Annotated in this window: 35 protein-coding genes; 19 read left to right on the top strand and 16 right to left on the bottom strand. The window is 63.0% G+C overall.

The annotated features are described in order from the left end of the window. Positions 1–224: 224 nt before the first annotated feature. Positions 225–5,288, top strand: coding sequence for a DEAD/DEAH box helicase (locus NET03_RS12605; RefSeq protein ID WP_252128992.1), 5,064 nt, complete (start codon positions 225–227; stop codon positions 5,286–5,288). A gap of 195 nt (positions 5,289–5,483) precedes the next feature. Here NET03_RS12605 and NET03_RS12600 read toward each other — a convergent pair whose 3' ends face one another. Beyond that, positions 5,484–6,584 carry an NAD(P)-dependent alcohol dehydrogenase gene (locus tag NET03_RS12600; protein ID WP_252128991.1) on the bottom strand — a complete coding sequence of 367 codons (1,101 nt, stop codon included), beginning with the start codon at positions 6,582–6,584 and terminating at the stop codon, positions 5,484–5,486. 355 nt (positions 6,585–6,939) lie between these two features. Between NET03_RS12600 and NET03_RS12595 the strand changes: the two genes are divergently transcribed. Continuing rightward, the gene (locus NET03_RS12595; RefSeq protein WP_252128990.1) at positions 6,940–7,734 is read left to right on the top strand and encodes an endo alpha-1,4 polygalactosaminidase; all 795 of its coding nucleotides are present in this window, start codon (positions 6,940–6,942) and stop codon (positions 7,732–7,734) included. 138 nt (positions 7,735–7,872) lie between these two features. Here the strand turns inward: NET03_RS12595 and NET03_RS12590 are convergent, their stop codons facing one another. After that, a complete protein-coding gene (locus tag NET03_RS12590) occupies positions 7,873–9,495 on the bottom strand; it encodes a thiamine pyrophosphate-binding protein (protein ID WP_252128989.1) in 1,623 nt (540 codons plus the stop codon). 455 nt (positions 9,496–9,950) lie between these two features. Between NET03_RS12590 and NET03_RS12585 the strand changes: the two genes are divergently transcribed. Next, positions 9,951–11,720, top strand: a complete 1,770-nt coding sequence (locus NET03_RS12585) for a thiamine pyrophosphate-requiring protein (protein WP_252128988.1) — start codon at positions 9,951–9,953, stop codon at positions 11,718–11,720. A 277-nt stretch (positions 11,721–11,997) separates the two neighbouring features. After that, positions 11,998–13,269, top strand: coding sequence for an MFS transporter (locus tag NET03_RS12580; RefSeq protein WP_252128987.1), 1,272 nt, complete (start codon positions 11,998–12,000; stop codon positions 13,267–13,269). A 55-nt stretch (positions 13,270–13,324) separates the two neighbouring features. Here the strand turns inward: NET03_RS12580 and NET03_RS12575 are convergent, their stop codons facing one another. Continuing rightward, positions 13,325–14,713, bottom strand: coding sequence for a CUAEP/CCAEP-tail radical SAM (seleno)protein (locus NET03_RS12575; RefSeq protein ID WP_286207426.1), 1,389 nt, complete (start codon positions 14,711–14,713; stop codon positions 13,325–13,327). A 309-nt stretch (positions 14,714–15,022) separates the two neighbouring features. On the opposite strand from NET03_RS12575, the gene NET03_RS12570 reads away from it, so the two are divergent. Further along, positions 15,023–16,234 (top strand): pyridoxal phosphate-dependent aminotransferase, encoded by a 1,212-nt coding sequence (locus NET03_RS12570; protein ID WP_252128985.1) that lies wholly within the window; start codon positions 15,023–15,025, stop codon positions 16,232–16,234. 25 nt (positions 16,235–16,259) lie between these two features. On the opposite strand, the gene NET03_RS12565 is transcribed toward NET03_RS12570, so the two are convergent. From NET03_RS12565 to NET03_RS12555, 3 genes are read right to left on the bottom strand one after another with little or no spacing between them, the layout of a single operon-like run. Further along, positions 16,260–17,411: a DUF4388 domain-containing protein gene (locus NET03_RS12565; protein ID WP_252128984.1), complete on the bottom strand. Its 1,152-nt coding sequence runs from the start codon at positions 17,409–17,411 to the stop codon at positions 16,260–16,262. Next, positions 17,404–18,423: a GDSL-type esterase/lipase family protein gene (locus tag NET03_RS12560; RefSeq protein WP_252128983.1), complete on the bottom strand. Its 1,020-nt coding sequence runs from the start codon at positions 18,421–18,423 to the stop codon at positions 17,404–17,406. Before NET03_RS12560 ends, NET03_RS12565 begins: the two co-directional genes overlap by 8 nt. After that, positions 18,420–19,325 (bottom strand): NUDIX domain-containing protein, encoded by a 906-nt coding sequence (locus tag NET03_RS12555; RefSeq protein WP_252128982.1) that lies wholly within the window; start codon positions 19,323–19,325, stop codon positions 18,420–18,422. Before NET03_RS12555 ends, NET03_RS12560 begins: the two co-directional genes overlap by 4 nt. Before the next feature lie 867 nt (positions 19,326–20,192). Here NET03_RS12555 and NET03_RS12550 point away from each other — a divergent pair. From NET03_RS12550 to NET03_RS12525, 6 genes are all read left to right on the top strand, one after another. Continuing rightward, entirely contained in the window at positions 20,193–21,725 is a 1,533-nt protein-coding gene (locus NET03_RS12550) for an undecaprenyl-phosphate glucose phosphotransferase (protein WP_252128981.1), read from the top strand. A gap of 5 nt (positions 21,726–21,730) precedes the next feature. Further along, on the top strand, positions 21,731–22,306 hold the full coding sequence (locus tag NET03_RS12545; protein WP_252128980.1) for a GNAT family N-acetyltransferase: 576 nt from the start codon (positions 21,731–21,733) through the stop codon (positions 22,304–22,306). 361 nt (positions 22,307–22,667) lie between these two features. Continuing rightward, entirely contained in the window at positions 22,668–22,850 is a 183-nt protein-coding gene (locus tag NET03_RS12540) for a hypothetical protein (protein ID WP_252128979.1), read from the top strand. Between the two features lie 75 nt (positions 22,851–22,925). Further along, positions 22,926–24,062 (top strand): glycosyltransferase, encoded by a 1,137-nt coding sequence (locus NET03_RS12535; RefSeq protein ID WP_252128978.1) that lies wholly within the window; start codon positions 22,926–22,928, stop codon positions 24,060–24,062. After that, positions 24,053–24,763, top strand: a complete 711-nt coding sequence (locus NET03_RS12530) for a YveK family protein (RefSeq protein ID WP_252128977.1) — start codon at positions 24,053–24,055, stop codon at positions 24,761–24,763. Before NET03_RS12535 ends, NET03_RS12530 begins: the two co-directional genes overlap by 10 nt. Beyond that, positions 24,753–26,096: a tyrosine-protein kinase domain-containing protein gene (locus tag NET03_RS12525; protein WP_252128976.1), complete on the top strand. Its 1,344-nt coding sequence runs from the start codon at positions 24,753–24,755 to the stop codon at positions 26,094–26,096. The genes NET03_RS12530 and NET03_RS12525 overlap by 11 nt, the downstream gene beginning before the upstream one ends. 247 nt (positions 26,097–26,343) lie before the next feature. On the opposite strand, the gene NET03_RS12520 is transcribed toward NET03_RS12525, so the two are convergent. The 8 genes from NET03_RS12520 to NET03_RS12485 form a co-directional block, all read right to left on the bottom strand. Then, positions 26,344–27,063, bottom strand: coding sequence for a DUF4388 domain-containing protein (locus tag NET03_RS12520; protein WP_252128975.1), 720 nt, complete (start codon positions 27,061–27,063; stop codon positions 26,344–26,346). Next, complete coding sequence (locus tag NET03_RS12515) at positions 27,047–27,481, bottom strand: hypothetical protein (RefSeq protein ID WP_252128974.1); 435 nt, start codon at positions 27,479–27,481, stop codon at positions 27,047–27,049. Before NET03_RS12515 ends, NET03_RS12520 begins: the two co-directional genes overlap by 17 nt. Before the next feature lie 62 nt (positions 27,482–27,543). Further along, positions 27,544–27,900, bottom strand: coding sequence for a hypothetical protein (locus NET03_RS12510; RefSeq protein WP_252128973.1), 357 nt, complete (start codon positions 27,898–27,900; stop codon positions 27,544–27,546). Between the two features lie 39 nt (positions 27,901–27,939). Further along, positions 27,940–28,203, bottom strand: a complete 264-nt coding sequence (locus tag NET03_RS12505) for a hypothetical protein (RefSeq protein WP_252128972.1) — start codon at positions 28,201–28,203, stop codon at positions 27,940–27,942. A gap of 939 nt (positions 28,204–29,142) precedes the next feature. Then, entirely contained in the window at positions 29,143–29,937 is a 795-nt protein-coding gene (locus tag NET03_RS12500) for an enoyl-CoA hydratase (protein WP_252128971.1), read from the bottom strand. Between the two features lie 41 nt (positions 29,938–29,978). After that, positions 29,979–31,862 carry a PLP-dependent aspartate aminotransferase family protein gene (locus NET03_RS12495; RefSeq protein WP_252128970.1) on the bottom strand — a complete coding sequence of 628 codons (1,884 nt, stop codon included), beginning with the start codon at positions 31,860–31,862 and terminating at the stop codon, positions 29,979–29,981. Between the two features lie 21 nt (positions 31,863–31,883). Beyond that, a complete protein-coding gene (locus NET03_RS12490) occupies positions 31,884–33,566 on the bottom strand; it encodes an acyl--CoA ligase family protein (protein ID WP_252128969.1) in 1,683 nt (560 codons plus the stop codon). A gap of 93 nt (positions 33,567–33,659) precedes the next feature. Continuing rightward, positions 33,660–35,009: an MFS transporter gene (locus NET03_RS12485; protein WP_252128968.1), complete on the bottom strand. Its 1,350-nt coding sequence runs from the start codon at positions 35,007–35,009 to the stop codon at positions 33,660–33,662. A 563-nt stretch (positions 35,010–35,572) separates the two neighbouring features. On the opposite strand from NET03_RS12485, the gene NET03_RS12480 reads away from it, so the two are divergent. The 6 genes from NET03_RS12480 (at position 35,573) to NET03_RS12455 (ending at position 40,379) form a co-directional block, all read left to right on the top strand. Further along, positions 35,573–36,745, top strand: a complete 1,173-nt coding sequence (locus NET03_RS12480) for an aminomethyl transferase family protein (RefSeq protein ID WP_252128967.1) — start codon at positions 35,573–35,575, stop codon at positions 36,743–36,745. A gap of 723 nt (positions 36,746–37,468) precedes the next feature. Beyond that, on the top strand, positions 37,469–37,822 hold the full coding sequence (locus tag NET03_RS12475) for an ArsR/SmtB family transcription factor (protein ID WP_252128966.1): 354 nt from the start codon (positions 37,469–37,471) through the stop codon (positions 37,820–37,822). Positions 37,823–37,827: 5 nt separating this feature from the next. Beyond that, complete coding sequence (locus tag NET03_RS12470) at positions 37,828–38,025, top strand: FmdB family zinc ribbon protein (protein ID WP_252128965.1); 198 nt, start codon at positions 37,828–37,830, stop codon at positions 38,023–38,025. A gap of 85 nt (positions 38,026–38,110) precedes the next feature. Further along, complete coding sequence (locus NET03_RS12465; RefSeq protein WP_252128964.1) at positions 38,111–38,512, top strand: DUF302 domain-containing protein; 402 nt, start codon at positions 38,111–38,113, stop codon at positions 38,510–38,512. A gap of 11 nt (positions 38,513–38,523) precedes the next feature. Further along, a complete protein-coding gene (locus tag NET03_RS12460; protein WP_252128963.1) occupies positions 38,524–39,918 on the top strand; it encodes an MBL fold metallo-hydrolase in 1,395 nt (464 codons plus the stop codon). A gap of 122 nt (positions 39,919–40,040) precedes the next feature. Next, entirely contained in the window at positions 40,041–40,379 is a 339-nt protein-coding gene (locus NET03_RS12455; protein WP_252128962.1) for a rhodanese-like domain-containing protein, read from the top strand. A 21-nt stretch (positions 40,380–40,400) separates the two neighbouring features. Here NET03_RS12455 and NET03_RS12450 read toward each other — a convergent pair whose 3' ends face one another. Continuing rightward, positions 40,401–41,615, bottom strand: coding sequence for an NAD(P)/FAD-dependent oxidoreductase (locus tag NET03_RS12450; RefSeq protein WP_252128961.1), 1,215 nt, complete (start codon positions 41,613–41,615; stop codon positions 40,401–40,403). Positions 41,616–42,003: 388 nt separating this feature from the next. Here NET03_RS12450 and NET03_RS12445 point away from each other — a divergent pair, with 388 nt between their 5' ends. After that, a complete protein-coding gene (locus tag NET03_RS12445; RefSeq protein ID WP_252128960.1) occupies positions 42,004–43,614 on the top strand; it encodes a DUF2207 family protein in 1,611 nt (536 codons plus the stop codon). A 217-nt stretch (positions 43,615–43,831) separates the two neighbouring features. On the opposite strand, the gene NET03_RS12440 is transcribed toward NET03_RS12445, so the two are convergent. Next, on the bottom strand, positions 43,832–44,431 hold the full coding sequence (locus NET03_RS12440) for a CDGSH iron-sulfur domain-containing protein (protein ID WP_252128959.1): 600 nt from the start codon (positions 44,429–44,431) through the stop codon (positions 43,832–43,834). Positions 44,432–45,130: 699 nt separating this feature from the next. Between NET03_RS12440 and NET03_RS12435 the strand changes: the two genes are divergently transcribed. Next, positions 45,131–45,335: alcohol dehydrogenase catalytic domain-containing protein (locus tag NET03_RS12435; RefSeq protein ID WP_252129247.1), on the top strand; the 205-nt coding region annotated here is incomplete at its 3' end.

Here is a 45,335-nt window from a genome sequence, read left to right as displayed (position 1 = left end):
CGGGCGCGATGCATCGCGCCCCTACAGCAGGATGACACCACCTCTTCCTGTTCTCTCTCCCATGTCGAGCGGGAGGCAGAGGGTGCGGCAAGTACCTCCGTGCGCCCCTCCCACGCAGCCGGTATACTCCCCTCTGAACGCTACTCGGATTCCCGGGAACACCTGCGTTCCCACCGACCTGCGAACCTGAGGAGTGGAGTTCCTGAGGAGGGGACAGCCGCCCGATGTCGTCGGTGTTCGAACTCCACCGCCGCGTCCTCCAGGACTATCAGGACTTCATCCACGCCTTCGTCATCGCCCGCGACCCACGTATCCAGCAGGAGATCCGCCGCCTCCTGCTCGACCAGCAGCACCTCTGGCCGGAACCACTCGTCCAGCTCTCGCCGGCCTACCAGCGAGATGCCACGGTCGATGAACTGGTCCGCCAGGGGCTCTTGCACGAGACCACTGCCCAGATCTTCCGCCGTCCTGACGGTACTCCCTTACGCCTCTTCACCCACCAGGTGGAAGCGATCCGTGCGGTCCAGGACGGCCGCAGCGTCGTCGTCACCTCCGGCACCGGCTCCGGGAAAAGCTACTGCTACTTCATCCCCATCGTTGACCTCGCCGTCCGCTTCCCAGACGAGCCCGGTCCCTTTGCCCTCGTCGTCTACCCGATGAATGCCCTCGTGAACTCCCAGTTTCACGCGCTGACCGAGCTCCGCACGCGCTACGAACAGCGCACTGGCCGCCCCTTCCCTTTGCGCTTCGCCCGGTACACTGGTGAGACACCGCAAGAGGAACGGGCTGAAATCCGCCAGAACCCACCCCACCTCCTCCTCACCAACTACGTCATGGCCGAACTCTTGCTCGACCGTCCTGAAGACGCACCACTCGTCGCGCCCCGGCCCACTGCCCGCGCGCCCTTCGTCCTCGTCTTCGATGAACTCCACACCTACCGCGGTCGGCAAGGTGCAGACGTTGCCCTCCTCGTCCGCCGCCTCCGGGCTCGGCTCGAACGCCCGCGCGTTGTCCACATCGGGACGAGCGCCACCCTTGTCGCCCACCGCGACGCAACCGCTGCCGAGCGTCGTCAGGTCGTTGCCGACTTCGCTTCCCGCTTCTTTGGCCACCGGATTGATCCCAACGACATCATCGAGGAGACGCTCGAGCTGGTCACCACCGGAACTGTGCCGACCGGCAGCGAACTCACCGCGGCACTTGCTGCCCCACCCCCCAAGGAGCCGGACGCGCTCCGGAGCCACCCACTCGCCTGTTGGCTGGAACAAGCGCTCGGCGTGGAACGGCAGCCAGACGGGTCGCTGCGTCGCCGACCACCACGGACTCTGAGCGATGTTGCGCACGACTTAGCAACGGAGACTGGTCTCGACGCGGCGACCTGCCGCGCCCGCCTCCAGGAACTCCTGGAAACGGCTGCCCAGCTGCGGGGACCGGACGGCCAGCCACTCTTTGCCTTCAAGCTGCACCAGTTTATCTCCCAAAGCCACGCCCTCTACGCGACATTGGAGCCGTCTCCCGAGCGTCGCTTTGCCACCGAGCCGCGCGCCAGCGGCAGCCATCCACGCTACCCGCTCGCCTTCTGCCGCGTGTGCGGTCAGGAGTATTACCGCGTCCTCTTGCGTGGCGACCGGCTCGAACCCTCTCCACCTGGCCTCGTGCTCGACGAGGCTGGAGCGCTCGTCGGCTACCTCGTCCTCGCCGAGGCTGTCCCCGAGTGGTCGCTTGAGCAGCTGCCAGACGACTGGCGTGACGCCCGGGGTCAGCTCCGACGCACTTGGCGCGACCGCGTCCCGCAGCGCGTCTCGGTTTTCCCGGACGGCCGGCTCACCAACCATGGAGTTGAAGGCGCCTACCCCGCCTGGCTCCAGACCGAGCGGTTCTGGCTCTGCCTTTCCTGCGGCACCTGGTACGGGCGGCGCGAAGGAGAGTACCAGCGCCTCACCTACCTCGCCAGCGAGGGACGAAGCTCAGCAACGACCATCCTCGCCGTCTCCCTCCTCCGTCACGCCCGCGCGATCGGTAGCCGCGATAAGTTGCTCACCTTCACCGATAGTCGGCAGGACGCCTCGCTCCAAGCTGGGCACTTCAACGACTTTGTCCACGTCGCAGTCCTCCGTTCGGCACTCTATTCGGCGCTCCAAGAACGCTCGCCGCTCCCCTTCGAGGAGGTAGCCGAAGCGGTCGTCCGCCACATGGGGCTCACGCTCGCCGACTATGCCAAGCAGCACGACCTCGTCTCCAACAGTCCAGCGGCGCAGGATGTCCGCACGTGCTTCTACGACCTCACGGAATATCGCCTCTATGAAGACCTCCGTCGCGGCTGGCGTGTCGCCCTGCCCAACCTCGAGGATGTCGGCCTCTTGCGCCTCGACTATCGAGGTCTTGCGGAACTTTCCGCTGACGATGCGGAGTGGGCCGCGGTACCTCCCATGGCCGCACTCTCTGCCAGCCAGCGCGAGCGCCTGCTCCGTGCGGTGCTCGACCACCTCCGCCGCGCTTTGGCCATCGACGCGCCGATCCTCGCCGACGAGGACCAGCAGCGCCGACTCTTCCGCCGCGCCACAGACCTTTTGAACGAGTTCTGGGGGATTGATCCCAGCCAAGGCGGTCTACGCCGCGCCACCACCTTTGTCTGGCCTGCCCCAACCAGCGACGACGAGGACGCACGCAGCTTGGCCCGATCTACCCCACTCGGCCGCTTCCTTACCCGCACACTCAACCTGGACGCGACCGCCTACACGGAGCTCCTCCCCGCGCTCCTGGACCGACTGGCACGCCACGGCCTGATCGAGCGACGAGAGCAGGACAACGGCACCCTTGCCATCCGCCTCCGCCATACTGCACTCCGCTGGTGCCGCGGTGACGGAACGCCTGTCATCGACCTTGTGCGGGAACGCACACAGCTCAGCGAGGAGGAGCGGCGGGCCAATGCGTTTTTCCAGCGCTTCTATCAGGAGGCAGCCGCCGAGCTCGCCGCGCTCGAGGCACGCGAGCACACCGCACAAGTGGTGGCACCCGGCGAACGCCAGCGCCGCGAACGCCGCTTCCGCTGGACTGAGGAGGATAAGCGTGACCCCACGCTCGGTCGCCGCCTCCCCTATCTCGTCTGCTCACCAACCATGGAACTCGGGATCGATATTGCCGACCTCGACCTGGTGCACTTGCGCAATGTCCCGCCAACTCCCGCCAACTACGCTCAGCGCAGCGGCCGCGCTGGCCGCCAAGGACAGCCCGGCCTGATCATCACCTTCTGTGGCGCCCTCCACAGCCATGACCAGTACTTCTTCCGTCACCGGGAGGAGATGGTTGCCGGCGCCGTCCGCGCCCCACGCCTTGACCTCGCCAACGAGACGCTCTTGCGCACTCACTTCCTCGCTGAATGGCTCTCCGAGACCGGCTTGACGTTACGGGATTCGGTCAACAGCGTGATCGATATCGATCGTCTCCCGGAACTCCCACTCTTCGATAACGTCCGTGCCCAGCTCCAGCTCGCACCCAGCCAACGACAACGCTTACTCCAGCGGATCCAACGCGTACTCACCGCCGATGACCGCGCCGAACTGGAGCGGACGGGCTGGTTCACCGAGCGCTGGATCGAACAACTGCTCGATTCTGCTGCTGAACGGTTCGACCGTGCCTTCGACCGCTGGCGCGAGCTTTACCGTGCCGCCTTTGAACAGCTCGAGAGCGCGCAGCAGGTGCTCTTGCGCTCCCATTCCCGCGATCAGCAGGAGGCGGCCCGCCGCCAGCAGGAGGAGGCACTGCGCCAGCGCAACCTCCTACTCCAAGTCGAGGTGGCACGGGAGGAGAGTGACTTCTACCCGTACCGCTACTTGGCGACTGAGGAGTTCCTCCCCGGCTACAACTTTCCGGCGCTCCCCGTCCGGGCCTGGGTCCCACGCGGAGCAGGAGAATTCATCGCCCGGCCACGCTTCCTGGCCATCACCGAGTTTGCTCCCGGCGCCACGGTCTACCACGAAGGGGCAAAGTGGCAGTTCGCCCGCTTCTTCGTCCCCATCGGCGCCGGGTCGCTTGAGCAGCGCATCGTGCGCCGCAAGCTGTGTCGTCGCTGCTCCGCCTGGGCCGAGCTGCAGGACGACCGCTGCTCCTCCTGCGGCCTGGAACTCTCCGGAGCAAACGCAGAGCACGTTTCGCTGCTCGAGATGCCAAATGTCCGCTTGGAACGTCGCGAGCGGATTACCTGTAACGAGGAGGAGCGGCAACTGGCCGGGTATACCCGCGAGCTCGCCTTCCGTTTCACGGCTGTCGAGTCGAGCCCACGGCTCCTCGAAGCCGACGTCTTGGCAGATGACGGCACCCCTCTCCTAGCTCTCCGGTACGCCCCCGCGGCCACGCTTCTGACCCTCAACCGCGGGTGGCGCGCTCAGAGCGAGCCGGACTTTCTCATCGACCTTGCGACTGGCGAGGTCATGGGTGAGGAGCGTTCCAAAGCGCGGACTTCTCGTCGTGCCTCCACACCACAACATGTCAGTCGCTTGGCACTTGCCGTCCAGGAGACCCGTAACCTGCTGCTCCTCCGCCTCCTCGATCCGACGCTCCGCGACAATCCCGTGGTACGCACGACCCTCCGCGTCGCGCTGCACCGCGGGCTTGCCGAGGCTTTCCAACTCGAGGAGACGGAGCTCGGCACGGCTGAGGTCGGCGACGGGGATCATCTGGCGCTCCTCTTCCTTGAGGAAGCCGAAGGCGGCCTCGGTGTCCTCCGTCGACTGGTCGAAGAAGGCAACGCACTCGCGGAGGTCGCACGCGAAGCGCTCCGGCTCTGTCACTTCACTCCTGAGACGGAGCGAGCCGACTGCGACGGAGCCTGCTCAGAATGCCTGCTCACCTACAGTTCGGCACGCGACTTGCGTTTCCTCGACCGCTTCGCCGTCCGCGATCTCTTGCAGCAGCTGACCACTTGCCGAGTGCAACTCCGGCATGGCACCCGGTCTCGTGAGGAGCACCGCGACTGGCTCCTCACCCGATGCGAGTCCTCGCTCGAACGTGACGTCGTTACGGAACTCTACGAGCACGACCTTCGCTTGCCGGATGAGGCGCAGAAGGTCATCGAGGAGCCACGTTGCCGGGCTGATTTCTTCTACCGCCCGAATATTCTTGTCTTTATCGACGGTCCCCACCACGACGAGCCACGGGTCCGGAAGCTGGACAAAGAAACCCGTTGCAACCTGCTCCGCCGTGGCTACCGCGTCATCGTCCTGCGCTACGACCGGCCGCTTCTCGAGCAGTTCGCCGAGCATCCGGAGGTCTTTGGACCCCTGCCATGACTGCGCGGCGCCGCGGGCAGCGCTTCCGCACCGAGGCGTGGAACACGCGGTGAGGCCTTCGCAGGAGCGCCATTCGCACGCGGTCGAAGCCCGTATCGTAGCGACCAAGGATCCTGCGAGGCCTTGCTCACCGGCACGGGCAGTGGTGATGCTCGCCCGACGGGGTACGCGTGCACACGCTTGTTGGTTGCCCGCTCAGTCAAACCGCAATACCGGCTTGACCACGCGTCCGGCCTCGGAATCCTCGGCTGCCTGCTGGATCGCTGCAAAGGGGTAGAAGGTGATCAGGCGATCGAAGGGGAACTTCCCCTGCTGGTAGAGTGCGATCATCTCTGGGATGAAGAGCTCAGGGACGCTGTCCCCTTCAATGATCCCGCGCACCATGCGACCAAAGAGCATCGTCCCCATGTCCAATGCCACCTCGGCGCCCAGCGGCGCAGCGCCGATCAGCCCACAGACACCAAGTTGATCCAGGCAATCTACCGCTTGACGGAAGACTTTGGGATTTGCCGTCGTTTCGATACTGTACTGCACGCCGTAGCCAGTGATTCGCCGGATCTCTTCAACCGGATCGCTCGTCCGCGCGTCGATGACGTGCGTGGCGCCGAGCTCGCGAGCCACCTCGAGTCGGCCCGGGTTGATATCGACCCCGATGATCGTGGTGCAGCCCACGGCACGCGCAGCGAGCAGTGCGCTGAGCCCCACCGAGCCGGTGCCGAAGATGGCGATAGAGCTCCCAGCCGGTGGACGTAGCGAGTTGAAGACTGCGCCAGCGCCCGTCTGCACCCCGCAGCCGAGCGGCCCCAAGAGCTCCAGTGGTACATCCTTGGGTACTTTGACCACGTTGCGCTCGTGCGCCACCGCGTAGGTGGCAAACGATGACTGGGCAAAGAACATCCCGGTAATCGGTTGGCCGCGCCAGCGAATCGGGCTAGTACCGTCCGGTCGGCGCCCACCGAAGTTGAGCGGGAAAAGCTGCACACAGTAGGCCGGCTTGCCACGGAGACAGTGGTGACATTCGCCACAGGAACGGAAGGTCAGCACTACGTGATCGCCCGGGGCCACCTTCCGCACCCGTGCGCCGACGCGTTCCACTACACCCGCTCCCTCGTGCCCGAGCACTGCCGGTAGCGGCACCGGGTACCACTGGTCGCGGACGATCAGGTCGGTGTGGCAGATCCCTGCACTGACAATCCGGACGAGCACTTCGTCTTCGCGCGGCTCCTCCAGCTCGACCTCCTCGACGACGAACGGCCCGTGCGGTCGCTCAACTACCGCTGCTTGCGCGATCACCATGGTTGACACTCCTTCCCGCATGCGCTAGCGACAATAGTCGGGAGAAAGCCTCTGGCTCGACAGGGTACGACTCGAGTCTCCTCTGGACCTTCCGAGCCCCCCTACAAAACACCTCCTTGTGGAGCTCGCCTTCTTCACCGCCGCGAGATACGCTGACCATAGCGCATTGTCCCCGCAGTGTCGAGCGGCGCCTGAGAGGCAAACCCGCAACTGGCCCGCCCTTTGTCGCATTCAGGGTGCGCCATCACAGCATCGCCATGGTTTTCACTTGACGGCGAGTCCTCTTCTGCCGAATAACACATTGAGAGTACTGAGCGTCCGGTGCCACCCGGCGATGCAGGAGAAGGGATCACCAATGCGCCGCATGCTGACGCTCTGTCTCACGCTCGCGCTCCTGTTCAGCAGTTCACTCCCCCAAGCAGCCGCAACACCGCGCTGGTGGCAGCCGCGCGGCCAACTTCGCTGGCACATCCAGTTCACTGGGGACCTCACCGTCCCTCGTGACGCCCAGGTGGTCTTCCTCGACCTCTTCGACACTGATCCTGCAACAGTCACTCGCCTCAAACGGCAAGGCAAGCGTGTGGTCTGCTACCTTAATGCCGGTGCCTGGGAAGACTGGCGCCCCGATGCTGCAGCCTATCCCCCGGAGGTACTCGGCAACGAATACGAGGGTTGGCCAGGCGAACGGTGGGTCGATATCCGTCTTCTCGACCTCCTGGCACCGATCCTCCGCGCTCGCCTCGACCTCTGCCGTGCCAAAGGGTTCGACGGCGTCGACCCCGACAACCTCAACGGCTATCAGAATGAGACCGGTTTCCCGCTCACGGCGGACGACCAGCTCCGCTTCAACCGCTGGCTTGCCGCTGAAGCCCATGCGCGCGGTCTTGCCATTGGCCTCAAGAACGATGCCGAGCAAGCCTCGGAGCTCGTCGCCCACTTCGACTGGATTCTGGTCGAAAGCTGTGTCGCTGAGGGCTGGTGCCACCTCACCGCTCCGTTCCGCCGCGCCGGCAAGCCTGTCTTCGCCATCGAGTACGTGGAGAACGGCGTGACCAAGTCCCAGATGTGCCGAGTCGCCCGTCAGTATGGGCTCAGTGCCCAGCTCAAGCGCCGCGAACTCGGCCCCTGGACACAGCCCTGCTGGCGGTGACCGCCTCCGCCGTATCAGCCACAGCTTCCCAGCTGTCACGCCGAAGTAGCACAATGGCGAGGCCATACTGGCCATTGGCGACCAGGCGGTCGAGCCGCTGCCTCATTGAAGGCAAGAGCACTGTCGGAATGCGCACGGTCACACGATCGGGCGGTAGGCCTCGGCATCAAGCGGGACTTCAATCACAAACGGTACCCCTGCGCGAGTCACCGCCAACGCTTGCTCGGCCGCTGCCGCAAGCTCCTCAGCCGTCCGCGCCACCACCCCCTCGCAGCCACAGGCCCGGGCGACCTGCACGCTGTCGATCGGTTCGAAGTCGACGCCGTAGCGCGGCAGCCCACGGTTCTCCTGCCCGATCCGGATCAACGAATATGAGCAGTCAGCGATGACCAGCACCATCACCGGCGCGCCGACCCGCCGCGCTGTTTCCAGCTCCTGGCAGACCATGGAGAAACCACCATCCCCAAGTACTGCCAGAACCGGTACCTCCGGCCGCGCCAACTTCGCTCCGATCGCTGCCGCTAACCCATACCCCATCCCTGAGAGCCCATTCGACATCCAGAACGTTTCCGGGTACCGACTCGGCCAGAACTGGCCAAACAGATACTTGTGTGAGCCGACATCGGTGGTGACGATCGTCTCCGGCGGGAGGGTGTTCGCGAACACGGAGACGATCCGCACTGGCGCCAGTCCTTGCGCCGGCGCTCGACTCCGGCCGGCGGCAATCGCCTTCCGCTCCACCTGTACATCCTGGAACGGCCGCTCCCAGACACGTGGTGGCGCGAGCTCATCCAGCGCCGCCAGCAACGCTCCATGATCAGCCACGATCAACTCACGGCGCGGCAGCACGCCCGTGGCCTGCGCCGACTCCAGCACCCAGACAATCGGCAAGTGGGCATGCCAGGTCTTGTCCACCTCAACCGGATCGAAGCCAAACCCGACAATCAGGTCAGCCCGCTGAACCGCCTCCATCATCAGGTCATCAATCGCCATGCCACCAACCACGCCGACGAAGTCTGTGGCCTCATCGTGCTCATCGATTAGGCCCTTGGCCTTCGGGGTTACCGCGACGGGCAACCGCCATGACCGCAGCCACTGCCGGAGCAGTGGTGCCCGTTCCGGGCGCACACCAAGCCCAACAATGACCAGTGGTCGTTCGGCGGCGGCGAGTCGTTGGGCGAGCTCGTGCGCGGCACGGCGGGCGTTCTCCTCCTGCCCAGTCAATACTGGGGCTGTGGGGTGTCCACCCTCGTGGAGGAACGATGCCGGCTGCACCGCATCTTCAGCGGAGAGCGTGAGGTACGCCGGCCCCTGTGGTTCGCTGGTGCAGGCCCAAAGAGCCCGCTGCACCGCAGACTGCGGGTCGAGCGGCGTGACCGCCTCTACATGCTTGACAATCGGACGGTACACCTCGTGGAGGGGCAGGCGCTGGTGCGTGTGGCTCACCGGCCAACTCACAGGGAGATCGGCAGTGATCGCCAAGAGTGGCTCTCGATCCAGCCAAGCATTGGCGAGCGGCAGCATCAGGTTGGCTGCACCGGGACCGAGCGTTGCGACAGCTACCCCAGCTGTGCGACGGAGTTTCCCGTACACTGCAGCCGCCGTACCGGCGACGGCTTCATGCCGGCAGAGCGTGAAGGAGATTCCAGCCCGTCGCAAGGCGTCGAGGAGGACTAACACCTCGCCACCCGGCAGCCCAAACGCCCGGTCTACTCCAGCTGACCGGAGTTCCCGCGCAACCACCTCCGCCACAGTCGGCATAGCAGTCCCCTTCCGCTCCAGTCACACGCAACTGCCAGTGTACGACGCCCTCACCCTCACCTCAACGATGAAGCTACTCGCGCCCTCCCCAACACTCCTCACCACTGGATCACCACTGGACCACTTACCCCCGCACACAGTCGGCCGCATCCGCAGGGAAAAGACGTGCACGGTAGGCGCGTTGCCAGGCACGCTATTCAGTTGGCCTCATCCGCAGGGAAAAGACCGCGGGGATGAGGGCCCTCGACTGCATGTCCCGCCGCCCGAGCGTGGAGACACCCTCCGAACCCGCTGTCTGCACCGTCAGAGCCGATTCGGTTCCTCGGGAGCTTCCTCGCCCCAATCCGCCAAGCGATGCGGCGGTTCAGCTCTACTGAACGTGTGCCTCGTCGAGCCGGTCGCCCAGCCGTACACTTGGCGTGCCACGAGACGGCATGCGTCACAGGAGGATTCAGATGGCTGAACGGGTCGAAGTGGCCCCGGCACCAGGAACACGCGAACTCCATCATGTCGAGATCGCCGAAGCGTACGTCGAGGCGCTCCTCGCGCACGGTGTCTCCTACCTCTTCCTCAACCCCGGCACCGATACCTTCCCGATCCAAGAAGCGATCGCCAAGCGCCGCGCACTTGGGCAGCCAGCACCGCAGGTCGTCCTGTGCCCCTTCGAGGTTCCAGCACTCGCGGCCGCGCACGGCTACTACGCGGTCTCTGGCCGGCCACAAGCCGTCCTGGTCCATGTTGATGTCGGGACACAAAACCTGGGAGCGATGGTGCATAACGCCCAGCGTGGCCGCGCCGCCGTCCTCCTCAGTGCTGGACGCGCCCCCTACACCACCGACCCCAGCGTTCGTGGAACCCGCGACGGCTACATCCACTGGTTGCAGGAGCAGCTCGATCAACACGGCATTGTCCGCAACTACGTGAAGTGGGACTATGAACTCCGCCGCCCTGACCAAGTCGCCGAGGTCGTTACCCGCGCCTACCAGATTGCGGAGAGCGATCCTCCTGGCCCGGTCTACCTCACCTTGCCACGCGAGGTGATCATGGAACGGGTCGAGCGTGTGCGCATCCCCGACCCCCGCCGCTTCCCGCCGGCTCGCCTTGGTGCTGGCGATCCTGACCTTCTCCGCCAGGCCGCCGAGCTCCTCGTCCGCGCCGAGCGTCCCCTGGTCCTCACCGCCGCAAGCGGCCGCTCCCGTGCTGGGTGGGACGGGCTTCTCGAACTCGCCGAACTCCTTGCCCTTCCGGTCGTCGAGTGGCGGACACGCGCCAACTTCCCAGCTGACCACCCCTTGCACCAGGGCTACAACTATGGACTTGAGCATGGCCTTGCTGAAGCCGACGTTGTCCTGATCCTTGACCACGATGTGCCATACATCCCAACGCGAACACCGCTCCCCGCGGATGCCACGGTCATCCAGATCGACCTGGATCCCGTCAAGGAGCGCATCCCGCTGTGGAGCTTCCCGGTTGATCTCCCAATCCGCGCCGATACCGGCGCAGCCCTGCCGGCTCTTGCCGCTGCCGCCCGCGATCTGCTGACCAAAGCAGACCGTCGGCGAATCGAAGAGCGCCGTCAGCGTCTCGCCGCCGCCTCGGCCGCCCGACGCGCCGAGTGGCGGCAACGCGCTGCTGCTCAGGCCACTACCCGCCCGATCACCGTCGAATGGCTTGGCTACTGCCTCGAGGAATTCCGGCGTGAAAACCCGGAACTCCTTGTCATCGACGAAGCGATCACGAGCCAGGTCCCGCTCTTCTGCCAGATCCAGTCCACAACCTACGGAAGCTGGTACCAGAGCGGGGGATCTGGTCTCGGCTGGGGGCTCGGCGCGGCAATCGGAGCCAAGCTGGCCGCTCCGGACCGCACCGTGCTCGGCTTGATCGGCGACGGCTCCTTCCTTTTCGGCGTCCCCGAGGCGAGTCTGTGGATCGCACGGCAGGCCAAGGCACCCATCCTCGTCGTAATTGTGAACAACGCCTGTTATAACGCCACCAAGCGCCCACTCGTCGCAGCATATCCGGAGGGATACTCCGTCAAGACCGGCGAGTTCGTCGGTATCGAACTCGCGCCCACCCCACGTTTTGATCTCCTCGCTCAGTCGGTCGATGCATACGGCGAGCGCGTTGAGGAACCGGATCAAATCCTCCCCGCGCTGCGGCGTGCACTCGCCCACGTCCGGGACGGCCAGTCAGCTGTGCTCGATGTCATCCTCGCCAGGCCCTAAGACAGTGGGAGCTCGGTGGTGACGTCCGCTGCGTTGCCACCGAGCTCGCCACTATCCATCCAGGCTGCAGACACGTCGTGGCCTCTGGTAGTACCGCGGGAAGCACTCGATCGCCCGTGAGCCGCTCCGTCCCTGCTCCTGAGACGTCTGCACCCCCTGGTTCTGCTCGAGTCGTCTTATCCGGGCCCGCCCTCTCCGTCGACGTTCCGCACCGCTCCTCCGGCTTGAGGATCGCCGAATGGTGGACTACTGTACGCTGGGATGAGGAGGAGGTTGCGTGCAGCTCCGCCCGACACGGCAGTCTCGCGTGCCCCCTGCTGACGACGAGCCGTCCAAACTCCAACCCCACCCCAATCACGTCCTCGCCGCCAGCTGGCTGGCCTATGCTGCCTTCTACTTTCCGCGCCTCGCCTTCGCCGCCAGTAAACTCGGACTCCTGGCCGACCCGACCCTCGGCCTCTCGCGTGTCTTTCTCGGCGTCGCCGACGCGCTCTTCCTCGCCGTCTACGCCGCCGGTCAGTTCGTGGCCGGCGCCCTCACCGACCGCGTGGGCCCGCGCAGACTAGTCACCCTCGGACTCCTGACCGCCTGCGCGGCATCACTGCTTCTCGCTGCGACGCCCACCGCCTGGCTGCTGCTGGCCGCGCTCCTCATCCAAGGTGCCGCACAAGCCACCGGCTGGGCCGCAGTCTGTAGTGATGTCGCACAACATACTCCGCCGCAGCGGCGTGGCGTCGCATTCGGGATCCTCAGCACGAGCTATGCCTTCGGGGCGCTTGCTGCTCCTGTCCTTCTCGGTTGGTTCGCGTACTCGGTCATCGGCCAGTGGCGCGCCGCACCGCTTGCGGGCGGGATGATCGCACTCTTCGTCGCCGTCGCCTACACACTGTGGCTGCGCGTCTGGTTCGCACCGGATCGGGCGAGCCAGCATCTGCGAGCCAGTGAGAGACAAGCTCTCGCGCTCCTCCGTAGTCGTTCACTCTGGTTCCTCAGCGGTGCCGATTTTCTCCTCAAGCCGGTTATTTATGCGACCGTCTTCTGGGCACCAGTGCTTGTCCGCGACGCCCTACCCTTCATCGCCGCCGGCGTCGCGACGGCGATCGCTGGACTGCTCGGGCTCGCCGGCCTGGCCGGCCCACTCCTCGCTGGCACGATCTCGGATCGACTCTTTGGGGGACACCGCGTCCGGCCTGCTGTCTTTGCCTTACTCGGCTGTACCGTGGCCCTTCTTCTCTTCCCTGTTGCGGCACGGACTCAACGTTGGTGGCTGATCGCGCTCGTCCTCCTCGCGCTCGGTATCACCCTCTATGCCGCGGAGTCGTTAATCGTTGGCGTCGCAGCCGCCGAAGCCGGTGGAGCACAGGCTGCAATCGCGGTGGGCATCGTCAACGGTGTTGGCTCGGTTGGCGGAATCCTCGGGGGACTCGTCCCTGGTCTCGTCACCGGCACTTCACTGTTTCTCGCTCTCGCGTTCACCGCGCTGATTGCATCGCTCCTGCTCATCCCACTGACCGACAAGGCGAGTGGGCACGATCATTCGCCTCGTTGACTTGCGACCCTCCTTAGGATTCTGCAGGACCCACCGGGTCCGCGAGCGGCTCCGCTCAGCAGAACCATGATTCGGTGAGCCGCGGTGGGGACGGTCGCTTCCGTCGACGTCGCGGCGGCTCACTGGGTGGCTGCTTTCCAGCAGTCTCCCAGGCCAGTGCGCGTATCGCCGCAAAGGTGGTATAGGGATCCCAGCCCTCCCGCGTCGCCCGCTCCGCAAGCTCGGCGACAGCCTGCTGGAGTTCGTCCATCCGCGGGTCTGGATGCCGCCAGGTATAAGTGAAGTTCGCCTCATCTAGCGGTCCCAAGTACGGCCGGAGTTCTGGGACCTCCAGCAGCGCCGAGCCTGGCGGGATGAGCAAGCGAATAGAAAGATGGACCGGATCAACGTGCTCGATCAGCTCCTCTTCCTCAATGAACTCCAGAAGCTCCAGGTAGTCCCCCAGGGTTGTCCAGGGAGTGAACAGCAAGAGCGAGGGTCGCAGCGCGATGCCCGCGTCGTCGCAGACGCGAAGCGCTTCAAGCACGTCGGCCCGCGAGTGACCCTTCCGGATCGCCTTGAGTGCCCGGTCGCTGAGAAGCTCGACCGCCGAGACGACGAAAACGCAGCCGAGCCGCCGAAACTCCGGCATCAGGTTCCGATGTTGGACGATGTGCTCGATCCGCGCTGTGAAATCAAAGGTCACGTCCGGGAACTCCTCGTGCAACGCACGGCAGATGCGCAGGCTATGGGTCGGCCCGTTCAAGAAGTCAGGATCACCAAAGGTGATGTGCCGGACACCGTTGGCCACCTGCTGCCGGATATCCGCGAGGACCACTTGGCGTGGGATGGCAAAAAACCGTCCACGGTAGATTGGCACGACGGGGCAATGTGCGCAGGTATGATGACACCCACGGGTTGCCTCTGTGTATCCTGCCGGCACGACCTGGCCATTGATGATCAGATGCGCGTAGTGGCGCGGTGGTGGCAGAACGTCGCGAGCTGGAACTGGAAAACCAACGCGGACGAGCGCTGGCGCAGACGATTGCTCCCGCGTCACAACCCCGGGCACTGTGACTGGCCCACCGCGCTCCAGCGCCTGAACCAGGCCTAAGAGGGGTACCTCGATCTCACCGCCGATCACACTATCGGCGAGTTCTCGGAGCAGATAGTCACGGTTTAACCAGGCATAGAGGCCGTAGTAGCAGAGGTGCACCCCAGGATTCACGGCCCGGATGCGCTCGCCAAGCCCCACACCCAAACGGAGGGCAGTGTGCATCGGGACGGAGATGGCCACGAGCCTTGCTCGCTTGATCGCCGCCGCGGGGAGCTCCTGTACCGCCGTGTCAATCGCCAGCGGGTGGTATCCCGCTACTCGCAGGTAGGCAAGCGGCATGGCGAGACTCAGCGGCTGGTGGCCGAGCTCGTAACAAGAGAGGAGAAGGATTGCACCAGGCTCGTGCAGGTCGCGCCCTGTCGTGTCCGCGACCTCCGCTCGAACACGCACCGGATCACCCTCCGCGGGAGCGTTTGCCATCCTTTGCAAGCGTAGCACGCGACGCGGCTCCGGTGATGCTCTCTGCCGACTCTCCCTGAACGGCAACCAGCCCCTGGTGCACCAGGGCTTGGCAGCAAGGCTTCTCTGCTTCCCCCTTCGTCATTCCCCGAGCCCCTTGCCTCCCGCCGTTCCGGTATCTCGAAAAGACGCTCGCACTGCGTCACACATGAGTGCTACACTGGTGGGCCGTACGTGTCGTTGGGTGGGGGAGGCACAATGGTCCAGCGAACAGTCGCACCGAACGTCTCGACCCGCGCGCAAGCGATTCCGCCATCTCCGATTCGTGGTCTTGTTCCCCTCGCCGATGCAGCCAAAGCGCGCGGTATCCGCGTGATTCATCTCAACATTGGCCAACCCGATCTCCCTCCCCCACCCGGCGTCAGTGCTGCAATCGCAGCGGCGGCCAGCCAGCGACCGACCTATACCCCGTCACGCGGGATTCCCGACCTCATTGCTGCCTGGGTGCGGTACTACCAACGGGTTGGCCTGTTGATCAACCCGGAGGAAGTCGTGGTGACCGGTGGGGCAAGCGAAGCGCTCTGGCTTGCTATCCTCGCCACCACGGATCCTGGCGACCAGGTGCTCGTGCCCGAGCCGTTCTATGCACCCTACCAGGGTATCCTGACTGCCGCCGGCGTCGAACTCGTGCCGGTACCCAGCCCTGACCGCTATGGTCCGATCTCTCCCGAAGCCGTCCGTCCACGCATTTCCCCGCGCACGCGAGGTATTCTCCTCTGTAGTCCCTCGAACCCCACTGGAACACTGTATGATCGTGCAGCCTTTCAGGCTCTCGCTGAGCTGGCGATCGCGTACAACCTGTTCTTTTACAGTGACGAGACGTACCGCGAGCTCGTCTTCAGCGGTACACGCGCGCCCAGCGCACTGGAAATGCCAGGGCTCGATGGCCATGCCATCGTCATCGACAGTATTTCCAAGCGCTTCAACGCGTGCGGACTTCGCATTGGTGCTCTGATTAGCCGAAACCGCGACGTCACCGCGGCGGCGGCATCGCTGGCCGAACTACGCCTCTCGCTTCCCCTCGTCGCACAACTCGCCGCCATGGCCGCGCTCGATGCGCCGGAGCGCTACATCGTCGAGGTCGTCACAACCTACCGACGGCGTCGTGACACGATGCTCGCCGCGTTGCGGCAGATCCCCGGCGTTCGCCCGATCCCGCCAGCGGGTGCGCTCTATCTCGTCGCTGAACTCCCGGTTGATGACGCGGAGCGTTTTGCCGCGTGGCTCCTCACCGACTTCGCGCTCGGTGGTGAAACGGTGATGGTTGCTCCCCTTCGCGGCTTCTATGCCACTCCTGGCTGTGGACAGCAAGCTATCCGCCTCGCCCTCGTTGAGTCCGAGGCTGTCCTCGAGCACGCCGCATCCCTGCTCGCTGCTGCGCTCGAGGTCTATCCAGGGCGGAGAGCGTGAAATCTCCTGTGCTTGTGGTGTGTTTTCACTGCTCGAGGCGCTGTTCGACCGGTCGCTGCACCCGGCGCGGGAAGAGGCCTTCAATCTGGTAGAACTCGTACATCCGGAGCATCTGCTGCAGTTCCGGATCAACGTGCCGGTAGAGCCCCTCCATCAACCCTCGTGCGATTGTCGGATCGAACAGTTTCTGAAACTTGTTGTTCTGGATCGCAATGAACAGCTTGTACAGGTCAATGAGCTCGGTTGAACTCAACCGCGTCTCACGATCGGTCTTAATCACGCGCCCGGCAGCCATGCGCACCCGCAACCCGTGCTGCCGCGCAAAGCGATTCAGCTGCTGCTCAAACTCCAGCGCAACCCGCGGATAGTCATAGAGGACAAGCTTGAGGTAGATCGATTCCACAGCCAGTGTGAAGAGTTCGATGATCTTGGCTCGGTTCGGCGGAACCGCCTCGACCATGCCCAGCTGGTGCAGCTGGTAGAGTGCTCGCGCAGTTTCGAACTGTGTCCATCCAGCTTCGCGTGCGATCGTCGCCACATCGCGTTGCCCGTCCACGAGCTCATACATCGTTGCTAACTCCACGGGCAATGGTCGCACCGGCCCACGCTTCCGGAAGATCATCGAGACAGAGGGAATCACCGGGCTGAGCTGGATCCACTCGTCGACACGGCGCGTTCCTTCCAGGACAAGCTGGAGGCTGTCGACCGTGATCGGAATACCGTCCTCGTACTGGCAGACATTCGCGCGGAATGCGAAACGGCAGTTCCGCCAAAGGAACAGCGTGTAGATCGCAATCTCGAGCTGCTGCTCCCGGCACCGCTGGATCTCTTCCGCCGTTATTTTCTCCTCGCGCACGAGCCGGGTCAGTAACCGCCCCTCGTCTGACTCTTCTGCGCTCAGCTCCTCGAGCTTCCTCGCCGGTAATCGGCCAGCACGCACCAAAAGCTCTGGTAATGTCGGGAGACGCGACCCTGCCGCCACATAGGTGATCCGCCCCTGCTCGAAAGTGATTGTCCGTGTGTTCCAGCCCTGGATCAGGGTGAGTGTGCCTGTCTTGTGCGTGTAGCCGAGCATCTGCAAGAGGTCGGAGAGCGTGAACGCTCCCAACCGCCCTTCCAAGTCCGGCGTGTCATCCACCGTGTGCTCTACGGTTGGATCGGGCCTCGTCTCACTCACTGAAACGCTCCAACCGGACCGCTGCCCGACCTTCGTTCCCCGCGCGATCCTTCGCTCGCACTTCCAGAGTGATCGGCGGCCCCGCCGTCGGCCATGGTGTCTCCCACAGTGTGATCCACTCATCGCGCTCGGACAATGGATCGAGCGTACCGACTTCCTGGCCGTCCACCCACACGCTCACACGTTCAACCCCACCCGCATCCGTCACGCGTACCCGGACGGTAAGGTACCGACGATCCACCTGCGCTCCATCCCGCGGTCGCTCGATCCGGATCTGCGGCGCCTCCTGATCCCGCCCGAGCGCTTTCCAGGCCGCTCGTGCAATCGCCTCATAGCCCTCGTTCGTCGGATGCACATCGACCGGCCACCAGGTCCACTCCGCGCTGTGTCCGCGGAACAGACTCTCCAGATCGACCACCGACGCCCCCACTGCGTTCGCCTGGGTACGGAGCTCGCTATTGAACTGTGCCACCCACCAGCTTTCGCTACGCTCGGCTCCCGGATCCCCCTCGGTCGGATCGTACAGTGTCAGTACCAAGAGCGGCACCTCACCAACGGTCCGACGGATCGCAGCGAGAGCTTCGCCAATGTTCGTCTGGAACTCCGCGAAGGCACGGTCTCGCTCACTCTCGTTCGCGTTCTGGAGAGCCAGAAGATCGTTCCCACCCAAGCTCACGAGGACAAAGCGGATTGTGCTGCCGCGCCGCTGTGCTGCTTCCACGGTTTCGCGCAGTCGGTCGAGCTGGCCTTCAGTGCGGAAGGAGTTGGTTCGCTCTCCAGGGACAGCGATACTCACCAGCTCTGTCCGCTCACCGAAGAACTCCCCGCTCCACTGGCAGAGAATCGCTGCCGCGCTGCGTTCCCGCGGCAGCGTACTGCCGATCCCGGCTGCCAGTGAATCCCCCACAGCAAGGCAGACCGCCGGCGGTACAGCGATGGAGCGGCTGAAGGGCACCCCAAGCACAAGGAGGACGGTCACCACCATAGTCGTCACCAGGGAACGCCGTCTCATGACCGCATTACCACCGGAATCCCGAACCGTTGCAGCGTCTTGATCACCAACCGACGCGTGTCCTCATGCGTTAACGCCTCAACTGCCTCACTCGGCTCGAACAGGAGCGTGTCATGACCCACATGCCGCTCGAAATCGGCACCTGGCCGCGCCTGCACGAGGAGATACGCCACGCGGCGCGGACGCCCCCCGGCAGCGAACTCCAAGACCCCGCCCCAGCCGATGACCTCCCCCACTAGCCCCTGCTCTTCTGCAACTTCGCGAAGCGCCGCTCGATACGCAGCCTCGCCCGGCTCAATGTGCCCTTTCGGCAGCACAATCGTGCCATCGGCCGCTCGCCGCAATGCCAGTTTCCCCTCGTCAGGTAGCCAGACGATTGCTCCCGCCTGCGGCACGACGCCCTCGGCACGCCCAAAGCTCGAAACCTCTAATTCCGCCCGCAGCTTGGCGTAGGTCACCGGGATGAGTTCTGGAATCACCATCGTGTTGGCAAGGATCGGCATGAAATTCGCATCACCTTGCCACCGCGGCACAATGTGCACATGCAGGTGATCGCTGATCCCGGCACCGGCAACGGCTCCCAGGTTCAGTCCCACGTTGAACCCATCGCAGCGTAGCGCCCGCCGCTGGGCGACCGTAAGCCACGTCACGAGCTCGAACAGTTCCGCCGTTGTCTCCCGGTCGAGCTCAGCAAGGTCTGCCACGTGCTGAAAGGGCACAGCCATCGCGTGACCGGTATTATACGGAAAAAGATTCATGATAAGGTAGGCCCGCGCTCCCCGGAGCAGAATCAGCTCGCGGACATCGTCACCAGCTGCAGGTTTCTCGCAGAAGATGCACCCGCGGTGCCGCACTTCCCCCTCGACGTACCGCAACCGCCACGGCGCCCAGAGTCGTTCCATCCTCCGCTCCTCGTTTCCTCGCCTGGTTCTGGCACGCTCCCGGTCAATCCTACACTGCTCCCCGTGCCCTCCTACGCCCTGCTGGTGACCGATTGTGACACGCCACCCGGTTTCCCATTAGACTGGACTACCTGCGCAACACCACTAGTTCGCTGCGGCAGCTCAATCTGTTCCTCGCAGCGTCTTTTGGGTGACCGGGTCTGTTCCGGTCCAAGCTCTCAGTGGCTTACTCCGCCCCTCAGCAGAGCAAGGTCCACAAGACGCCTGACGAGCGCTCCTTGACCAGGTGCACCCAACTCGCCATCCATTGCGCAACCCCACGGACACGTCGGCCAATGCCGGACAACTGCACCCCGGAGTGAGGGTTTTCGCATTCTCCAGTAGGATGGCCCACACTCTCCATCAAACTGGGCGCCGGCTGAAGCCGCTCTGGGACGTCTCACCCGGGCGCAAGCAGGCTCACCGTCGCAGCCTGCTCTCGTTCTGCTGGTCGACTGGCCCAAGTTCGCCATACGAGAGACCATCGACAGAACACGCAGAGCGCTCTGTTCGCACGGCATGGAGACGCGGGCGGAAAGGCCTGCCCTGCCACTCAACCAGGGAGGGCTCCTGCTCGGCCCCGTATGCCGTCTCCGTGGGAAAGATCCTGCCCCATACCCGAGAAGGGACGTGCGGAACGAGCAACGCCGTGATGTGGAGAAGACCCCTGCAACGTTGTTGCCGAGGTGACACAGCGTTCAAAGCCTCTCCGGACATCATGCCCGCTCGTGCGCATGACCGTCTCCAGGCGAAGCTCGCCAGCTGGTCCTAGCGAACCGGAGGCGTCGGTTATACTACGCCCGTGCAGCGCGTTGCCTGGGGGGCACGATGGACAACGACGCGGCGGCAGCGCACGGCGAAAGGGAAGCGGGATTGGGAGTTCAGACAAGCGAGGACACTCGCACCACGCGTCGACGTCGTTCTTGGCAGCGCACGTGGCTGCCTCGTCTCGTTCAAGCAGCGCTCGACGGCACACTGCTGGCACTCGCCTTTTGGTTTGCTTATGAGATCCGATATACGTGGGAACTTGGCGGGGACGTTCCGTCTGGTTTCATCCAACCATTCAGCGCCTTCGTCGGTCGGACGGCGCTCTTTGTTGTGCTGGCACTGCTCATCCTGACCGTCCGTGGTCTCTACCGGCTCCCCCGTTGGACCAGCTTCCTGGACGAGGCCTCGATCATCGCCAGCGGGGTGACAACGGCGATGGCACTCGTCATCCTGTATAGCTTCCTCTCTCGCTTCTCTCCCTCCCGTCTGATTTTCATCTACGCGTGGATCCTCGCGATTGGACTGCTGGTCACGCAACGGCTCGTCGGACGGTGGATTCGTGCCTGGCTCTGGGCCCATGAACGGGGAGTCGACCGGGTGGTGGTCATCGGCTCCGGGCCCGCCGCTCGCCGCATCATGCAGTATCTGTACAACCATCCACGCCTTGGTTACCGAGTCCTCGGCTATATTGATCTCGAGCCCCCCCTCGAGCCCCTCGCGCTCGGCACCGAGCGCGGCGTCATCCAGCCACCGTATCTTGGTACCTTGGACGAAGCGGTCGACCGCTTCCGCTCGACGCAGGTCGATGAGGTGATCGTTGCGCTCCCGCCCGCCCATCACGACCGGGTTTTAGAAGTCGTTGAGCAGTGTCGCGAGCTGGATATCGCGTTCTCCCTCGTCCCTGATCTTTTTGAACTCGCTCTTGACCGTGTCCAGATCAGTGAAGTTGCCGGCCTCCCACTCATCGGTATCAAGGAGAGTCGCCTCCGGGGCTGGAACTGGTGGATCAAGCGCTCAATGGACCTCGCCATTGCCACGATAGTCCTTGTCCTCGCTGCCCCCCTCATGCTGCTTATTGCTCTTGCTATTAAGCTCGACTCACCTGGCCCGGTCCTCTTCCGCCAGACTCGTATCGGTAAGGGTGGAAAACCGTTCACCCTTTACAAGTTCCGCTCCATGGTCGACGGAGCCGACCGGCAGCAGGAAGCGCTGCGACGTGCAACGGGGCGCAGCGCCCTGCTCTTCAAACTGCGTGATGATCCCCGCGTGACCCGCGTCGGTCGGTTTCTCCGCCGCACAAGTCTCGACGAGCTCCCGCAGTTCTTCAACGTCCTGAAGGGCGAAATGAGCGTCGTTGGTCCGCGCCCACCCGTCCCAGAAGAGGTGGCCGAATACCAGGACTGGCACCTGCAACGCCTGCTTGTCACTCCAGGGCTCACCGGCCTCTGGCAGGTCAACGGGCGCAGTGACCTCACCTTTGACGAGATGGTTCGCCTCGATCTCTATTACGTCGAAAACTGGTCCCCCTGGCTTGATCTCAAAGTCATCCTGCGAACTGTCCCAGTTGTCTTAACCGGTCGTGGTGCGTATTAGCCGGGATGCAGATTGTGATGGATCTTCATATTGTTCCTGTCACCCCTGAACGGTGGGACGACCTCGAGCGGCTGTTCGGGCCGAATGGCGCATTCAGCAATTGCTGGTGTACGTGGTACTGGCTGACCGGGCGAGAGTTTCAACAGCGCTCACCTGCCGAGCGCCGGACTCTCCTCCACCAGCGCGTCGTCGCTGGCCCACCCCCCGGTATTCTGGGATACCTGGACAACGAACCCGTTGCCTGGTGCGCACTCGGCCCGCGTCGTTTCTACCCCCGCCTGGCACGTTCGCGTCAACGTGCCGCGATCGATCAGACACCGGTGTGGTCCCTGGTCTGCCTCTACATTGCCCGCGCATACCGCGGTCGTGGACTCCTCCGTCCTCTCCTCCGTGGCGCCCTCGCCTACGCCCAGGCTGCCGGCGCACCAGCGGTTGAAGCCTACCCGATCGATCGTGAGGGGCACCTCCCGCCGACACAGCTCTGCCTTGGTCTCGCACGGGTCCTTCGGGAACTGGGATTCGTTGAAGTAGCGCGCCAGAGCCCAACACGCCCCATCATGCGCTACACGTTCGTGGAGTAGCAGCTCTCCCAACTTTGGACCACGGTTCCAATAGCCGTGCGCGTTATCTCGGCCGTCCTCTAGACCACACAGCCACCTCCAAACACGACCCCGCGACAGAGTTCCATCCAAGTCCGAGCACTGGCGTTGACCGCGACTACGGTGAGAGGAGAAACGGACTCCATGGCCAGCGCGCACCGCGCAGAGGAGTCCCACACGAACACATATTTATCGAGCGTGGAAGGTTGCGTTTCTCACACTGAGCAACGGAAGGCTCCAAAATAGTCACAACGTGAGCACATGACAAGTGACACACTTGTGCGAGTTGCGGAAGAGGAGCCTGGCTTGTCAAGGGGTGACGAGCTCGGCGGAAGGAGTTCCCATGACCCCGTGGATTGACGAACGACTCGCTGCCCTTCGAAGACGAGACTTTGAATCTGCCGCTGCTGCTCACCGACGAGCAGCTGCTCTCTCATCGTCCCCGCGCAATTGGCGTCTCCGATTCGGGAAGATCATTGTCCGTCTCGGCACCTGGGTCGCCGAGCAGCCCGATCCCCTCGCCTGACCTGGAGAGACTGCGCTCACCTCCGCCCCATGCTCCATGCGCTATCATGGGCTGGGGTTGGAGGTGGAGCGCATCGTGCGGGCTGCGATCGTTCACGACTACTTGAACCAATACGGTGGTGCCGAGCGTGTGCTCGAGATCCTCCACGAGCTCTTCCCGGATGCGCCCGTCTACACCTCGATGTATGCCCCGGAACAACTCCCGAGCTTCTATCGTTCCTGGAATATCCGCACGACATGGCTCCAGCACCTGCCCGGCATCCACCGTCGCCATCAGCGCTACCTTCCGCTCTATCCGCTCGCCTTCTCGCAACTCCGCCTGAACCAAGCCGATCTCGTCATCAGCTCCTCGAGTGCGTTTGCCAAGGCCGTGCGTGTCCCTGCTGGCACGCTCCACATCTGCTATTGTCACAGCCCGATGCGCTTTGCCTGGAACTTCCCAGAGTACGCGGCCCGCGAAGAACTCTCTCCCCTGCTCCAGCGCCTCCTTCCACCATTCATGGCCTGGCTTCGCCGGTGGGATCGGCGCACAGCACAACGGATTGATGCGATTGCGGTCAACTCCCGCACAGTCGCAGATCGTGTCCGGCGCTTCTGGGGACGCGACTCGACAGTCATCCATCCACCGGTCGCGGTTGACCGTGCGCACATCGTGCCGCCCGAAGAAGTCAGCGAGTATTTCCTCGTCGTCTCCCGGCTCGTGCACTATAAGCGTCTCGACCTTGTTATCGAGGCAGCGAACACCTTACGCCTACCCCTCAAGATCGTCGGTGACGGTCGCGCTCGCCTGGCCTTGGAGCGTCTTGCTGGACCGACCGTCCAGTTTCTGGGGAGCGTTTCTGACGACGAGAAGTTCGCCCTCTACGCCCGTTGCCGAGCAGCGATTTTCCCAGCTGAGGACGATTTCGGCATCGCTCAGGTCGAAGTGCAAGCGGCTGGTCGCCCCGCCATCGCTTTGGCCCGGGGTGGCGCCCTTGAGACGGTGATCGATGGCGTGACTGGCCTTCTTTTCCCCGAACAGACCGTCGATTCACTCCTTGCGGCGCTCCGCCGCTTCGACCACCTGCACTTTGATCCCGTGACCATCCGTACCCACGCTGAGCGCTTTCGCCCGGAACGCTTTCGGGCAGAGTTCATGGCCTTTGTGGAAACGCAACTCGCCGCCAAAGGCGTCACTCGCCGGAGAGAGGAGGTCTTCGCCCCGTGGAACTGAGAGCGTACCTCGCCGTCCTTTGGCGTCGCCGCTGGCTGGTGGCGCTCGTTCCCGGCCTCGCCTTCCTCGCCATTCTCGTCCAAGCGCTCCAGTATCGGCCGCACTACACCGCCACTGCCGCTGTCATCGTCACACGTCTGCCGCAGGAGGCACCCCGCGATGTGTACCGCTACGACGAGTACTATCTTTACTTGACAAACGAATATACTGTTGATGACTTCACGGAGGTTGTTCGCGGCAACGTCTTTGCCAGCGATGTTGCCCAGCGGGCGAGCGAACTTCTGGGCACCCCAGTCGAACCAGGCGAAGTACAGGGGAGTATCACGGTGACGCGACGCAACCGCGCCCTCCTCCTCACCGTGACCTCACCGGACGCCTCGCGAGCGGTGGCGATTGCCACCGCCGCAGTGGAGCGGCTGCGCGAGCGCGGCACGCAGTACTTCGGATTCTCCGATCCGCAACGCGAAGCGATCGTCCAAGTTATCGAGGCACCTCATGGTGCTGTCGCGGATATCACTCGCGCTCGCCTGATTTGGGCGATCCAGCTCGTGCTCGCGCTTGCGGTCGGAATCTTCCTTGCTTTCCTGGCTGATTACCTTGCCGATACCTTGCACTCCCCGGAAGACGTCCGGCACGCACTTGGTCTCCCCGTGCTCGCCGTTGTCCCGATGTCGCCGAGGAGGAAGCGCCGTGCGTCCTGAGGAATACCTGGCAATCGTCCTCCGACGCTGGTGGATCGTTCTGTTGGCCGGAGTGGCAGCAGCCCTGGTCGCTTATGGCTACAGTCGCACCCAGCCACCTACCTACCAAGTCAGCGTTCGGCTCATGGCTGTTGCTCAACCGCCTGACTACTGGCTCGACCTCTATGCCAAGAACCGGCTTGCGTCCTACCAAGACTTGATCCGCACCAGTGACTTTGTTGCCCGTGCATTGCGCCAAGCCGGCCTCAATGACGACCCTGGCCAGGTGCTTGGGAGCCTTGCCCTTGCCCGAAACCAGGACAGCAATGTAGTTCAGCTCGTGGTGACTGATACCGATCCTGAACGGGCCGCACGCGTGGCAAACGCCCTTGCCGATGCCTTTGTCGCCCAATCCATTGCCGAAAACCAGCGCATCCTCGAGCAGTTCCGTGACCCCCTCGGCCAGCGTATTCAAGGGACAGTCGCCGTTGTCAAACTCGACACCCCATCACCACCGAGCACCCCGATCGGCCCACGCACACGGTTGAACACGGCTGCGGGACTCGTGCTCGGCCTCGTTTTTGGTGTCCTTGTGACCTTCGGTATCGAATACTTCGAGGATGTCCTCCGCACGGCGCGCGAGACATCGCGTGCGCTGGGGCTCCCAGTTGTGGCTGAAGTTCCTGGATTTCGAAACCGGCGTTCATCACGCGTGGAGGAGAACATGGCAGACCTGATTGTTGTTGAGGCACCACTCTCGCCGGCGGCCGAGGCCTATCGCACCCTGCGGGCTGTCCTTCGTCGATCGAACGAATCACTCCCCCCGCGCACGATCCTCGTCTGCGGCGTTGGCCGGAGTTCTGCTGACTCTGCAAGCGTGGCCGCAAACCTCGCTGCCGCCTCGGCCGTCGCTGGCGAGCGTGTCCTCCTCGTCGATGCAGACCTCCGTCATCCCTCGCTGCAGACATTGGCAAGGGAGACTGTCTCGATCGGCTTAGCCGAATGGCTCGGAAACTCCGACCAGCGACCAGCGCCGGTGTATGGAACGTCACTTCCTACGCTAAGCCTCCTTCCTGCTGGTCACCTTCCAGCAGCAACCAACCCTGCCGACCTTTTGAGTCGCTCGCTAACCGGCGAACGCCTGACCCTTCTCCAGGAGCTGGGAGATCGCGTGATCTTCCATACCGCGCCGCTCCCGAGCTACGGTGAGGCACTTGCCCTCGCCGGTCTCGTCGAGGGGGTTCTGCTGGTCATCCGGAGCGGCGTGACACCGCGGACGGCCGCCCAGCAGGCGAAAGAGCAACTTGAGCGCGCTGGTGCACCCCTCCTCGGGGTCGTGCTCTTACGTGGATAGGAGACGGTCTCAGGCGAGAGACGCGTCTCACCGGAGCACTGGCTGACGGTCACGTGTCTCGCCGCTGCGCTCCCTTGTCACTGCGGGGAAAGGTGACTCTCTCGCCTCAGTCTCTCTTCCGACTGCGTCAGCACGATACGAATACAGTCGAACGTGACGGAGTTCCTCTCGCCATAGCCATCCCCAGAGAAACACGTTCACTGCCTTGGCAGCCCTCCAAGCTGCCAGAGCAGTGCGATCGGCCCGCTCAACGCACCAGCCCGAGCGTTCGCAGTCGTTCCACAATCTCCCGCACGCGGGAACAGCTGAGCCCGGTGGCCTGCACCACCTGCCGAACCGTCTGGCTCCCTTCCAAGAGTGCAATGAGCACCTCGCGCTCCTCGTGAGTGAGCCGATCCAGTGCCGAGCGATCGAGAACCTGGCTCACCAGCGCGATCGGTGCAAAGGGGACCCCAGACGACGATGTTCGCCTGGGGTGGAGAGCTGCCTCATCTGCCCGGCGAATTGCGTTCAGGATGAGCTTTGTCATTGGTGCATCGTCGAGCACTGTCTCGTCGCTGGGGAGGAGTACCGGCTCAGGAAGAAAGACGAATGTTGCGTCCGGCGCCGTCAACACGCGGACCAGCACCTCTTCGAACTGGTTCGCGAGGGCACGTTTCACTTGTTGGTGCGTCACGAATCCTAGCCGCATCAAGAGCTCCCCGAGCCGTCGTCCTGGTGCCACTGTCTGCAGCGCCAGCGCCTGCTCGAGCTGATCCTCACTGATCTCGCCCAACTGCAGAAGGATCTGTCCCATCCGCAGCTGTACATCGCTACTGGATACAGCCGCAACCCGCCCACGGTCGAACAGGAGTGTCACCTCTTCAGTATGCGTCCGGAGCACGAGCCGCCCCGTCTGGCCAGCACGCGTCAATGCCTGCAGGAGGAGGTGCAAGGGCAAATCGCTCAGATCACCGTAGATCGGCATCGTCCTGCGCCACTTTCCCGCGTGCGACGAGCTCGAACGGCGCAGGACAACCGCTCTCCGTCAGCCGTCGCTCGATGAGCGCACGCACGACCTCCCGCTCGAGCCCTGTCGTCATGAGTGCAACGTGTACCGAATGCCCATCGATCCATTCGATTCGGCAATTGAGAACCTCCGGGAACTCCAAGAGCCGCCTGCACATTGTCGCCAAGCCGCGCAGCCACTCCGGCTCCTTCACGATGACGAGCCAACGCTGAATCTTGTGCATCGTGCGGAGTGCGAGAAGCCGCGCCGGTACGGGAAACGTGCGACACGGGGCATGTTCAGAAAACGACTCCAACGCACGCCGCACCTGCAGCCGCAGCTGCTCAACTTCTGGATCGACCGACAAGCCCTGCGCCTGGTGTGCACGTTCGCTCAACCGCTCTCCACCTCTCTGCCCCCACGAGCATACAGGCAATGGGAGCTTGAGAGGCAAGCCAATCACGATGCCGTTGCGTACTCAGCATGTGGTCGTTCAGTATCCCCGAGCAGCCGGCCGGTGCTCACCAACCAGTGCAGAAACCGCAAGCGTGCCAGCTGCTGTGGCGCCAACTCAACGATCTCCTCCATCGGTCGTACCGTCACTGGTGTCGTCCGCCAGCCGATCGCATTGAGGAGCTCTGCAACCACCGTGCTTGGTGAGCCACCGAGCAGTCGCTCCAACGGTATTGCGATGTCCTGACCACCTGTCAGGAGGAAGTGCACTCGATCACGCTCAAGACACCACCCGGTCAACGGGAGGCCAGCGGAGCGCACTGCATTGAGAACGATCGCCACTGCTTCACGGTAATCACTCATGGCTCCACCCTCCTCGCGTGGCTGAGCAACTCAGCCTTCCTACCCCCCGTTCAGCGCTGCCAGGAGATTCGCTAAGGCCGCATCTGGGGTCTCTCCTTCCGCCACCGGCGGACAATGGAGTTGCTTCCGCCAGTACTGCAGCACCAAGCACGAGTTGGCTGCCTCCCGCGGAAGCTGCGTCGGCTCACACGCCACAGCCACCCAGCGCGGCCGCTCCCCTACACTGCACGGGTCGCGAAAAATTGTTATCGGCCATGTCCCAACGAGCCGCTCGCTGACCACCATGCCGCTCACTTCCACCATCCCACCGTCTTGCCGCCTACACTCTCATTCTCGGCGGGGACAAGAACAAGAACCGTAGGCCTTTTGTCCCAAAGCACTGCGCTGCACCGAAGTGTGAATGTACACCAGTACGTACGCGACCAGTCTAACCTCTCCGTGCCTCGCTGTCAACCCCTCAGGACCGACCGCCGCGCGATGTCATCCTCCAGCCGGTCACTCTCCGCGGAGCAACAGCGGCACCATCCCTCTGCACGACACGCTGCGCGGGTTCTCCGAGGACGGATGAGACGGCGGCTGTTCGTCACACGAGACTGTTCGCCCCCTGTCATTGGCATCCCCATTAGGCCCTCCACTGTCCGACATGAAAAGCGGAACGATGAGGTTCAGCCCACATGGTTCTCCCTCTCAGCACGGCGCGGAGGAGTACGCCGCCCTGCGTCTTCCGCAGCGCCGCGCAAGGCCGGCACCGCCCGCAACGCCACTCCGCGGAATTCAGACATCTTCGTCGGTGTGGCCCAAGGGACGAACACTCCGATCACGAAGACGCGCGAGGCGAAAGGCACGAAACACACGGAGCGCATGCCCCATCGCGTCCTGCCGCCCAGGAGGCACGGCGAACCTGGCTCTTTCAGCTGGTACCCACTCTGCCACCGCAGAGAGATACAGCAGCACACGTGTGCTGCTGCCCTCGCAGAATGTGCAACAGCTTCCCCGTCTCGAGGAATGACACAACCAAACGCCAGCGACGCCTTACTTCAGCGTTCCTCAAGGGATACCTAACACACTCACCAGTTCCGCCAGCGCGCCCTCGGCGAACTCTTGGCCAGCCTCTCCGAGCACTCCGGCCACCGCTGTGTTCAAAAAGGCGCCCCAGGTGACCACCCAGGGTCGCCTGGCGCGCAGTGGCGCATCTTACGGGCATTCAACGTGCCTTGACGCCTTGGCACGATGGCACGCTTTTCACGCGTTGCGCCACTCCGGCTGGCGCTTCTCCAGGAAGGCGCAGATCCCTTCCCGCGCATCCTCCGCCAGCGCGTTCAGCGTCATCACTTCCATCGCGTAGGCGTAGGCCAGGTGCTCCGGAAGCGCTAGTTGCCGGTAGAACGCCTGCTTGCCAATTCCCACCACATACCGGCTTGCCGACCGGATCTTCTCCGCCAGCTCCCAAGTCGCCTGCTCCAGCTCCTCCAGCGGCACCACCCGGTTCACCATCCCGAGCCGTTCCCCCTCCTCGGCAGTTATCGCATCACCGGTGAGGAGCAGCTCCAAGGTCTTCTTAGGCGGCAGCACGCGACTGACCGCCACCATCGGTGTCGAGCAGAAGAGCCCGATCTTGACACCCGGCGTCTGAAAGCGTGTACCAGCCGCTGCAACAATCAGGTCACAGGTCGCTGCCAGCTGAAACCCCGCCGCCGTTGCCACTCCGTGCACCTGGGCAATCACCGGCTGCGGAATCGACCGGATTGTCTCCATCAATGTCGTACACGTCTGGAAGATGTGGCGCGCCGTGCGGGCATCGCACGTCGCCAGCTCATTCAGGTCGTGTCCAGCACAGAAGACCGGCCCGGCACCGCGGAGGATTGCCACCGCGATGTCGCGCTCCTCACCAATCCGCCGGAAGGCTTCTGTCAGCTCCTCCATATGCTCCACCGAGAGGGCATTCCGTTTCTCCGGCCGGTTCATCGTCACGACCGCGATGCCATCCCGCACCTCGGACAGAACATGCCGATTTGTTCCGAGCTCTATCGCGGTCATTGGTCGCCTCCTTCCGCTGTCACGCGACCGATCAGCCGCGCTCAGTCGTCCGCCGGCTCGCTGCGCTGTCCATCCGACGTCGCACCAACCAACGCACGGTCAACGTCATCCGGACGGAATGTCTTCGCGTGTCCACGCCAGCGTTGGGCCTCCTTGTAGATGCAGCGGTTCATCACCACTGCCAGTCCGGCCTCAGTTGCGATCCGCGCCGCCTCCGGACTCACCACGCCTTCCTGCAGCCACAAGACGCGCGCGCCATGTGCTACCGCCTCGCGAGCGATACCTGGCGCGTGCTCGCTCGCGCGGAAGACCACGACCACATCCGCTCGCACCGGGAGTTCCGCCAGACTCCCATAGGCTCGTTCACCCAGGACCTCACGGACCAGCGGGTTGACGGGAACGATGCGATAGCCGAGCCGCTTTAGCTTTTGCGCGACGCGATAACTCGGCCGTGCTGGATCATCGGAAAGTCCCACGATTGCGAGCACCAGCGGCCGCCGTGTGCAATTCTCCTCGACGAACGCCTGTGTGCAGACCGACCGGATGACCTGCTCATCATTCAGGACTGGTCGTGCCGTCTCACTCACCCCGCGGCCGTCACCGACAGTAGGCACCACAGCGCTCTGGCCAGTCGCCACCCGCAACGCCCGATCGAGATCAGCCTTGAGATCGTCGATATGCTCGAGGCCCACGGCGAGCCGGATCAGATCGTCTCCTACCCCTGCCGCAACACGCTGTTCTGGCGTCAACTGCCGGTGCGTCGTACTGGCCGGATGGATAACCAGCGACTTCGCATCGCCAACGTTTGCCAGGTGCGACCACAGAGCCACCGAGTCTATCACCTTGATTCCGGCTTCCATCCCACCCTTGACGCCGAAGACCACGACGGCCCCGTAGTGCCCAGGCCGCAGGTACTTCCGCGCCAGGTGGTGCGACGGGTGGTCAGGCAAACCCGGATACGCGACCCAGGCCACTGCCGGATGCTCGGCCAGCCAGCGAGCGAGCTCCAGGGCATTCTCGCAGTGCCGCTCCATCCGCACGTGCAGCGTTTCCAGCCCCAGCAGGAGGAGGAAGGCGTTGAACGGGCTCATGCAGGCACCAACATCTCGCATCATGTGTGCCCGCAGCTTGGTCACGTATGCCAGGCTTCCGAAGTCCTTCCAGTACGAGATCCCATGATAGCCCGGATCTGGATCGACGAGCCGCGGGAACTTCCCATTTCCCCAGTTAAAGCGACCCGAGTCAACGACGATCCCGCCGATGGCCACGCCGTGTCCGCCGATCCACTTCGTCACTGAGTGCACGACGATGTCGGCACCCCACTCGATTGGCCGGCAGAGATACGGCGTCGCAAACGTGTTATCCACGATCAACGGGATCCCGTGCTCGTGCGCGATCCGGGCCACCGCCTCAATGTCAAGCACGTCCAGACGAGGATTCCCGATCGTCTCGGCGTAAATACACTTCGTCCGCTCCGTGATCGCTCGACGGAAGTTCTCCGGATTCGTCGGATCGACGAATCGCACCGTGATTCCCAGGTCGGAGAGCGTGTTGGCGAACAGTGCTACGGTTCCGCCGTACAAACTGCTGCTCGCAACCACCTCATCTCCGGCGCGTGCGATGTTCAGAATGGCGAGCATCGTCGCCGCCTGCCCGCTCGCTGTGGCGACCGCCGCAACGCCCCCTTCCAGATAGGCCACGCGCTTCTCGAACACTTCAACCGTCGGATTACTGATCCGTGTGTAAATGTGTCCCGGCTCATCCAGGTTGAAGAGCTGGGATGCGTGATCAGCATCGTGGAAGACAAAGGAGGTCGTCTGGTAGATCGGCACCGCCCGCGCCCCCGTCGCCGGGTCAGGCGCCTGCCCCGCGTGTACTGCCAGCGTCTCGAGATGGTACTCCCGGTACCGGTCGTGCTCGTTCATCAAGGTGACATCCTCCCCTGCTCAGTGGATCCGCTTCTCGTATCCGGCCCACTCCCGCTCGCGCAGGACAAATTTCTGGATCTTACCCGTTGAGGTCTTGGGCAGGCTGTCCACCAGCTCGACCCGCTTCGGGCACTTAAAGTGTGCCAGGCGCTCCCGACAAAAGGCGATCAGTTCCTCAGGCGTCACCTGCATGCCCGGCTTCAGCACCACGAATGCCTTGGGTACCTCACCCCACTTCTCATCCGGGATGCCAATAACGGCGCACTCAAGTACCGCCGGGTGCTGATACAGCGCACGTTCCACCTCAATGGTCGAGATGTTCTCCCCACCACTGATGATGATGTCCTTCTTCCGGTCACGCAGCTCGATGTACCCGTCTGGGTGCACAACTGCCAGGTCTCCTGAATGGAACCAGCCCCCCGCAAACGCCTTGGCGGTCGCTGCCTCGTCACGGTAGTAGCCCTTCATCACGTTGTTCCCGCGCATCACGACCTCGCCAAGCGTCTGCCCATCGGCCGGCACATCACGCATCTCCTCGTCCACCACACGGAGTTCCGGCGCGTGGATGTATCCCACGCCCTGTCGCGCCTTCAACCGTGCCCGCTCCTCGAGCGGGAGCTCGTCCCACTCACTGTGCCACTCACAGACGGTATGTGGGCCATAGGTCTCGGTCAACCCGTACACATGGACGATCTGTGCTCCCATTGCCTCCATCTGTGCGATCGTCGCTGGTGCCGGCGGTGCCGCCGCCGTCAACACAGTGAGCGGACGTGGGAACCGGTAGTCCGGGCTCGGTCGTCCTTGGAGGAGCATGATGAGCACGGTCGGTGCCCCGCAGAAGTGCGTCACCCCTTCCGACTCGATCAGCTGGAAAATCCGTGCCGGCTCCACCTTCGGGATCACCACATGCGTCGCTCCGACCCCTGTCACGGCGTAGGGGAAGTACCAGCCGTTGCAGTGGAACATCGGGAGCGTCCACAGATAGGCGCTCTCCGGCACCAGGCGCGCTTCGATGATCTCCCCCAACGCGTTGAGATAGGCTCCCCGATGGGTGACCATAACACCCTTTGGTCGACCCGTTGTACCGCTCGTGTAGTTGATACTGAGGACTTCTTCTTCATCCTGCAGCGGATACACTGATGGCTCCGGTGAGCCTTCGCGCAGCAGGTCCTCGTAGGTCACATCGGCAAACGCGGGCTGCTTCGGCGCTCCCTCACCATGCCGACTGTCGATGTCGGTCCAAATGATGAGGCGGAGTTCTGGCAACGCATCCCGGATCGGCTCGACCAGCCCGCTCAGCGCGCCATCCAGAATGAGCGCCCGGGCACCAGAGTGGTCGAGGATGTAGCGGATCTCCTCGCTCGTCAGCCGCACGTTGATCGGCACCAGAATGCCGCCCATCTGTGGCACAGCGAAGTGCGCCTCCAGCGCCTCGAGGCTATTGCGGCAGAGCACCGCCACCCGATCACCCACCTCGAGCCCGCGGCCGCGCAGTGCACTCGCCAGGCGATACACCCGCGCCCCGAACTCTCGATATGTCAACCGCCGATCACCGTCCACCACTCCCACCTTCTCTGGAAAGACGTGCAGCGTCCGCTCCAGCAGCATGAGCGGTGTGAGGAGCGACCGGTACGGTGGCAATCCTTCCCACTGTGGCCGTGACCAGAGTTGCTGGAAGAGGGGCTTGGTCTCAATCTGCATGCCTTTCCCCCTTTCTAGCTGGGACTGAAGAGGCAACACCGGTGAGGAGCTGTCTACGCTCCTCACCGGATGATACCGCGCGAGTATCCTGACTTATTCTCCGTCCCCGGCTGCCATCGCCGGTCCTGGCTGCTCCCACAGCCGGTGGCGTGCCGTCTCGGGCAAGAAGAGCAGTCCAATGATCAACCCGAGCAGTGGCAAGGCGATCGGGTAAACGAGTGCCCACATCAAGTTCCCTGTCGCGGTCTGAATCCAGGTCGTCACGTACGGCACCAGGCCGCCGCCCCACCCGTTCGCCGCGTTCTGCACCACACCAAGCGAGGTGTAGCGTACCCGCGTCGGGAAGTATTCCGCAAGCAGCGCCGGAAGCGGTCCCCAGACCATCGCGGGAATCAGCATCATCACAATCACCGTGAGAGCCGCCGGCCAGTACTGCACGTTGTCCTTCTGAGCAAACCGCCCGAGCAGAGTATAGAGTGGGTAGAACCCCACGATTGCCAGGGCAAAGCCGGTCAGCACGATCGGCTTGCGGCCGATTGAATCGGACAGCCAACCCATGAAGACGTGCAGCACCGGCGCGAGGATCAATCCGGGGAGCAGAATTTTGTAGGTGGTAATCAAGTCAAGCTTCTGTGCCGTCTGCAGGAAGAAGAGCGCCCAAAAGATCGCCGTGTACCAGGCAACTGCCTGTCCAAAGGACACTGCTGCGGCGATGAACACCCGCCGCAAGTTCTCACCGGTAAAGGTCACTTTGAGCGGGTTCTTCACTACTGCCCGACGGGCCTTGAGTTCTGCAAACATCGGGGTTTCCTGCAAACGCAGCCGCACATAGAGGGAGATCAGCACCAGCACGAGTGACAACAGGAAGGGGATCCGCCACCCCCAGGCCCGGAACGTCTCCTCACCAAGGGCCGTCCGCACGCTCAGGACCACGAGGAACGACATGAGCAGTCCGTAGATCGCCGCCGGGCTTAAGAGCCCTGTATAGAGACCGCGCTTGCCATCCGGCGCATGCTCCGCCACGTAGGTCAGCGCGCCGCCCCACTCACCGCCGACGCTGAGCCCCTGGATCACCCGCAGGAGGAAGACCAGAATCGGTGCCAGCACCCCGATGGTCGCATAGCTCGGTATCACGCCGATCAGTGCCGTGCCTAGTCCCATCCCGAGCAACGTGAGGATGAACACCCGCTTTCGTCCGATCTTGTCCCCATACCAGCCGAACACAATCGCCCCAAGCGGACGGAAGAGGAACCCGATTGTGAAGATCGCGATTGTATTCAGGAGCGCTGCGACTGGATGGTCCTTGGCGAAGAAATGTGTCGCCAGGATGGCCGCCAAACTTCCAAAGATATAAAAGTCGTACCACTCGATCGCCGAACCAACCGTCGAGGCACCGATCACGAACGCCAGGTATCCTCGGTTTCGCTCAATCGCTGTTGCCATCTCCCTTTCCCCTTCGGCAGAAAATACGCGATTCCCTCCAGTGTCCTCTGTCAGCCACCTGTTGGGCGGATCTTTCGATCACCCTACAGATCGAACGCTGTCTGGACAATGTGTGTTGCTCTCCGACATTGATCATGGCTTCCCCGCCATGCGACCTACCTCACATGGAACGCAAGTTCAGCCGCTGTCAAGCGGGGACTCAGTTGTTCAGCGGGAACACTCACAGATCCGCGGCCAAAGCGCAAAGACACCGTTCATTGTCGGGCACGGGGCAACCGGATAGGGCTGGTGGCGATTCACTCGTCGGCCTTCACGCATCACTGTCGGCATCAACCATGCACAAGACCGCCAACCGCTTCTGGCGACGCATATCGGTACCACATGTCGCCTTAGCCGTCAAGGTCTACCACGTGACGAACCCAAGATGAACCCCCTGCTCGCTCAACCACACCTTCCTCACGTCTGGTCGTGCGGTCAGCGACCTGCGACCGACCGGATCCTCTGCCACAATTGTTATGCTCTGTTCTCACCGTGGCTTCGTTGGTACCCAGAGGAGCTGGCTGATGGATGATCCTCTCCCAACACGTCCCGTTCTCCGCTCCCTCCGCACGGGGACCTCGCTCTACTTTCCTGCATCCTCCCGCTTCCAGCCCCGCGCCTATGCAGTCTTCCATCGTCGCCTCTTGCCGGCCCTCTATACTGATCCGCTCGACGAGTACTGGGCACTCGTCCACGGCGTCGTCCTCTGGGATATCGGCACCGAAATCCCGCTCGAGGTCAGTGGGCCCGACGCGTTCGCACTCCTCGATTGGGCAACGACCCGCGATCTGACCCGGTGTTCGGTCGGTGAATGCCGCTATGTCTTCGTCACCGACCAGCATGGGGGCATCGTCAACGATCCGGTCGTTGTTCGTCTCGCTGAGGACATGTTCTGGCTCATGCCCTCAGACAGCGACCTCCTGCTCTGGCTTCGCGCCCTCGCGGCAGCGACACAACTCGATGTCACCATTCGGCCAGTGGACACCGCCCCGCTGCAGATCCGTGGGCCACGCGCCCGCGAGGTCATCGCAGCTCTTGGCGGCCCATCCCTCGCGGAGCTTCCTTATTATCACGTCGCCCGCGCGAGAATTGGCGAGTTCGAGGTTGTGGTCACACGAACCGGCTTCTCCGGTGAACTCGGCTACGAGTTGATGCCGCTCGATGGAAGCCGCTCCGGGCCACGGTTCTGGGAGCACGTTGTGACTGTGGGAAAACCCTTCGGTCTCCGTGTCGCAGCGCCGAGCCACATCCGCCGCATTGAGGCCGGCATTTTCTCCTACGGCATTGATATGACGCTGGAAACGAATCCCTATGAACTGACCGGCTACGAGTGGATGGTCAATCTCCGGAAGCCGCGGTTCGTCGGACGCGAGGCACTGATACAGATCGCCAGCGAAGGACCTTCGTGCAAGGTGGTCGGTTTCATCCTCGACGGCGATCCACCAAACGACCTGCGGGACGGTCTGCTGCTTGAGCCGCTCCCTGTCCACCAGCCGGGCGGAGACGAGCCGCTTGGTCACGTCACATCAGCCTGCTGGTCTCCCCGGGTCGGCCAGGTTATTGGGTTCGCGCGCGTTCCCTCGTCACACGCACAATTGGGGAGCGAGCTTGAGGTACTGACGGCTGAGGGCTGGCGTGCCGCCCGGGTTGTCCCGATTCCCTTTGTCGATCCGGAGAAGCGGCGCGTGAAAGCCTAATGCGAGAAGCACCCGCGCCCACATGGGAGTCCATGTCCTGGCACTCTTCCAGCGAAGAAGCAGCAAACTTCGCGCTCGGGCACGCGGTGCTCGTTCGCCTCTGCACCGGCGCCACCACAGGTCCTTCGGCTCCTCAGGAGGGCACTGCCCAGCCACTTTCTCTACCCGTCCTCGAGCTCCCTACCGGAGAGGTTGCCCACCCCGTGCTCAAGAGCGTTCACGGTACTAGCAGGGTAGGTCCCCCTCGGGGCCCACAAGGGCCACCCCGTCCTCAACAGGTATGACCGTTCGTCCTTCAGGATGACCAGCCTGCGGGATGGACTGGATCATCCGCTACCGAGACGCGTGTATGGGTACCTCAGCGTCCTGGTATGCCTAATCGACACCAAAAGGTAGCTCCTCTGTGAGGTGAAGGGGCGTACCTCCTCGCTCTGCAATCACGTGCCACGACCCGATACAGCATGAGGATCTCTCGTCATTTGCAAGCCGCGATTCCATGCCAGACCCCCTCTGTCTCTCATCTGCAATCACCTCACGCTCCAGGTAACGCACGCATCGTCCTTCCTCCGATGGAACCACGATGACGCACAGCGCTCCGCAGCGCCTTTGTGCTCGATCAACGCGTCTCCCGCACGGAACTTGCATCCCCTTGCACAATGGCCCTCCAGGCATTAGAATATTCGCGCATTCGAATACAGGAAGCCTCGGAAGGAGGGTTACCCCTTGTATCTCGATGAACACGAGCGCCGGCGCGAGCTCTATCGCCTGCAGGCGATGCTCTGCCAAGTACTCGCCGATCCAACCCGTATCGAGCTGATCGAGCTTCTCGGAGAGGGGCCAAAGGCGGTCAAGGAACTTGCCCAAGCCACCGGGCAGCGACAGGCCAAGATCAGCCAGCATCTCGCGGTGTTGCGTCAGCGTGGTCTTGTCCATGCCCAGCGGGTCGGAACCGAGATGCACTACTCGCTGACTGATTCTCGCATCCTGGAGGCCTGTCACCTGACCCGCTCGCTCTTGCTCGATCAGCTGCTCCGCCAGGGAGAACTCGCCGAGTCAGTCCTCAGTGAACGGAGGTGAGATCGGTGCCAATCTATGAGTATCGTTGCCAACGGTGTGGCTATCGCTTCGAGAAGCTCATCCGGCTCTCGCAGGCCGCGCAGCCGATCGTCTGCCCCAACTGCGGTGCAGATGAGACGGAGCGCCTGCTCTCGGCCTTCGCCGCCCGCACGGCTGACGGCGTCAGTAGCAGCAGTGCCAGCTGCTCCACCGGCGGCGGCTGAGCAATCCGCTGGTAAAGCGAGCCGTTGGCTCGCTCCAAACTCGAACCGAGGTCGAGTCGAACAGAATGGGAAGGAGGCTGACAGGATGTTCACAGGTCGTTACGGCTTCGGGGTCGATCTCGAGAAGCCGTTCGACGAAGTGTTGACCAAGGTACAGGAGGTGCTCAAGAGCGAAGGGTTCGGCGTCCTGACCACGATCGACGTCAAAGAGACGCTGCGCCAGAAGCTTGGTCTCGACATGGAGCGCTACGTGATCCTCGGTGCCTGCAATCCACCCCTTGCCCATCGAGCGCTTGAGACTGAGCGAGAGGTTGGCCTACTCCTCCCCTGCAATGTCGTCGTCCGCGAAGTGGATGGTAAGACCCGCGTGGAAATTGCTGATCCCAAAGCCATGCTTGGCATTGTCGGCAATCCCGCGCTCGACGAGCTGGCTGCCGAAGCACGCACTCGGCTCCAGCGTGCCTTGCAGACACTTGAGGCCTCGTGAAGGAGGGAACGATGTTCTTCCAGCAGATCCTCCGCACCGACATCGGCTGTGCCGCCTACGTCGTCGGCTCCACCGATGCGGGGCTAGCCGCCGTCATCGACCCACGCATCGACATGGTCGAGGAGATCCTCGACCTCTTGGAGCGCGAGGGACTGACGCTCCGCTACATCGTCGAGACGCACAACCATGCCGACCACGTCTCCGGTCATCACCAGCTCGCCGCTGCCACCGGCGCGACGATCGCTGTCTCCGCACTGGCCGGCGTCGCCTACCCGCACCTGCCGCTCCGTGACGGTGACGAGCTCGAGCTTGGTGAGGTCGTGCTGCGTGCCATCCACACGCCGGGCCACCGTCCCGAGCATATCGTCATCGCCGTCATCGACCGCTCGCGGGCTCCGGAACCGTGGCTGGTCCTGACTGGTGATACCCTCTTCGTCGGCGATGTCGCTCGCCCCGACCTGGCCATCGACGGATTTGAAGGTGCAGCGGCGCTGTTCGATTCCCTTCACCAGCGTCTGCTCCAACTCCCACCCGGAACGCTCGTTTTTCCTGGTCATGTGGCTGGATCGCTCTGTGGCCGCGTGAACAATCGGATGACCGGTACCACAATCGGTTTTGAGCAGCGCCATAACCGCGCTTTACAGATTCGTGACCGCGCGGCATTCGTTCGCTTCATGAATGAGAACTTGCCGGAGCGCCCACCCAACCTGGCGCGAATTGTTGAGCTCAATCGTGGCGCGGAGCCTCCGCGGATCGGCTCGGCCACGCCACTGGCTCCAGCGCGAGTGCGCGAACTGCAGCAAGCTGGTGCGGTTCTCCTTGATATTCGCTCGCCAGCAGCATTTGCCGCCAGCCACATCCCAGCGGCCATTTCGGTTGCCCTGGATAGCGGCCAGTTCCAGAACCGTGTCGGCCTCGTTGTGCCACCCGATCGACCGCTTGTCCTGGTCGTCGACCGCGAGGAGGATGCACTCCGCGCCGTCCAGATGCTGGCCGTGATCGGCTATGACCAAGTCATCGGTTACCTGGCCGGAGGAATGCCCGCGTGGGAGCGTGCTGGCTACCCGTACCAAACGCTCGCACTGCTCACCGTTCAGAAGCTGGCCCAATGGCTGGAGAACGAGCCACTCCTCCAACTCGTTGATGTCCGCGAGTCATCCGAATGGGTCGAGGGACACATCGCTGGGGCACGGCACATCCCCTTCTATCGGCTACCGAACGAACTCGCCTCCTTGGATCCAACTCGTCCGGTTGTCTTTGTCTGTGGCGCTGGTGCGCGTAGTGTCCTGGCTGGAAGTCTGCTCCAGGCCCATGGATTCGAACACGTCTGGTCGGTGGAGGGTGGTATGGACGCCTGGCGTGGAGCTGGCCATCCGGTCACGCGCGGAGCTGCAGTCGCCGTGTAACGAGCCTTGACTGGATCGCCGTGGGGCAAGGTCAGGCCTGGGCCTTGCCCCAGCGGCGGCAATGCTCTGCCCAAGGTTCCTACGCTCGTGTCGCTTCGTGCGCCCTGTTTGGAAGGGAGAAGATGGTGCTGGGTCGTCTGCTTAGTCGGTTTCGTGTACCAGAAGTCACGCCAGCTGAAGCGCATGCTCGCCAGCAGTCAGGAGCCCTCATCATCGATGTGCGCGAGCCCCATGAATGGCGGGCCGGGCACATTCCCGGAGCGCGCCTCGTTCCGCTCGACGAGCTCCCTGCCCGTCTGAGCGAACTCGACCCGAATCGCGAACTTATTCTTGTCTGCCGGAGCGGCAACCGGAGCGCTTACGCCACTATGATCCTTCAACAGGCAGGCTTTACTCGTGTCGCCAATCTCGCCGGCGGCATGATTGCCTGGACACGTACCGGTCTACCGGTCACACGTTAGATTCGTCGACCTTCTCCAGCGTCAAGAAAGGAGCGTGCGCAGGTCGACCTCTGGATCACTCAGCACTGCTCGGTCGACCTGCGCCAACCGCTCAACGAGTCGGCGGGCCGGCCGCATATCTTTGGGCCGCCCCACGATTACTGCACCAAAAATCCGACCACTGGCCAAGTAGAAAGCCGTGAAGGCCGGCTCGTCGAGATCGCCTCGGACGATGATCTCATCCCATTCCACAGGATAACCGTAATATTGAATGGTCAGGTCGTATTGATCCGACCAGAACGATGGCACTGGAGCGTATGGCTCTGGCTGTCCTGCCACCGCCTTGGCAACGGCCGCTCCCATTGCCAGTGCGTTGTCGTAGTGTTCCACTCGAATGGCTCGCTGGATCGTTGGATGCCACCAACGTGCCACGTCTCCCGCCGCCCAGACACCTGGAGCGCTCGCGGCACAGGTCGCATCAACCACCACGCCGTTGTCGATCTCGAGGTCGCCGTCGATAGCCGGCAGGGCTGGCCGAACTCCAATTCCAACCACCACAAGATCACACGGGAGCACCGTTCCGTCGTCCAGAATGGCACGTTCCACCCGCGCCCGCCCTTCCAGCGCTTCGACCCGCCGGCCCAAGCGCAGGACAACACTGCGGCGCTCGTGCACACGGGCGATTGCACTCCCGATCTGCTCACCCAACGCTCGTCCAAGCAGCACTGGCATCGTCTCGACCAGCGTCACCTGTTTCCCCAACGTCCGGGCGCTTGCTGCGACCTCACAGCCAATGAACCCACCCCCAATCACGAATACCCGCTCAACGCGGTGGAGGTCGTCGCGTAACGCTCGCGCGTCAGCCATTGACCGGAGGACGCGCACGCCAGGGAGTTCAGCTCCTGGTATCGGTAACCGGATAGGATTTGCTCCCGTTGCCAGCACCAGCTGATCGAAATGGTAGGTCTTTCCACTCTCCGCCTGCGCTGAGCGCGCCTGAAGGTCGAGAGAGGCAATCCGTTCACCGAGCACAAGCGTGATCCCGCGTTCCTCGTAGAACGAGAGTGGTCGATAGATCAGATCATCCTCGTGCTTCTTCCCAAGGAGATACGCCTTTGACAGCGGAGGACGCTCATACGGGGGGGACTCTTCTGCCCCGACGATAATCAATCGTCCCTGGTATCCAGCATCACGAATCGCATTGGCAAAGCCGAACGCTGCAACTCCGGCACCGATGACCAAGCACGTCTCAGGCATGACACTACCCCTTGTTGTGGAGCACTACTGTGTTCCGCAGCACTTACCGCAGTTGTTTCCGGCGCTACCCCCCTGGACGAGGGTCCCCTTCTCCGAGGGACTCCGCAGCAGACGATGCCCACAGTATGCCCTAGCAGGGAGACTTGGGCGGTGGAGATCGTGCATCCTCCACGCCGGAAGAACATTGTCGCACGTTCCCAACCTTCTGGGTGACGCTCAACTGACGACCTGCGTTCTCCGTCAATGGAAGACGACGGTTAGGCGATGGAGACTACCCATGGTTTGCGGTAAGCAGCACTGTGGTTGTGAAGAAAGTGTTCCTTGTTGACTCAAGGAAGATCGCGGTTGATACTTCATTGGGTGTGTGCGGAGTCGCTTGAGGTGAGCAGTGCGTCGCTGGTTTCTTGGCCTGATCCTCCTCCTCGGAGTAGTGATCCCCTTCCCGTGGGTAGCGCGCGGAGCGAACGACTTCGGCTCTCCCCAACCTGGACGATACGTCTATGATCGGGCAGCTGTCTTGACACCAGCTGAGATAACCGATCTTGAGCGGCGCGCCGCGGCCATCAACCAGGTCGGTGCACCAATCGTCGTCTATCTGCGGCTCCATGATGCGTCCTTCGAGGAGACCGTGGCTGATGCCCGAGTACTCATGGATGCTTGGAGCATCCAGTCCGCACCGGGAGCGCGCGATGGCGTGGTGCTGCTCTTCAATCTTCAGCCAAACGATCCGCGGCACGGCCACTTTGCGATTGTCGCTGGCGAGGCACATGTGCGCAGCGGTGTTCTTCGCCAGCACGAGCTCGATCGGATTGCCGCAGAGATGCTCCCAGCACTGCGCGAGGGTCGGTTTGCGGCAGGTATTGCTGTGGGTCTCGATGCGATTCACCGGAACCTTACGGTCGGTCCCCCACCCCAGCAGCGGAATTGGTTCCAGCGCATGGCTGATACCCTCGCGCATCAGAACCTCAACCTGATCTGGTTCGTTGCCACTATCGTGGTTCTGGCTTGGGGAGCCGTGTTGTGGATGAGGATTCCACGACCCGCACGACGGTCTCCTCCTCTGACAACGACTGAGCCGCCAAGTGATCTCGCGCCAGCGCTCGCCGGAGCACTTGTCCGGGGACGAGTCATCTTTGACTTGATGATCGCGACATTCTTTGATCTCGCACGGCGTGGTGCGCTGAGCCTCCAGCCCGTTCCCAAGACACTACCGAGTCGCTCGCTAGCCTTGGTCCATCGAAAGTTCCCAGACGCTGCAGCCGAGCCGCTGGTCCATATTGCTCTTCGGGATCCACAGGTTGTCCAGTCAGACTATGAGCGTGTGGTCTGGGACAGCCTCAAGCCGCTTGCCGGACAGGTGCCTGTGGCCGTACAGGCTCTACGCTCCGCCCTTTGGGAAAACTGGCCTCGCGCTCAACAGGCGATCCGTGCCGAACTCATTCGCCGCGGTTGGTTCGATCCGAACATTCGCCGTCGACGCATCGCTTTCTTGATTCCCGGCGTGATCGGTCTACTGCTCGGCGTCCTTGCTCTGGCGGTCTTTTTGCTTGCAGAGACCCCGTCCGGTGGGATCGGTGTTCTTGCGCTTCTTCCGAGTGGCCTTCTGTGGCTTGTTGTCGCTGACTTGCTCCATGAGACGACGAGCCAGGGCAAGGAGGAAGCGATGCGCTGGCACGGATTCATAAGGGGAGTGAAGCAAGCGACACGCCAACGAGTCGCTACTCTGGATCTCGACCGGCTGCTTCCGTACGCGATCGCGCTCGGCATCCGCAAAGACCTTGACGTTCATCTCCGCGCAGCACATCTGCTCGGGTACGTGCCGATCTGGCTCGAGAAAGACCAGTCAGTATCGGATAACGAAGGTGATCTCCTGTTGTACGAATTCTGGAAGACTGTGGAGACGACCCTCCTGTCTGGTTCGTCCAGCCGAACAAGCGATACAAGTGGCGATGGCGGCGGCGCCTCAAGTGGTAGCGCAGCTTCGGGCGGGAGTTTCTAATCTGCCTTCGTTACGTCTTGCAGCGGGGAGCTTGTGATCACCTCTGGGCAGCAGGAGTTGGCAGGTCTCCAGCCACCTTCTAGGACAGCACGCCCAGCAAAGCCCCCTCACGCCGACCGAGGCAGAACAGGCTAAAAAGCAGCGGGCAGCAACTTGTTGCCTCGTTCCTTAAACCAGGCCGAGATGCGGGGCAACTTGGCTGCCACTGTGTCTTCGCTCATCCCCGTGGCCGCCGCGACACGTACACCATGCCGTCGCGGACTTGCACCTCGTACACCGGCAGCGGTTCTGTCGCTGGGAGTGAGACGACACGTCCGGTAGCGAGCTCGAACCCTGACCCATGCAATGGGCAATACACAATCCCGTCCTCGAGATCACCCTCGGCCAGTTCCGCTTCCTCGTGGGTACAGATTCCATACACGGCGTACAGCCGGTCGCCATAGCGCACGAGAATGCGGGGCTCACCGTCAACTTCAAAGCGGACGATCGTAGCCTCCGGCACCTCGGCCAGAGGCATGACGGCGACGAAATCTGTGTTCTCCTGACGCTCCCCCTGGGTCGTCGCCATGCTCGCCGCCGTGCCTTCGCCTGACACTTCACTTTTGCGCCGACGCACCTCCACCCCAAGGTCACCACGAAAGCCGATCCGCTTATGCGTCCCGTCACAGAACGGCTTCTTGGATGAGCCACCACAGCGACACAGCCAGAGTTCTTCACCTTCATAGGGAATCTCGTTTCCCTCGTGGTCAACCAGAATAACTCGGCCTTGGACGTAGTACGGGCCATTCTGCCGAACCGTGATCCGAACCTCGCTCACCGTCCCTCCTCCGGTCCTCTGCAACGTCATCCGCCAGCCTGATAGCAACTATAGCGTTGCGGAAGTGCCCGGGCGCAAGATGAGCGCCAAAGATTCTCCGGACAACGCTCTCATTCTGCGAGGAAACCACTGCATCATGCCAGAACCTCCTGCATTCCCTGCCACGAGGAGCTCATCCGATGTTCCTTCTCCTGTCGGGTAGGCAAGCACAGCGGCTCAGTCGAGCTGTGTTTCCTATGGCCCAAGAATCCCAGATCGCCACGCAGCTGCAACAGGAGACAGCCCAATCACCCTGCCTGCGGAGTGCACTCAGCGAGTTTCAAACCAAGCGGACATCCATGGAGGGTTCTTCTCCCTGTGTCCGGTACGCCATTGGTGCCGCGTCTCTGTGCGCTTCACCTTGCCAAGGAGGAGTACCCGTCGCCAAGGACTCCGCAGGCGTAACAGTTTGTGAGGCTGGAAAGACCACAGCCCCCGCATAACCATCAGCGGTCACACGGGCAAACCACACGCGAGGATACCCTCGCTGTGACGTCAATGGAGCATATACCAACTGTGGATATTCCAAGCTTTCCAGGCGATTTCTCCAAGGCATGATTGACAGCTTCGGTTTTTCGATGCTATAGTACTGAAGAAGTCTCCTTCGTCGGATCCATATCTCGAGCAGGTTGGTATGCGGCTATGGGCAAAGGGGGACACATGAAGACCCGTGCTGCTGTCTTGTATGGGCCCACTCGGCAGTTCCAGGTGGAAGAACTCGAACTTGACGAGCCGAAAGCCGGAGAGGTCCTGGTCAAGATGGTGGCAACCGGCATGTGCCACTCCGATTGGCACTTCGCCACCGGCGACTTCACAACCAACTATCCCATTGTGACAGGTCACGAGGGCGCCGGCATCGTTGAGA

The sequence above is a fragment of the Thermomicrobium sp. CFH 73360 genome, from assembly GCF_023806465.1.
GTDB lineage: Bacteria > Chloroflexota > Chloroflexia > Thermomicrobiales > Thermomicrobiaceae > Thermomicrobium.
The sequence above is the reverse complement of the archived record's forward strand: the minus strand, read 5'-3'. Positions and strand labels throughout refer to the sequence as shown.

Bases quoted from the DNA above. Each gene is read 5' to 3' on its own strand.
- NET03_RS12605 (WP_252128992.1), top strand. From the start codon at position 225: ATGTCGTCGGTGTTCGAACTCCACCGCCGCGTCCTCCAGGACTATCAG.
- NET03_RS12600 (WP_252128991.1), bottom strand. From the start codon at position 6,584: ATGGTGATCGCGCAAGCAGCGGTAGTTGAGCGACCGCACGGGCCGTTC.
- NET03_RS12595 (WP_252128990.1), top strand. From the start codon at position 6,940: ATGCGCCGCATGCTGACGCTCTGTCTCACGCTCGCGCTCCTGTTCAGC.
- NET03_RS12590 (WP_252128989.1), bottom strand. From the start codon at position 9,495: ATGCCGACTGTGGCGGAGGTGGTTGCGCGGGAACTCCGGTCAGCTGGA.
- NET03_RS12585 (WP_252128988.1), top strand. From the start codon at position 9,951: ATGGCTGAACGGGTCGAAGTGGCCCCGGCACCAGGAACACGCGAACTC.
- NET03_RS12570 (WP_252128985.1), top strand. From the start codon at position 15,023: ATGGTCCAGCGAACAGTCGCACCGAACGTCTCGACCCGCGCGCAAGCG.
- NET03_RS12560 (WP_252128983.1), bottom strand. From the start codon at position 18,423: ATGAGACGGCGTTCCCTGGTGACGACTATGGTGGTGACCGTCCTCCTT.
- NET03_RS12555 (WP_252128982.1), bottom strand. From the start codon at position 19,325: ATGGAACGACTCTGGGCGCCGTGGCGGTTGCGGTACGTCGAGGGGGAA.
- NET03_RS12550 (WP_252128981.1), top strand. From the start codon at position 20,193: ATGGACAACGACGCGGCGGCAGCGCACGGCGAAAGGGAAGCGGGATTG.
- NET03_RS12545 (WP_252128980.1), top strand. From the start codon at position 21,731: ATGCAGATTGTGATGGATCTTCATATTGTTCCTGTCACCCCTGAACGG.
- NET03_RS12540 (WP_252128979.1), top strand. From the start codon at position 22,668: ATGACCCCGTGGATTGACGAACGACTCGCTGCCCTTCGAAGACGAGAC.
- NET03_RS12520 (WP_252128975.1), bottom strand. From the start codon at position 27,063: ATGCCGATCTACGGTGATCTGAGCGATTTGCCCTTGCACCTCCTCCTG.
- NET03_RS12510 (WP_252128973.1), bottom strand. From the start codon at position 27,900: ATGAGTGATTACCGTGAAGCAGTGGCGATCGTTCTCAATGCAGTGCGC.
- NET03_RS12505 (WP_252128972.1), bottom strand. From the start codon at position 28,203: ATGGTGGAAGTGAGCGGCATGGTGGTCAGCGAGCGGCTCGTTGGGACA.
- NET03_RS12500 (WP_252128971.1), bottom strand. From the start codon at position 29,937: ATGACCGCGATAGAGCTCGGAACAAATCGGCATGTTCTGTCCGAGGTG.
- NET03_RS12495 (WP_252128970.1), bottom strand. From the start codon at position 31,862: ATGAACGAGCACGACCGGTACCGGGAGTACCATCTCGAGACGCTGGCA.
- NET03_RS12490 (WP_252128969.1), bottom strand. From the start codon at position 33,566: ATGCAGATTGAGACCAAGCCCCTCTTCCAGCAACTCTGGTCACGGCCA.
- NET03_RS12485 (WP_252128968.1), bottom strand. From the start codon at position 35,009: ATGGCAACAGCGATTGAGCGAAACCGAGGATACCTGGCGTTCGTGATC.
- NET03_RS12480 (WP_252128967.1), top strand. From the start codon at position 35,573: ATGGATGATCCTCTCCCAACACGTCCCGTTCTCCGCTCCCTCCGCACG.
- NET03_RS12465 (WP_252128964.1), top strand. From the start codon at position 38,111: ATGTTCACAGGTCGTTACGGCTTCGGGGTCGATCTCGAGAAGCCGTTC.
- NET03_RS12460 (WP_252128963.1), top strand. From the start codon at position 38,524: ATGTTCTTCCAGCAGATCCTCCGCACCGACATCGGCTGTGCCGCCTAC.
- NET03_RS12455 (WP_252128962.1), top strand. From the start codon at position 40,041: ATGGTGCTGGGTCGTCTGCTTAGTCGGTTTCGTGTACCAGAAGTCACG.
- NET03_RS12450 (WP_252128961.1), bottom strand. From the start codon at position 41,615: ATGCCTGAGACGTGCTTGGTCATCGGTGCCGGAGTTGCAGCGTTCGGC.